Origin of the sequence: Mycobacterium sp. KBS0706, from assembly GCF_005938675.2 — a bacterium.
GTDB lineage: Bacteria > Pseudomonadota > Alphaproteobacteria > DSM-16000 > Inquilinaceae > Inquilinus.
The window spans coordinates 1-56738 of record NZ_VCCH02000047.1 but is presented as its reverse complement, the minus strand read 5'-3'; the positions used below and the strand labels follow the sequence as shown (position 1 = coordinate 56738).

The 56738-nt window shown below is 69.5% G+C and carries 51 protein-coding genes (1 of these 51 running past the window's edge); 28 read left to right on the top strand and 23 right to left on the bottom strand.

All coding sequences use genetic code 11. The features are described 5' to 3' along the window. Together FFK22_RS23910 and FFK22_RS23905 are read left to right on the top strand one after the other, a co-directional pair. Positions 1–239, top strand: the final stretch of a protein-coding gene (locus FFK22_RS23910; RefSeq protein WP_138890309.1) for a CoA-binding protein. The gene continues 250 nt to the left of window position 1, outside the view; the window shows 239 of its 489 coding nt (coding positions 251–489); its start codon lies off the left edge, out of view; the stop codon is at positions 237–239. Positions 240–244: 5 nt separating this feature from the next. Further along, the gene (locus FFK22_RS23905) at positions 245–1543 is read left to right on the top strand and encodes an O-acetylhomoserine aminocarboxypropyltransferase (protein WP_138890310.1); all 1299 of its coding nucleotides are present in this window, start codon (positions 245–247) and stop codon (positions 1541–1543) included. Between the two features lie 6 nt (positions 1544–1549). Here FFK22_RS23905 and FFK22_RS23900 read toward each other — a convergent pair whose 3' ends face one another. Then, positions 1550–2425, bottom strand: coding sequence for a LysR family transcriptional regulator (locus FFK22_RS23900; protein WP_186002621.1), 876 nt, complete (start codon positions 2423–2425; stop codon positions 1550–1552). Positions 2426–2518: 93 nt separating this feature from the next. Here FFK22_RS23900 and FFK22_RS23895 point away from each other — a divergent pair, with 93 nt between their 5' ends. Further along, positions 2519–3505 (top strand): quinone oxidoreductase, encoded by a 987-nt coding sequence (locus tag FFK22_RS23895; RefSeq protein WP_138890312.1) that lies wholly within the window; start codon positions 2519–2521, stop codon positions 3503–3505. Here FFK22_RS23895 and FFK22_RS23890 read toward each other — a convergent pair. The 5 genes from FFK22_RS23890 to maiA form a co-directional block, all read right to left on the bottom strand. Beyond that, positions 3502–4086, bottom strand: coding sequence for an SOS response-associated peptidase (locus tag FFK22_RS23890; protein WP_138890313.1), 585 nt, complete (start codon positions 4084–4086; stop codon positions 3502–3504). The two genes, FFK22_RS23895 and FFK22_RS23890, sit on opposite strands and share 4 nt — an antisense overlap. A 28-nt stretch (positions 4087–4114) precedes the next feature. Then, positions 4115–4894, bottom strand: a complete 780-nt coding sequence (xth, locus tag FFK22_RS23885; RefSeq protein WP_138890314.1) for an exodeoxyribonuclease III — start codon at positions 4892–4894, stop codon at positions 4115–4117. A 65-nt stretch (positions 4895–4959) separates the two neighbouring features. Continuing rightward, the gene (locus tag FFK22_RS23880; protein ID WP_138890315.1) at positions 4960–5850 is read right to left on the bottom strand and encodes an amidohydrolase; all 891 of its coding nucleotides are present in this window, start codon (positions 5848–5850) and stop codon (positions 4960–4962) included. Continuing rightward, on the bottom strand, positions 5837–7102 hold the full coding sequence (locus tag FFK22_RS23875) for an MFS transporter (protein ID WP_138890316.1): 1266 nt from the start codon (positions 7100–7102) through the stop codon (positions 5837–5839). Before FFK22_RS23875 ends, FFK22_RS23880 begins: the two co-directional genes overlap by 14 nt. Before the next feature lie 49 nt (positions 7103–7151). Further along, positions 7152–7793 carry a maleylacetoacetate isomerase gene (maiA, locus tag FFK22_RS23870; RefSeq protein ID WP_138890317.1) on the bottom strand — a complete coding sequence of 214 codons (642 nt, stop codon included), beginning with the start codon at positions 7791–7793 and terminating at the stop codon, positions 7152–7154. 66 nt (positions 7794–7859) lie between these two features. On the opposite strand from maiA, the gene FFK22_RS23865 reads away from it, so the two are divergent. The 4 genes from FFK22_RS23865 to FFK22_RS23850 all read left to right on the top strand — a co-directional run bounded on the left by FFK22_RS23865 (position 7860) and on the right by FFK22_RS23850 (position 11166). After that, complete coding sequence (locus tag FFK22_RS23865) at positions 7860–8483, top strand: HAD family phosphatase (protein ID WP_138890318.1); 624 nt, start codon at positions 7860–7862, stop codon at positions 8481–8483. A 110-nt stretch (positions 8484–8593) separates the two neighbouring features. Continuing rightward, the gene (locus tag FFK22_RS23860; RefSeq protein WP_138890319.1) at positions 8594–9544 is read left to right on the top strand and encodes a metalloregulator ArsR/SmtB family transcription factor; all 951 of its coding nucleotides are present in this window, start codon (positions 8594–8596) and stop codon (positions 9542–9544) included. Next, positions 9541–10443 carry a methylenetetrahydrofolate reductase [NAD(P)H] gene (gene metF / locus FFK22_RS23855; protein ID WP_138890320.1) on the top strand — a complete coding sequence of 301 codons (903 nt, stop codon included), beginning with the start codon at positions 9541–9543 and terminating at the stop codon, positions 10441–10443. The genes FFK22_RS23860 and metF overlap by 4 nt, the downstream gene beginning before the upstream one ends. 9 nt (positions 10444–10452) lie before the next feature. Continuing rightward, positions 10453–11166, top strand: coding sequence for a class I SAM-dependent methyltransferase (locus FFK22_RS23850; RefSeq protein WP_138890321.1), 714 nt, complete (start codon positions 10453–10455; stop codon positions 11164–11166). Between the two features lie 76 nt (positions 11167–11242). Here FFK22_RS23850 and FFK22_RS23845 read toward each other — a convergent pair whose 3' ends face one another. From FFK22_RS23845 to FFK22_RS23835, 3 genes are all read right to left on the bottom strand, one after another. Next, positions 11243–14461 carry an efflux RND transporter permease subunit gene (locus FFK22_RS23845; protein ID WP_138890322.1) on the bottom strand — a complete coding sequence of 1073 codons (3219 nt, stop codon included), beginning with the start codon at positions 14459–14461 and terminating at the stop codon, positions 11243–11245. Positions 14462–14475: 14 nt separating this feature from the next. Further along, the gene (locus FFK22_RS23840; protein WP_138890323.1) at positions 14476–15684 is read right to left on the bottom strand and encodes an efflux RND transporter periplasmic adaptor subunit; all 1209 of its coding nucleotides are present in this window, start codon (positions 15682–15684) and stop codon (positions 14476–14478) included. Between the two features lie 88 nt (positions 15685–15772). After that, positions 15773–16576 carry a MipA/OmpV family protein gene (locus FFK22_RS23835; protein ID WP_138890324.1) on the bottom strand — a complete coding sequence of 268 codons (804 nt, stop codon included), beginning with the start codon at positions 16574–16576 and terminating at the stop codon, positions 15773–15775. Positions 16577–16720: 144 nt separating this feature from the next. On the opposite strand from FFK22_RS23835, the gene FFK22_RS23830 reads away from it, so the two are divergent. The 10 genes from FFK22_RS23830 to FFK22_RS23785 all read left to right on the top strand — a co-directional run bounded on the left by FFK22_RS23830 (position 16721) and on the right by FFK22_RS23785 (position 26488). Further along, entirely contained in the window at positions 16721–17380 is a 660-nt protein-coding gene (locus tag FFK22_RS23830; protein ID WP_138890325.1) for a response regulator transcription factor, read from the top strand. 1 nt (position 17381) lies between these two features. After that, the gene (locus FFK22_RS23825) at positions 17382–18767 is read left to right on the top strand and encodes a HAMP domain-containing sensor histidine kinase (protein ID WP_138890326.1); all 1386 of its coding nucleotides are present in this window, start codon (positions 17382–17384) and stop codon (positions 18765–18767) included. A 155-nt stretch (positions 18768–18922) separates the two neighbouring features. Next, a complete protein-coding gene (locus FFK22_RS23820; protein WP_138890327.1) occupies positions 18923–20179 on the top strand; it encodes an ROK family transcriptional regulator in 1257 nt (418 codons plus the stop codon). Beyond that, complete coding sequence (locus FFK22_RS23815; RefSeq protein WP_221938807.1) at positions 20160–21710, top strand: sugar ABC transporter ATP-binding protein; 1551 nt, start codon at positions 20160–20162, stop codon at positions 21708–21710. Before FFK22_RS23820 ends, FFK22_RS23815 begins: the two co-directional genes overlap by 20 nt. A 13-nt stretch (positions 21711–21723) precedes the next feature. After that, positions 21724–22767, top strand: coding sequence for a ribose ABC transporter permease (locus tag FFK22_RS23810; protein WP_138890328.1), 1044 nt, complete (start codon positions 21724–21726; stop codon positions 22765–22767). 79 nt (positions 22768–22846) lie between these two features. Beyond that, on the top strand, positions 22847–23773 hold the full coding sequence (locus FFK22_RS23805) for an ABC transporter substrate-binding protein (protein WP_138890329.1): 927 nt from the start codon (positions 22847–22849) through the stop codon (positions 23771–23773). A gap of 153 nt (positions 23774–23926) precedes the next feature. Next, entirely contained in the window at positions 23927–24853 is a 927-nt protein-coding gene (locus FFK22_RS23800; RefSeq protein ID WP_138890330.1) for a DMT family transporter, read from the top strand. A 46-nt stretch (positions 24854–24899) separates the two neighbouring features. Beyond that, positions 24900–25421 (top strand): pentapeptide repeat-containing protein, encoded by a 522-nt coding sequence (locus FFK22_RS23795; protein ID WP_138890331.1) that lies wholly within the window; start codon positions 24900–24902, stop codon positions 25419–25421. A gap of 42 nt (positions 25422–25463) precedes the next feature. Further along, positions 25464–25982, top strand: coding sequence for a hypothetical protein (locus FFK22_RS23790; protein ID WP_138890332.1), 519 nt, complete (start codon positions 25464–25466; stop codon positions 25980–25982). A 104-nt stretch (positions 25983–26086) separates the two neighbouring features. After that, positions 26087–26488 (top strand): nuclear transport factor 2 family protein, encoded by a 402-nt coding sequence (locus FFK22_RS23785; protein ID WP_138890333.1) that lies wholly within the window; start codon positions 26087–26089, stop codon positions 26486–26488. Between the two features lie 9 nt (positions 26489–26497). Here the strand turns inward: FFK22_RS23785 and FFK22_RS23780 are convergent, their stop codons facing one another. Continuing rightward, positions 26498–26983: a GNAT family N-acetyltransferase gene (locus tag FFK22_RS23780; protein WP_138890334.1), complete on the bottom strand. Its 486-nt coding sequence runs from the start codon at positions 26981–26983 to the stop codon at positions 26498–26500. A gap of 104 nt (positions 26984–27087) precedes the next feature. Here FFK22_RS23780 and FFK22_RS23775 point away from each other — a divergent pair, with 104 nt between their 5' ends. From FFK22_RS23775 to FFK22_RS23765, 3 genes are read left to right on the top strand one after another with little or no spacing between them, the layout of a single operon-like run. Next, positions 27088–29346, top strand: coding sequence for an ATP-dependent helicase (locus tag FFK22_RS23775; RefSeq protein WP_138890335.1), 2259 nt, complete (start codon positions 27088–27090; stop codon positions 29344–29346). 14 nt (positions 29347–29360) lie between these two features. Beyond that, positions 29361–30020: a hypothetical protein gene (locus FFK22_RS23770; protein WP_138890336.1), complete on the top strand. Its 660-nt coding sequence runs from the start codon at positions 29361–29363 to the stop codon at positions 30018–30020. Positions 30021–30074: 54 nt separating this feature from the next. Then, complete coding sequence (locus tag FFK22_RS23765; RefSeq protein WP_138890337.1) at positions 30075–33464, top strand: DEAD/DEAH box helicase; 3390 nt, start codon at positions 30075–30077, stop codon at positions 33462–33464. Here FFK22_RS23765 and FFK22_RS23760 read toward each other — a convergent pair. The 5 genes from FFK22_RS23760 to FFK22_RS23740 all read right to left on the bottom strand — a co-directional run bounded on the left by FFK22_RS23760 (position 33461) and on the right by FFK22_RS23740 (position 37578). Then, entirely contained in the window at positions 33461–33907 is a 447-nt protein-coding gene (locus tag FFK22_RS23760; protein ID WP_221938806.1) for a hypothetical protein, read from the bottom strand. The two genes, FFK22_RS23765 and FFK22_RS23760, sit on opposite strands and share 4 nt — an antisense overlap. A gap of 62 nt (positions 33908–33969) precedes the next feature. Further along, positions 33970–34965 carry a peptidoglycan-binding protein gene (locus tag FFK22_RS23755; RefSeq protein WP_138890339.1) on the bottom strand — a complete coding sequence of 332 codons (996 nt, stop codon included), beginning with the start codon at positions 34963–34965 and terminating at the stop codon, positions 33970–33972. An 8-nt stretch (positions 34966–34973) separates the two neighbouring features. Further along, positions 34974–35846, bottom strand: a complete 873-nt coding sequence (locus tag FFK22_RS23750; protein ID WP_186002620.1) for a serine hydrolase — start codon at positions 35844–35846, stop codon at positions 34974–34976. Continuing rightward, the gene (locus FFK22_RS23745) at positions 35846–36574 is read right to left on the bottom strand and encodes a gamma-glutamyl-gamma-aminobutyrate hydrolase family protein (protein WP_138890341.1); all 729 of its coding nucleotides are present in this window, start codon (positions 36572–36574) and stop codon (positions 35846–35848) included. The genes FFK22_RS23750 and FFK22_RS23745 overlap by 1 nt, the downstream gene beginning before the upstream one ends. Before the next feature lie 95 nt (positions 36575–36669). Then, positions 36670–37578, bottom strand: coding sequence for a LysR family transcriptional regulator (locus tag FFK22_RS23740; RefSeq protein WP_138890342.1), 909 nt, complete (start codon positions 37576–37578; stop codon positions 36670–36672). Between the two features lie 81 nt (positions 37579–37659). Between FFK22_RS23740 and arfB the strand changes: the two genes are divergently transcribed. The 3 genes from arfB to FFK22_RS23725 all read left to right on the top strand — a co-directional run bounded on the left by arfB (position 37660) and on the right by FFK22_RS23725 (position 39858). Then, a complete protein-coding gene (arfB, locus tag FFK22_RS23735; RefSeq protein ID WP_138890343.1) occupies positions 37660–38076 on the top strand; it encodes an alternative ribosome rescue aminoacyl-tRNA hydrolase ArfB in 417 nt (138 codons plus the stop codon). Positions 38077–38184: 108 nt separating this feature from the next. Further along, positions 38185–39117 (top strand): DUF2167 domain-containing protein, encoded by a 933-nt coding sequence (locus tag FFK22_RS23730; RefSeq protein WP_138890344.1) that lies wholly within the window; start codon positions 38185–38187, stop codon positions 39115–39117. Between the two features lie 18 nt (positions 39118–39135). Further along, positions 39136–39858: a site-2 protease family protein gene (locus FFK22_RS23725; protein WP_138890345.1), complete on the top strand. Its 723-nt coding sequence runs from the start codon at positions 39136–39138 to the stop codon at positions 39856–39858. A gap of 3 nt (positions 39859–39861) precedes the next feature. Here the strand turns inward: FFK22_RS23725 and FFK22_RS23720 are convergent, their stop codons facing one another. The 6 genes from FFK22_RS23720 to FFK22_RS23695 all read right to left on the bottom strand — a co-directional run bounded on the left by FFK22_RS23720 (position 39862) and on the right by FFK22_RS23695 (position 47684). Continuing rightward, positions 39862–41421, bottom strand: coding sequence for an ABC transporter substrate-binding protein (locus FFK22_RS23720; RefSeq protein ID WP_221938805.1), 1560 nt, complete (start codon positions 41419–41421; stop codon positions 39862–39864). Between the two features lie 32 nt (positions 41422–41453). After that, positions 41454–42302, bottom strand: a complete 849-nt coding sequence (locus FFK22_RS23715; RefSeq protein WP_138890347.1) for an alpha/beta hydrolase — start codon at positions 42300–42302, stop codon at positions 41454–41456. A gap of 208 nt (positions 42303–42510) precedes the next feature. Then, positions 42511–43314, bottom strand: coding sequence for an inositol monophosphatase (locus FFK22_RS23710; protein WP_138890348.1), 804 nt, complete (start codon positions 43312–43314; stop codon positions 42511–42513). Next, positions 43314–44438: an ABC transporter ATP-binding protein gene (locus FFK22_RS23705; protein ID WP_221938804.1), complete on the bottom strand. Its 1125-nt coding sequence runs from the start codon at positions 44436–44438 to the stop codon at positions 43314–43316. Before FFK22_RS23705 ends, FFK22_RS23710 begins: the two co-directional genes overlap by 1 nt. After that, on the bottom strand, positions 44435–46645 hold the full coding sequence (locus FFK22_RS23700) for an iron ABC transporter permease (protein WP_221938803.1): 2211 nt from the start codon (positions 46643–46645) through the stop codon (positions 44435–44437). The genes FFK22_RS23705 and FFK22_RS23700 overlap by 4 nt, the downstream gene beginning before the upstream one ends. Position 46646: 1 nt before the next feature. Continuing rightward, a complete protein-coding gene (locus FFK22_RS23695; RefSeq protein WP_138890358.1) occupies positions 46647–47684 on the bottom strand; it encodes an ABC transporter substrate-binding protein in 1038 nt (345 codons plus the stop codon). Positions 47685–47903: 219 nt separating this feature from the next. On the opposite strand from FFK22_RS23695, the gene FFK22_RS23690 reads away from it, so the two are divergent. Together FFK22_RS23690 and FFK22_RS23685 are read left to right on the top strand one after the other, a co-directional pair. After that, positions 47904–48962, top strand: a complete 1059-nt coding sequence (locus tag FFK22_RS23690) for a LacI family DNA-binding transcriptional regulator (RefSeq protein ID WP_138890349.1) — start codon at positions 47904–47906, stop codon at positions 48960–48962. 39 nt (positions 48963–49001) lie between these two features. Further along, on the top strand, positions 49002–49529 hold the full coding sequence (locus FFK22_RS23685) for an NUDIX hydrolase (RefSeq protein WP_138890350.1): 528 nt from the start codon (positions 49002–49004) through the stop codon (positions 49527–49529). A 398-nt stretch (positions 49530–49927) separates the two neighbouring features. Here the strand turns inward: FFK22_RS23685 and FFK22_RS23680 are convergent, their stop codons facing one another. Together FFK22_RS23680 and FFK22_RS23675 are read right to left on the bottom strand one after the other, a co-directional pair. Next, positions 49928–50692 (bottom strand): ROK family protein, encoded by a 765-nt coding sequence (locus FFK22_RS23680; protein ID WP_138890351.1) that lies wholly within the window; start codon positions 50690–50692, stop codon positions 49928–49930. Positions 50693–50745: 53 nt separating this feature from the next. Beyond that, positions 50746–53202, bottom strand: a complete 2457-nt coding sequence (locus FFK22_RS23675) for a glucan 1,4-alpha-glucosidase (RefSeq protein WP_138890352.1) — start codon at positions 53200–53202, stop codon at positions 50746–50748. A gap of 142 nt (positions 53203–53344) precedes the next feature. Between FFK22_RS23675 and gnd the strand changes: the two genes are divergently transcribed. The 3 genes from gnd to FFK22_RS23660 are packed head-to-tail and all read left to right on the top strand — an operon-like array spanning position 53345 to position 56685. After that, the gene (gnd, locus tag FFK22_RS23670) at positions 53345–54328 is read left to right on the top strand and encodes a phosphogluconate dehydrogenase (NAD(+)-dependent, decarboxylating) (protein WP_138890353.1); all 984 of its coding nucleotides are present in this window, start codon (positions 53345–53347) and stop codon (positions 54326–54328) included. Positions 54329–54331: 3 nt separating this feature from the next. Continuing rightward, on the top strand, positions 54332–55861 hold the full coding sequence (gene zwf / locus FFK22_RS23665; RefSeq protein WP_221938801.1) for a glucose-6-phosphate dehydrogenase: 1530 nt from the start codon (positions 54332–54334) through the stop codon (positions 55859–55861). Beyond that, positions 55843–56685 (top strand): HAD family hydrolase, encoded by an 843-nt coding sequence (locus tag FFK22_RS23660; protein WP_138890354.1) that lies wholly within the window; start codon positions 55843–55845, stop codon positions 56683–56685. Before zwf ends, FFK22_RS23660 begins: the two co-directional genes overlap by 19 nt. Positions 56686–56738 lie beyond the last annotated feature (53 nt).

Here is a 56738-nt window from a genome sequence, read left to right as displayed (position 1 = left end):
ACAGCGAGGCCGCGGCAGGTGTGGTGGACGAGGCGCTGGCCCTGCCGGTGCCGCCCAAGGTGATCTGGATGCAGCTCGGCGTGCGCAACGACGCCGCGGCGGCGAAGGCGGAGGCTGCCGGGATCCAGGTGGTGATGAACCGCTGCCCGAAGATCGAATGGGCGCGGCTGAACGGCGAGCTGAGCTGGATGGGCACCTCGTCGCGCGTGATTTCGTCGAAGATCCAGAAACGAGGGTGACGAGCATGTCCGAGAATAACGGCCCGGGCTTCGAGACGCTGGCGATCCATGCCGGCGCGCGGCCGGACCCGACCACCGGGGCGCGGCAGACGCCGATCTACCAGACCACCTCCTATGTGTTCGAGGATGCCGAGCACGCGGCGTCGCTGTTCAACCTGCAGAAGCTGGGCTTCATCTACAGCCGCCTGACCAACCCGACCGTGTCGGTGCTGGAGGAGCGGGTGGCCTCGCTGGAGGGCGGGGTCGGCGCCACCGCCACCGCCTCCGGCCACGCCGCGCAGCTCTTGGCCCTGTTCCCGTTCATGGAGCCGGGGGCCGAGATCGTCGCCGCCAACAAGCTGTATGGCGGGTCGATCAACCAGCTCGGCAACAGCTTCAAGCGTGCTTTCGGCTGGACCACCCATTTCGTCGATGTCGACGATCCCGACACCATCCGCCGCGCCGCCAACGACAAGACCAGGGCGATCTTCGTCGAGAGCCTGGCGAATCCCGGCGGCGTGGTCAGCGACCTGGAGGCGATCGCCGCGGTGGCGCGCGAGCTGGGCGTGCCGCTGATCGTCGACAACACCATGGCGACGCCCTATCTGTGCCGGCCGATCGAGCACGGCGCCGACATCGTCGTCCACTCCACCACCAAGTTCCTGTCCGGCAACGGCACCTCGATCGGCGGCGTTGTCGTGGATTCCGGCCGCTTCAACTGGGCCCAGTCCGACAAGTTCAAGGGCCTGACCGGCGAGGAGCCAGGCTATCACGGCCTGCGCTTCCACGAGACCTTCGGCGACCTGGCCTACACCTTCTACGGCCATGCCGTCGGCCTGCGCGACCTCGGCGTCAACCAGCAGCCGCTGAACGCCTTCCTCACCCTGCTCGGCATCGAGACGCTGTCGCTGCGCATGGACCGGCACATCGAGAATGCGCAGAAGGTGGCGGAATTTCTGTCCACCCACCCGGCGGTGGAATGGGTCAACTACGCCGGCCTGCCGTCGTCCAAGTACCATGAACTGGCGAAGCGGTACCTGCCGCGCGGCGCCGGCGCCGTCTTCACCTTCGGGGTCAAGGGCGGCTTCGATGCCGGCGTGAAGGTGGTGGAGGGCGTGGAGCTCTTGAGCCACCTGGCCAATATCGGCGACGCCCGATCGCTGATCATCCACCCGGCCTCGACCACCCACCGCCAGTTGACGCCGGAAGGGCTGAAGGCGGCCGGGGCCGGGCCGGAGGTAATCCGCCTGTCGATCGGCCTGGAATCGGTCGGCGACATCATCGCCGACCTCGACCAGGCGCTGCGGGCCGCGACGGGGGCCTGATCGCGCCTATCCGCCGGCTCCCTCGAGGAGCCGGCGCTCGCGGGCGAAGATGTCGGCGATCGCGTCCATCGCCAGCCGCAGCCGAGGCGAACGGCGGAGATCCTCATGGATGCCGAGCCAGATCTCGCGGCTGCCGATGCCGTCGCGATCGGCCTCGACACAGGTGAGGCCGGCATCACCCTCGCCGACGAAACAGGGCAAGGCGGCGATGCCGGTGCCGGCGCGGGCGGCCTGGAACAGGGTCGTCATATCGTTGCTGCGCAACACCAGCGGCCGCGGCCCGGCAAAGGCCAGCATCCAGCGATGCTGCGGCAGCTCGCCCGAGGACTCGTCGTCGCCGAGGAACACCCAATCCTCCGGCCGCCGGCCTGCCAGATAGGACGGCGCAGTATAGAGGCCGAAGGCCATGGTGCCGACGCGGCGGGCCACGGCGCCATGCTCCGTCGGCCGCGACAGGCGCAGCACCAGGTCGGCCTCACGCTGGCCCAGCAGCGCCGCCCGTTTCTCGCCGACCAGGGTCAGCACGATGCCGGGATGGGCGGCCAGGAACGGTCCTAGCCGCGGTGCCAGGAACTGGTTGGCCAGGAAGGGCGGGGCCGAGAGCGTGACCGGGCCGGCGACGCCGGCATCGCCGGCGGCGCGACGGGCGAAGGCCAGCGCCTCCTCCTCCAGCCTCGCCGCGTCCTCGACCAGCCGTTCGCCCTCCGCCGTCAGGCGCCAGCCGCGCGGCAGCCGGTCGAACAGCCGCGTGCCCAGCGCCGACTCCAGCGCATCGACCCGGCGGGACACGGTGGTGTGCTCGACGCCCAGCCGGCGCGACGCGGCGGACAGCGATCCGGCCCGCGCCAAAGCGAGGAAGTAGCGGACGTCACCCCATTCCATCCGTGCAGTCTTGCACGGATCCCGTGCGAATTCCCGGACTTCCGAACGGATCGCCATGGACCCATCTTCGGCTGACCGTACCAAGGAGGCCGCATGTCCATCACCACCCGCGCCATCCGCCTGCACGCCACCGGCGGGCCGGAGGCGCTGTCGCTCGACACCGTGACCCTGGCCGAGCCCGGCCCGGGCGAGATCCTGGTCCGGCAGCACTTCTCCGGGGTCAATTTCGTCGACATCTACCACCGCACCGGGCTGTACGGTCAGCCGGCCCTGCCCGCCGGGCTGGGTGTCGAAGGGGCAGGCACGGTCGAGCGGGTCGGGCCGGGCGTAACCAGTCTCCGCGAGGGCGACCGCATCGCCTATGCCGGGCTGCCCGCCGGCAGCTATGCCGAGCGCCGCCTGCTGGCGGCCGACCGCGCCATCCGCCTGCCCGACGGCATCGGCTTCGACGTCGCCGCGGCGGTGCTGGTGCGCGGCCTGACCGCGCATATGCTGTTCGAGCGGGTGCGGCCGCTGCGCCCCGGCGACACGGTGCTGATCCAGGCAGCGGCCGGCGGCGTGGGCGTGATCGCGACGCAATGGGCCAAGCGGCGCGGCGCCACCGTGATCGGCACCGTCGGCGACGCCCGCAAGGCCGAGGTGGCGAAGGCGCATGGCGTCGACCACGCGATCCTGTACCGCGAGACCGATTTCGTCGCCGCCGTGCGCGAGGCGACCGGTGGGCACGGCGCCGACATGGCGATCGACGGAATCGGCGGCGACACGCTGCTCAGGACCTTCGACGCCATGGCGCCCTATGGCCTGATCGCCAGCCTCGGCCAGGTCGGCGGCAGCCTGCCGAAGATCGATATCGGCGAGCTGGGGCCGGCGCGGTCGATCGCCCTGGCCCGGCCCAGCGTGCTGCGCCACTACCTGCCCGATTCCGTGGCCTATCCCCGGGCCGCAGCCGAGGTGCTGGCCGAGGTCGAGGCCGGGCTGCGACCGCTGATCGGTGCCGTCCACCCGCTCGCCGAGGCGACGGAGGCCCACCGGGCGCTGGAGGCCGGCCGCACCAGCGGCTCGGTGCTGCTGGAAACTTAGCCGACCTGCTCGACCGTCAGGCTCCCCGCCGGCAGCGGCTGCAGCAGGGTCTTCGCCGACACCGCGGGGTCCAGCCAGGCGGCCCAGTCGGCACGGTCCAGGAGGACGACCTGGCGGTCGTGATAGGGCGCGATGTCCGGCCCGGGGGCCGTGGTCAGCATGGTGAAGGCCTCGCCGACATCGGGCGCGGTCCGCCAGATCCCGGCGATGCAGAACCACGGCTGCCTTCCCCTGGTGAACCGCCACTTGTCCTTCCGCTTCTTCGCCTTGTCCGCCGGGTCGGTGAACTCGTAGAAGCCGTCGGCGATGATCAGGCAGCGGCCGGTGGCGAATTCGCGGCCGTCGGACCGGAAGTTGTAGACCGGCCGCCCGCCAGGCCCCGGCCAGCTCCAGCGCCGCTGCACCAGGTCGCCCGCACCGCCCTCGACCATGCGGATGATCGGGGCGGTGTCGGTGATCTTGATGCTGTCCCGAGCCTCGAGGTTCGGCGCGCCCTCGGAGGCGCGAAGTTCGATCCCCGCGGCCGTGAAGTCCTCGTTGATGGCCGCGGCGCCCACCTTCGAGCTGTACTCGTTGCACATCGGCGACGCCCTCCCTTGGCATTGCAGCTTACCGGGTCTTCTTGAGATCGATCCAGGTCGGCGCGTGGTCGCTGGCCTTCTCCCAGCCGCGGACATGGCGGTCGACGCCAGCCGCCTTCAGCCGCTTGGCCAGCGCAGGGCTCAGGAGGAAATGATCGATCCTCAGGCCGGCGTCGCGGGCATAGGCGTTCCGGAAATAGTCCCAGAAGGTGTAGATGCGCTCGCCGGGATGGCGCTTCCGCAAGGCGTCGGTCCAGCCCTGCGCCATCAGCCTGTGGAACGCCTCTCGCACCTCGGGCCGGAACAGCGCGTCGTCGACCCACCGCTCCGGCTTGTAGACGTCGAGATCGGTCGGCATGACGTTGAAGTCGCCGGCCAGGACGACCGGAGCGCCGGTGACGAGCAGTTCGGCGGCACGGGCGCCCAGCCGCTCGAACCAGCGCAGCTTGAAGTCGAATTTCGGGCCGGGCGCCGGGTTGCCGTTCGGCAGGTACAGGCAGCCGACCAGCATCCCGGCGACGGCGGCCTCGATGTAGCGGCTGTGGCTGTCGTCGGGATCGCCCGGCAGGCCGCGCTGCGTCTCGATCGGATCGGCGCCGCGCGCCAGGATGGCGACGCCGTTCCAGCCCTTCTGGCCATGCCAGATCGCGCCATAGCCGGCGGCGCGGATCGCGGCGATCGGGAACCGCTCCTGCGGCGCCTTCAGCTCCTGCAGGCAGACAATGTCGGGCACCGCCTCGGCCAGCCAGCGCAGCAGCACCGGCAGACGGCCGTTGATGCCGTTGACGTTGAAGGTCGCGACTTTCATGGCTTGCCGGGCTGCCCCATCACGCCCGTATCAACCGGTTCCCGGCCGGTCGCGTGCCCTCTGGTTCAGTCGAACCCGTACAGGCGGGCCGGGTTGGCGGCGAGGACGGCGTCGCGCTGGGCCGGGTCGGGCACCCAGTCGGCCAGCAGGTCGAGCAGGTCGCCGACATTCGGCATGGTGCCGGGATGGGCGACATGCGGCCAGTCGCTGCCCCAGACCACCCGGTCCGGCGCGGCCGCGACCAAAGCGCGGGCGAAGGGCGTGGTGTCGGCATAGGGCGGGCCGGCGGTCGAGACGCGGAAGGCGCCGGACAGCTTGACCCAGCCCCTGCCCCGCCGCAGCAGGCTCAGCAGCGCCTGGAAGCCGGGATGGTCGATCCCGGCCGAAGCCGGCATATGTCCCATATGGTCGATGACGAAGGGCACCGGCAGCCGCTCCAGCCGCGGCGCCAGCTCCGGCAGGGTCCGGGTGTCGAGCAGGAACTGCAAGTGCCAGCCGAGCTCGCGGCAGCGGTCGCCGAGGCGCTCCAACTGGTCGAAGCCGACACCGCCGCCGAACAGCACGTTGAGGCGCAGGCCAACGACGCCGGCCTCCTTCAGCCGCGCCAGCTCGGCGTCGGGCGCATCCGCGCCGATCACGGCGATGCCGCGCAGCCGGTCGCGATTGGCCGCCAGCGTCTCGACCATCAGCCGGTTGTCGGTGCCGTGCACGCTGACCGGGACCAGCACGCCGCGGGCCATGCCGACGGCGTCGAGCATGCCGAGATAGGCCGTCGGCGGCGCCTCGGGCGGGGTGTAGCTGCGGCTGTCGACCAGCGGATAGCCGGGCGGCCCGCCGATGACATGGGCGTGGGTGTCGCAGGCCCCGGCCGGCAGGGTGACTCGGCGCGGCGGCCGCGGCGCCGGGTCCGGCGCCTGGCACAGCGGCGCGGTGGGCAGCGGCTCAGCCATCGGCATGCAGGGTCTTCCCCTTGGTCTCGGGCAGGGCCAGCGCCGCGATGAACAGCAGGGCATAGGCGCCGATGGCGAAGACCGCGATCGCCCGGCCCAGTGGCATGCTGGCGCTGAGCGTGCCGACCAGCATCGGGAACAGGGCGCCGACGCCGCGGCCGAAATTGTAGGCAAAGCCCTGGCCGGAGCCGCGCACCCGGGTCGGGAACAGCTCGGTCAGGAAGGCGCCGACGCCGCTGAAATAGCCGGAACCGAAGAAGCCGAGCGGGAAGCCCAGCAGCAGCACCACCTCGTTACTCAGATTGAGGCTGGTATAGGCGAAGACCATGACGATGGCGCAGGCCGAGAACACGAAGAACAGCATCTTCCGCCCGATCCGGTCGGCGAGATACGCTCCCACGAGATAGCCCGTGAACGACCCGGCGATGACCACGGCGAGGTAGCCGCTGCTGCCGATGTCGGACAGCCCCTGGCCCTTGAGATAGGTCGGCAGCCAGGTGGTGATGGCGTAGTAGCCGCCCTGCGCGCCGGTGGTCAGCAGCGAGGTCAGGATGGTGATCTTCAAGACCGGGCCAGAGAAGATCTCCAGGAGCCCGGGCCGGTCGCCGGTCTCGGCGATCCGGCGCTGCGTCTCGGCGAACACCGGCGGCTCGTCGACGAAGCGGCGCAGGAAGAACACCAGGATCGCGGGCAGGATGCCGATGAAGAACAGGTAGCGCCAGGCGACGGACGGGTCGAAGGCCAGGAACAGAATTGTCTTGACGATCAGCGCGACGGCCCAGCCGATGGCCCAGCCCGACTGCACCGTGCCCACCGCCTTGCCGCGATGCTCGGCCCGGATCACCTCGCCCATCAGCACGGCGCCGGCCGCCCATTCGCCGCCGAAGCCGAAGCCCATCAGGGCGCGGGCGATCAGCAGCTGCTCGAAGCTCTGGGCGAAGCCGCTGAGGAAGGTGAAGACCGAGAACCACAGGATGGTCAGCTGCAGCGTCCGCACCCGGCCGATGCGGTCCGCCAGCAGGCCGGCGGCCCAGCCGCCGACGGCGGAGCACAGGAGCGTCACCGTTGCGATCTGGCCGGCCTGGGCGTTGGTCAGGCTCCACAGCGCGATGATGGTCGGGATCACGAAGCTGTAGATCTGGACGTCCATCGCATCCAGGCCCCAGCCGGCGAAGCAGGCCCAGAAGGTCCGCCGCTCAGGCGGCGACATTTCCTGGAACCAGGCGGTCGGGCTGGTGTCGGTCGTCTCGGTGGTCATGGGCCCCTCGTCCTCGTTCGGCACGCCCCCCGGCGCACCGGTGCCGACCTCACGCCTCCGCGTCGCCCTGGCGTTCCGGCGCCGCCTCGGCGAAGGCCGGCAGCGCCACCGCCCGCTCCTCGATCCCGAGCAGCGTCGGATAGGGGTTGAGGTCGCAGTCGAAGCGGCGGGCGTTGTAGAGCTGCGGGATCAGGCAGCAATCGGCGATGGTCGGCATCGAGTCGTGGCAGAAGGCACCGGTCTGGGGCGACCGAGACAGCTGGGTCTCCAGCGCGCTGAGCCCCTCCGCCACCCAATGTCGGTACCACGCCTCGATCGCCGCCTCGTCATGACCCAGCGGCGTCCGCAGGTAGCGCAGCACGCGCAGGTTGTTGATCGGATGGATCTCGCAGGCGATCGACAGCGCGATCGATCGCACCCGGGCGCGACCCGCCGGGTCCGGCGGCAGCAGCGGCGGCGCCGGATGCGTCTCCTCCAGATACTCGATGATCGCCAGCGACTGGGTGATGACCGCCCCCTCGCCCTCCAGCGCCGGCACCAGCTTCTGCGGGTTCAGCGAGCGGTAGGGCTCGGCCGCCTGCTCGCCCCGGCGCAGATGGTGGAACACCGAATCATAGTCGAGCCCCTTCAGCGCCATGGCGATGCGGACCCGATAGGCGGCGGAAGAGCGGTAATAGGTGTGCAGCTTCATGGCTTGGGTCGGCTTTCCCCGCGTGCTACCAGCGACTCCACATAGCCCGAAGCGGAGCCTGTTGCCATGTCCTCGTCACGCCCGGACTCGCGTCCCACCGTCGTCTTCGACATCGGTGCCGTGCTGCTCGAGTGGAACCCGCGGCATCTCTATCGCAAGCTGTTCGCGGACGAGGCGGCGATGGAAACATTCCTGGCCGAAGTCTGCACCCACGACTGGAACCTGTCGATGGATGGCGGCACGCCCTTCCCCGAGGCGATCGCCGCCAAGGTCGCCGAGTTCCCGCATCACGAGCCCCTGATCCGCGCCTTCGACGAGCGCTGGGAGGAGATGGTGCCGCATGTCATCGAGGGCACGGTCGAGATCCTGAAGGGGCTGAAGGAGCGTGGCGACAAGGTCTATGCCATCACCAACTTCTCGGCCGAGAAGTTCGCCCTGGCCCTGACGAAATGGCCGTTCCTGGGCTGGTTCGACGGCGTCATCGTCTCGGCCCATGAGAAGCTGCTGAAGCCGGATGCGCGGATCTACCGGCTGCTGGAGAGCCGCTTCGGCCTGGTCCTGCGCGACTGCATCTTCATCGACGACAACCCGGACAACGTCCTTGGCGCCCGCGCCGTCGGCATGCGCGCGATCCGCTTCGAATCGCCGGAGCAGGCGCGGCGGGACCTGACGGAGATGGGCGCGCTGTAGGGCGGCCGGGTCCGCCGCCTCGCACGAACACATAAAGACATGTTTATGTCTTGCTGAGAGTTTGGTATCGTAGCTCTCATGAACGGTGTCGAGCAGGAGTCCTGAGGGTCGTGGAGCGTCTGCTGCAGGGGCTGAAAGCGGCGGCCGAGCCGACACGGCTTCGGATCCTGATGCTGTGCGCCCATGGCGACCTGTCGGTCACCGACCTGACGCAGATCCTGGGCCAGAGCCAGCCGCGCGTGTCGCGCCACCTCAAGCTGCTGGCCGAGGCCGGCCTCTTGGACCGCTTCCGTGAGGGCACTTTCGCCTTCTTCCGGCTGGCCGAGAGCGGCGCCGTGGCCGAGCTGGCGCGCAGCCTGGTCGACCTGATCCCCGACGCCGACGCCACCGTCGGGCTGGACCTGGAGCGGCTGGAAGCGGTGAAGCGCCAGCGCGCCGAGGCCGCCGCCGGCTATTTCCGCGACAACGCCTCGCATTGGGACGACATCCGCACCCTGCACATCGCCGACAGCGCGGTCGAACAGGCGATCCTCGACCTGCTGCCGCCCGGCGAGATCGGCGACCTGCTCGACCTCGGCACCGGCAGCGGCCGCATGCTGATCCTGCTCGGCGAGCGGGTGCGGCGCGCGGTCGGCATCGACCTGTCGCGCGAGATGCTGTCGGTGGCCCGGGCCAATATCGAGCGCGCCGGGCTGCAGCGCCGCTGCCAGGTGCGGCAGGGCGACCTGTACCAGCTGCCCCTGCCCGGAGAATCCTTCGACGTCGCGCTGGTCCACCACGTGCTGCATCATCTCGAGGACCCGGCCGCGGCGATCGCCGAGGCGGCGCGGGTGCTGCGCCCCGGCGGCCGGCTGGTCGTCGCCGATTTCGCGCCGCACGACGTCGAGAACCTGCGCAGCGAGCACGCCCATCGCTGGCTCGGTTTCCCCGACGACATCTTCGCCCGCTGGCTGCAGCGGGCCGGCTTCGAGACCGAATCGCCGGTGCATCTGCCCGGCGCCCCTCTGACTGTCACCATCTGGCCCGCCAGGCGGGCGGCGCAACGGAAGGCCGCAGCATGACGATTTTTCCCGCGAACGCATCGGCAGAAGCCCGCCGCGACCCGATCGTCAGCTTCGAGTTCTTCCCGCCGAAGAGCGAGGCGGCGGAGGCGACGCTGATGGAGACGGTGACGCGCCTGGCGCCGCTGGCGCCGGACTTCGTCTCGGTCACCTACGGCGCCGGCGGCACCACCCGCGACCGCACCTTCGGCATCGTCACCAAGATCCAGGACGGCAGCGGCCTGCCCACCGCCTCGCATTTGACCTGCGTCGGTGCCTCGCGTGAGGAGATCGACGACGTCGCCCGCGCCCTGTGGGCCGCCGGCATCCGCCGCATCGTGGCGCTGCGCGGCGACCCGCCCGGCGGCGCGCCCTACGAGGTGCGACCGGACGGCTACGCCTATGCCGCCGACCTGGTGGCGGGGCTGCGCCGCATCGCCGATTTCGACATCTCGGTCGCGGCCTATCCGGAGACGCATCCGGCGGCGCCTTCGGCCGATTTCGACCTGGACAACCTGAAGCGCAAGGCCGATGCCGGCGCCGACCGGGCGCTGACCCAGTTCTTCTTCGACACCGAGGCGTTCCTGCGTTTCCGCGACCGCTCCGCCGCGGCCGGCATCGGCCTGCCGATCGTGCCCGGCATCCTGCCGATCACCAACTTCGCCCGGACCAAGGAGTTCGCGACCGCCTGCGGCGCCGCCGTCCCGGACTGGCTGGAGATGCTGTTCGAAGGGCTGGACGAAACCCCGGACACGCGCCAGCTGGTCGCCGCCTCGGTCGCGGTCGAGCAGTGCCGCCAGTTGCAGACCCATGGAGTGGAGGAGTTCCACTTCTACACCCTGAACCGCGCCGAGCTGACGCTGGCGATCTGCCGCTTCCTCGGCATCCGCCCGCGCCGCGCCGAGGCCTGCGCCGCCTGAGGCCTTGCCATGACTGATGAGCCGAAGCCGCTCGCCGACGCGGATCGGCCACAGGCCCTGGCCCAGCGCGTCTACCGCCAGCACACCGGGGCGCTGGCCGGGCTGGGCCTGGCCGACACCTTCGACTACATCTGGCGCAACAATGTCTGGGGCGCCGAAGAATCGCGCTCGGGCCTCGGCTCCGGCCTGGACGGCACCGCCCCGCTGCGCACGGCGATCCCGGCTTTGCTGCGCGAGCTCGGCGCCGCCTCGCTGCTCGACCTGCCCTGCGGCGATTTCGGCTGGATGAGCCGGACCGATCTGGAGGGCATCTCCTATATCGGCGGCGACATCGTCGCCGACCTGGTCGCCAAGAACATCGTGCGCTACGGCGAGACCGGCCGGCGTCGCTTCCTGCGCCTGGACCTGACCCGCGATCCGCTGCCGCAGGCCGATGTCGTGCTGTGCCGCGACTGCCTGGTGCATCTCTCGGCCGAAAGCATCGCCGCCGCCTTCGCCAATCTCCGCCGCTCCGGCGCGACCTGGCTGCTGACCACCACCTTCCTGGAGCTGCAGGGCAACCGCGCCATCGCCGACGGCGACTGGCGGCCGCTGAACCTGCAGCGCCCGCCCTTCAGCCTGCCGGCGCCGCACCGCGTCATCGTCGAGGGCTGCACCGAGGAAGGCGGCGCCTATCGCGACAAGGCGCTGGGCCTGTGGCGAGTCGCCGACCTGCCGGCGTAGGCGGAGTTTGCATCTGCGAACTCAATGGTCACGCCGCTGCACCGCCTGCTGAGTTCTCCGGAAAAGCCGAAGCAGTTCAGAGGCCGGTCGGCTTGCGGTCGAATGTGCTGCACCGTTCTTCCTCCAGCATCCTGAGCGGCAGCTCCTCCTCGTCCGTCTTGCCGACCCAGCAGCCGAACATGCGGGCGAGCAACCGCGACAGGTCGTCCATGATCAGGAAAAGCGAGGGGACGACGACGAGGCTCAGGACCGTCGACACAACGATGCCGCCGATGACGGCGATCGCCATCGGGGCGCGGAACGAGCCGCCTTCGCCGACGCCAAGCGCGGAGGGCAGCATGCCTGCGGACATCGCGATCGAGGTCATGACGATCGGCCGCGTCCGCTTGCGCCCGGCCTCGATGATCGCAGCCGTGCGATCCATGCCGGCACGCATCCTCTCGACGCCGAAGTCGACGAGGAGGATCGCGTTTTTGCTGACGACGCCCATCAGCATGAGGATGCCGATCAGCACCGGCATCGACAGTGCGTTCCGGGTCAGGATCAGGCCCGCCGCGACGCCGCCGATCGCGAGCGGCAGCGAGAACAGGATGGTGAAGGGCTGTACCGCGTCCCTGAAGAGCAGGATCAGGACGACCAGCACCAGCATCAGCGCCAGGATCATCGCGTCGGCGAAGCTCTGCTGCACCTCCGCCTGCAGCTCGGCATCGCCGCTTTCGAGGACTTCGACGGTCGCAGGAAGGTCGGCCTCGGCCGCGAGCGCCTTGAAGCGTTCGGACGCGGTCTCGAGCGCAACGCCGGCCGGCAGGTTCGCGCCGAGCGCGACGACGCGATAACGGTCATGGCGTCTGATCGAGCTCGGTCCTTCCGAATACTCGATGTCGGCGACACTCGACAGCGGAACGGTTGATCCGGACCCGGTCTCGACCTTCAGGTTGCGGATCGCGGCGATGTCGCTGCGGAAGCCGCTGTCGAGCTGCACACGGATCGGGATCAACCGCCCGTCGAGCGCGATCTTCGTCAACTGCTCGTCGATGTCGCCAATGGTGGCGACACGGATGACCTGGGAAACCTGCTCCGGCATGACGCCGAGGCGAGCCATCCGGTCGTCTCGCGGCCGGATCTGCAGCTCCGGCCGGGGCAGGGAACCGTCCGTGCCGACATCAACCAGCAGCGGATCGCCGCGCAGCTTCGCCTCCAGAATTGCGACCGCCTGGTCCAGATCCGCCTCGTTGTCGGACAGCAGGTTGAAGGACAGGTCGTGCGTGCCCTCGTCGTTGACCTTGAAGATGCGGATATCGGGGATCGAATGCAGTCGATCCAGGATGTCCGCTTCGATCCGCGATTGAGGCTTGGTACGGCCAGCCGACGGCGGCTTCGGCAAGTAGAGGTCGGCCACCCGAATCCAGCCCACCACGGTGTTCATGACCTTGGTGAAGAGCGAATGGTCGAGCGGTTCGAGAAGCACGGTGACGGTGGCGAGCCGCGGGTCGGGATCGCCGCGCGGCGAAGCGCCGCCGTGCACCAGGACGCTCTCGACGCCATCGATATCCTTGATCCGGTCGTAGAGAGCCGTCGCCGTCCGGTCCGTATCCTCGAGCATCGCACCCGGCGGCAGCTCGATCGCCAGGGTGATGCGCGACTCGTCTTCCGGCGGCATGAAGCTGCCTGGAATCTGGGCCAGGACATACACGGAAACGCCCAGGCAGCCGAGGGCAGCGAGCAGTGTCGTGTAGCGCCAGCGGGTCGTAACGCCGAGAAGGGCCGTATAGCGTCTCGTGATGCCGCTGTCGTCCCGGCTATGGCGGTCGTCGCCGATATCCGTCGGGCGCATCAGATAGGCCGCCATGACCGGCGTGATCAGGCGCGCGACCAGGAGGGAGAAGAAGGCGGAGACGGCGACCGTCAGCCCGAACTGGATGAAGTATTGGCCCGGGATGCCCGGCATGAAGGAGACGGGCAGGAAGACCGCGATCAGCGCGAAGGTGGTGGCGATCACCGCGAGGCCGATCTCGTCGGCGGCATCGATCGCGGCGCGGTAGGGCGACTTGCCCATCCGGATGTGCCTCGCGATGTTCTCGATCTCCACGATCGCATCGTCGACGAGGATGCCCGTCGCGAGCGTGATGGCCAGCAGGCTGACCTGATTCAGCGAGAAGCCGAGGAGCTCCATGATCCAGAAGGTCGGAACCGCCGACAGCGGCAGGGTGATCGCCCCGATCAGGGTCGATCGCCAATTGCGCAGGAATACCAACACGACAAGGACGGCGAGGAGCGCGCCCTCGATCAGGGTGTCCAGCGCGGCCTCGTAGGTTCCACGGGTGATGGAGACCGCATCGTCGACCATCACGACGGTGACGTCCGGGTGCTTCGCGCGGATGTCGTCGAGCGTCCTGGCCACCATTTCGGCGACGCTCACCTCGCTGGCGCCCTTGGCCCGGGACACGGAAAAGGTGACGACCGGAGCCCCGTTGAAGCGGGAAAAGGACTGCGGCTCTGCGACGGCATCGTCCACCCGGCCGAGTTCGGACAGCCGGGCGAAGCGGTCGTTCGGCAGCCAGATCATCGTGTCGGCCAGCTTGGCCACGTCGTGCGTGTCGCCCAGCATGCGGATCGCCTGTTCGCTGCCGCCGACCTGGCCGCGGCCGGAGCCGCGATCCAGGTTCATCCGGCGGAGTTGCCCGTTGACGTCGGCCGCGGTGATGCTGAAGGAGCCCAGGCGATCGGCATCGAGTTCGACACGGACCTCGCGATCGGAACCGCCATGGCGCTCGACGCGGCCGACGCCCCGCAGACCCTGGATGGCCCGGCGGACCGTATCGTCGACGAACCAGGACAGCTCCTCGAGCGACATGCCGAGTGAGGAGACCGCGAAGGTCTGGATCGCCTGAGCTTCGAACTCGATTCTCGATACGATCGGGGGGTCGATCGAGGCTGGCAGATCGCCACGGATCCGGTCGACCGCATCCTTGACGTCCTGCACGGCCTGGGCGGCGGGCACTTCCAGGCGGAAGGTGACGGTCGTCGAGGAACGCCCGTCGGTGATCGTCGACTCGATATGATCGACGCCGGAGATGCCGGCGACCTCGTCCTCGATCGGCTTGGTGATCTGGGTTTCGAGTTCGACCGGTGTGGCGCCGCTTTGCGTGGCGACGATCGAGACGATCGGGATGTCGATGTTCGGGGATTGCGTGATCGGCAAGGCGTCGAACGACTGCCAGCCCAGCACGACGAGCACGAGGAACGCCAGGATCGGCGCGATCGGATTGCGGATCGACCAGGCAGAGAGGTTCATGGCCCCGACTCCGGTCAGTTGGTGAACGGCTTGACCGGATTGATCCGGTCACCGTCGCGCACGAAGGCGCCGGCTTTTGCCACCGCTTGCTCCCCCGCCTCGATGCCCGAGAGGATCTCGACGAACGGCCCGTCCTGGATGCCGACCGTCACCGGCATCAGCCGTACGACGCCGTCTACGACCTTGCGGACCGTGGACACGCCGCCCGCCGATGTGACGGACGTCCGCGGCAGGACGACCGCCTGCCTCTCTTCGGCGATGATGGTTGCGCTCGCATACATGCCCGCCCGGACCCCGGCCGTATCCGCCAGAGTGATGTGGACGGTGCCGAGACGCGTCTGCGGATCGACCGTCGGCCTCACCATGCGGATCTTCCCCTGGACGGTCGTGCTGCTGCCGGAGAGCCTGACCGTTGCGGACTGCCCGGCCGCGAGCTTGATGAGGTCGGCTTCGGCAATGTCGGCCTTCATCTCAATGAGGCCGTCGCGGATGATCGTGTAAAGCGGCAGGCCGCCGCCGGCGACGACGCCGCCCACCTTGGCATTCCTGGCGGAGATCACGCCGCCGACGGGAGCCCTGACGGCTGTGCGGACGAGCCGCAGGTCGATGTCATCGAGCTGCGCGCGGGCCAGCTTGATATCCGCTGCCGCGATGCCCACGGATTGCTCCGCCGAACGGAGACGGGCATCCGAGGCAATGGCCAGCGCCTTCAGCCGGTCGACCTCCGCCCGCGAGACCGTCTTGTTGGCCGCAAGCAACTCGGCGCGATGGGCGACGCGCGCCGCCTCCTCCGCATTCGCCCTGGCTTCGACGAGCTGTGCCTGGAACTGGGTGAGCGCGGCCTCCGCCTTGGCGAATCCGGCCTCGAGCTGGCTCTTCTCCAGCAGCAGCGCGTCGTCGTCGAGGACGGCCAGCGTGCTGCCCTGTTCGACCCGGTCTCCGATATCGGCCTTCAAGGCCCGGATCGGCAGCCCGTCCACAAGCGGCGAGACATGGATCTCCTCGACGGCCTCGATCGAGCCGGTCGCGAGAACATGGTCGCAGATCCTGCGCTCCACGGCCTCGGCGACGACGATCGGCGGCAGCATCCGCTGCCGGTCCGTCCTTGCCGCTTCCTCGGCAAGGACGCCGAAATCCAGGATCACCGCAGCCGCCGCGCAAACGCTGAACACCAGAAGCCGCCCGGGCTTCAGTCGACCGCCACGACAGAAAAACGAAGCCATTTCACCTCACCGGTCCTCGATCCAGCCGTCGTCCAGCAGGCTTGGGGAAGGGGGAAGCGAAGAGTGCATCTGCCACCCCCTCGCTCCGCTACCAGCGGTAGGACAGACCGAGCATTGCGGAGAGCTGGTCGGCGCTGCCCTCGCTGCTGACCAGCGGGCTGTCGGCGGCGTCGCCGAGCAGCCGGCTGTAGCCGACCTGGCCCATCACGTAGATCGAGTCGGTCATCATGTATCCGATGCCGAGATTGATGCCGGCGTCCTTCAGTCCGCTGCCGGCGTCATAGGCGGCGAGCCCGCGGGCGGATCGCGCGGCCTGCGCCGCGGTGATGCCGAAGCTGTTGCTCATGTACTCGTCGTCGGCCCAGGTGAGGTGCGGGGTCACGCTGAGCCGGACGTCGTCGAGCTGAATCGCGTACTCCGCCTCGGCGGTGGCCGTCAGGCCGTTGCGGTCGCCGGTCAGGTCACGGGCAACCTCCAGGCCGAGGTTCACGGGACCGGCCTCGTAGCCGAACCGGACGACCGCCACCGCGCCGACCTCGAGATCGCCGAGCCCCTTCAGGGCGTCGTTGTCGTCCTCGTAGCGCCCGAACTCGTACTTGACGCCGAGGTCGAACCGCAGGCCGTCGGTCGCGAACGGGGTCGCGTAGATCCCCAGTCCCGACAGCCGGATTCGGTCCCGCCAGGACACCTCCACGAACGGCATCGGCATCACCGTGTAGTCGTCGGATCCCTCGTAGTCCGGCGCATACATGGCGCCGCCGCCAAGGGTGAACGACCATTCCGCGGGAGGCTCGTCCTGGGCCACCGCGCTCCGCGCCGCCGTCTGGACCGCCGCAGTGACGCAAAGGATCGCCGCCGGGAACAGCCCGCGGCCGAAGAATGCGCGTCTCATCTTGTTTTTGCCCTATGTTGGGTCGGATGCGGCGCCGACCCTGCCAGCGGGACCTGAACCGGACCTGAACGTGACGAAGCCGGCGATTCAGCTTCGTTTCAGGTTCCGGTGGGATGCTGTCGCCCGAGCTGCCGGGAGTGAATGATGCGCATCCTGCTTGTCGAGGACGACCCGCTGATCGGCGACGCCATTCGCGCACGCCTGACCCGGTCCGGCATCACCGTCGACTGGCTCAGGAACGCCGCCGGCCTCGACGGAATCACCGAGCTGGACGCCTTCGACCTGATGATCCTCGACCTCGGCCTGCCGGACCGGGACGGCCTCGAGATCCTGCGGGAGCAGCGGGCGGCCGGCCACGGTCTCCGCGTCCTGATCCTGAGCGCCCGCTACGAGCTGGACACCAGGGTGCGCGGCCTCGACCTGGGCGCCGACGACTATCTGGTCAAGCCCTTCGCCATGGAGGAGCTGATGGCCCGCTGCCGCGCGATCGCCCGGCGCCGCGGCGACCGCCGCTCAGAGGTCCGGCAGTACCGGGACCTGAGGATCGATCCCGCATCCTTCGCCGTGCTGCGCGGCGGCGAAAGCATCACGCTGACGCCCAAGGTGTTCGCGCTGCTGCTGATGTTCGTCGAGAACCAGGGGCGGGTGCTCACCCGGCACACCCTCGAGGACCACCTCTATGGCTGGGGCGGGGAGGCCGAGAGCAACACGCTGGAAGTGTTCGTCTCGCAGATCCGCCGCAAGCTCGGCGCCGACCTGATCCAGACGATCCGCGGGGTCGGCTACATGCTGCCGAGGGAATAGCATGCCGTCGATCCGTGCGCGCCTGCACCGTCGACTGGCCTGGCTGATCACGGCGGTCTGGGCGCCGGCATCTCTCCTGATCGTGGCCGCGGTCGCGTTGGAGTACAACGAATCGTTCGATAGCCGGACCACCCACACGGCGGAGCTGATGCTGGCCTTCGCCTCGACGCAACCGGCTTCGCCGACAGTGTTTCCACTGTTCAGGCCGCAACAGAGCTCCGACTTCAAAGTCGACCTCGACGATTACCTGATCGTGATCAGCCGGAACGGGCAGCTGCTCTATGCCTCGGAGCCCCTGCCGGCGGACGAGCTGCTGGCCCTGCCCGCGAAGGGCGCGGTCGATATCGGCGGCGAGTCGCGGACCATCGACAGCTTCGAGGACGAGCGCACCGGCACACGGGTGGTGATCGGCGTCGACACCTATGAGCCGTTCTTCTCCTCTCTCCAGGTGGCCGGCCTGGTGGCGGGCTATGTCCTGATCTCGGCGGCATTGGTCAGGTTCGCCATGACTGTCGGCATCCGCTCCGGGCTGAAGCCGCTCGGCGCCTTCGCCGACCAGGTCCGCGACCGCAGCGAGGAGAACCTCGCGCCGCTGGACGAGGCGGAAGCCCCGAGCGAGCTGCAGGGGGTCGCTCACGCGCTCAACGGCCTGATGGCGCGGCTGCAGCTGGTGCTGGAACACGAGCGTGACTTCGTGTCGAACGCGGCCCACGAGCTGCGCACCCCGCTGACCGCGATCCGGGCACAGGTGGAAGCCCTCGAAGGCGACGTGCCCGAGCGCATCCAGCCGCGCTTCGCCAATATCCTGGAGGCGACGAGCCGGGCGGGCCGGCTGGTCGCGCAGCTCCTCGACGTCGCCCGGTCGCAGTCGATCGATCTCACGCGGTGCCCCGGAAGCCGCATCGATCTGGTCGAGCTCGTTCAGTCCGTCGTCGCCGACCTGGTGCCATCGGCCAACGAGCGCGCGGTGGAGATCACGCTGGACTCGCCCCGGTCAGCCGCCGTCACGGCTTACCCCGAGCTGCTGGCGATCGTGTTGCGGAACCTCGTCGAGAATGCGGTGAAATACGCCGCCTCACCGGGCCGGGTCGTTGTCACGGTCGCCCGAGGCCAGTCGGCCGCCACCGACCTGCTGGTGGAAGACGACGGCCCCGGCCTGTCGGCGGATGCGTTCGAACGCGCATTCGAGCGGTTCCAGCGGCTCGGGCGCTCCGGTGGCGACGGGGTCGGCCTCGGCCTCTCGATCGTTGCCGAGCTGTGCCGGCGCATGGATGTGCCGGTGGACCGGCTGGACCCTGGAACGCTCGGCGGGCTGCATGTCCGCTTGCGGCTGCCGAGCGCGCCGCCGCCGGTGTTGCCGGACCACCGGACCTCATATTACGGTTGACGGCTCTGGCGGCCCGCCACAGTCGTGACCGTCACCGGAAAGCTCCTGTCGCAGCCCGACGCAAGAACGAGAGAAACTGTCCCTTGACGCGGGCGGCTCATCGGGATTAATTCCATCACGTTCAATTAATATCGGCCCGGGAGGAGAGGAAGGAAGTGCGACGGTCCGCCATCCGCCGCGGCACGAATTCGGTGCAGCTCCGCCGCTACAACGAGCGGCTGGTGCTGCAGACCCTGCGCCGCGCCGGCGAGGCGTCGAAGGCCGAGCTGGCCCGGCTGGCCGACCTGACCAACACCGCGATCGGCGGCATCATCGCGCAGCTCGAGAACGACGGGCTGATCGCCTCGCTCGGCAAGCGCCACGACGGCGGCCGCGGCCAGCCCGCCACCCTGTACCGGCTGGCGCCGAAGGGCGCCTACGGCATCGGCGTTCGGCTGGACCGGCGCAGCATGGAGGCGGTGCTGATCGATTTCGGCGGCGCCGTGATCGCCCGCCGCAGCCATGACGGGCTGCTGCCCGCCCCGGCCGAGGCGCTGCGCATCGCCCGCCAGGACGTCGAGGAGCTGCTGGCCGTCCTGGCCCCCGCCGACCGGCCGAAGCTGGCCGGCATCGGCCTGGCCCAGCCCTACAATCTCGGCGCCTGGCTGCACCAGCTCGACCTGCCGCCGGCCGCTTTCGCCGCCTGGGACACGGCCGATTTCGCGGCGATGCTGGAGGCGGCGACCGGCCTGGCCGTCTTCGGCGAGAACGACGGCACCGCCGCCGCCGTGGCCGAGCTGTTCTACGGCATCGGCCGCAGCATCGACGACTTCCTGTACCTGTTCATCGGCCCCGCCATCGGCGGCGGCGTGGTGCTGGGCGGCGACTGCCTGCGCGGCCCGACCGGCAATGCCGGCGACGTGGCGCTGCTGCCGGTCGGGCCCGGGCGCCTCGCCTCCGCCCCGCCGGCCGCCGACGGCCGCGACATCCTGCTGACCCGCGCCTCGCTGAACGCGCTGTCGCGTCACCTCGCCTTCCACGGCCTGCCCGGCGATGGCCGCGCCGACCTCAAGGCCGCGATCGCCGCCTGCCGGCCGCCGGTGGCGGAATGGGTCGGGGATTGTGTCGACGCCCTGACCGACGCGATCTGGTCCGCCGCCGCCCTCTTGGAGGTGCGCAGCGTGATCATCGACGCCGATATCGACGATGGGCTGATCGACGCCCTGATCGGCCGGCTGCAGGCGCGGCTGGCCGCGACCGTGCCGGAGGCAAGCCAGCCGCCGCACCTCCTGCATGGCTCCTTCGGCTGCGATGCCGGCGCCATCGGCGCCGCCAGCCTGCCGATGTTCTTCAGCTTCTCGCCGCGGGCCTCGATCCTGACCCGCAGCGCCGACGAGAGAGGATGGCGCGACCATGCTGCAGTCGCAGACTAGCCCCACCCCGGTCCTGGAGATGCACGGCATCTCCAAGACCTTCCCGGGGGTGAAGGCGCTGGCCCGGGTCGACCTGACCGTCTATCCGGGCGAGATCCACGCCCTGATGGGCGAGAACGGCGCCGGCAAGTCGACCCTGATGAAGGTGCTGTCCGGCGCCTACCAGGCCGATGCCGGCGGCACCATCCGCCTGGACGGCAGGGAGGTCGTGATCGACGGGCCGCTGGCCGCCAAGCGACTGGGCATCGCCGTGATCTACCAGGAGCTCAGCCTGTCGCCCAATCTGAGCGTGGCCGAGAACATCTATCTCGGCCGCGAGCCGACATCCGGTCCCTTCGTCGACCGCAAGGCGATGCTGGCCGGCTGCGAGGACGTGCTGAAGCGGCTGGGCGCCGGCTTCCGCCCGACCACGCTGGTCGGCACCCTGTCGATCGCCGAGCGCCAGCTGGTCGAGATCGCCCGCGCCATCCACGCCCAGGCCCGCATCCTGGTGATGGACGAGCCGACCACGGCGCTGTCGGCACGCGAGACCGACCGGCTGTTCGAGCTGATCCGCCGGCTCAAGGCCGAGGGGCTGGCGATCATCTATATCAGCCACCGGATGTCGGAGATCTACGAGCTGTCCGACCGCGTCTCGGTGCTGCGCGACGGCAGCTATGTCGGCACGCTCGACCGCGCCGGCCTGTCGGCGGAGGCGCTGGTCAAGATGATGGTCGGGCGCGACATCTCCGGCTTCTACAAGAAGGAGCACGATGCGCATCAGAGCCGCGGCCGGGTGATCTTCGCAGTCCGCGACATCGCCGACGGCAACCGCGTGCGCGGCTGCAGCTTTGAGCTGCACGAGGGCGAGGTGCTTGGCATCGCCGGCCTCGTCGGGTCCGGCCGCACCGAGCTGGCGCGGCTGATCTTCGGCGCCGAACCGAAGACCGCCGGCGAGGTGGCGCTCGACGGCAAGCCGCTGCAGATCCACGGGCCGGGCGACGCCATCGCCGCCGGCATCGCCTACCTGACCGAGGACCGCAAGGGCCAGGGCCTGTTCCTCGACATGTCGGTGCAGGACAATATCAACCTCGTGGTCTGCGGCACCGACGCGAAGACCGGCGGCGTGCTCGACCGTGCCCGGGCCAAGGTCCGTGCCAAAGACGCCATCGCCGCGCTCAAGATCCGGGTGGCCAACCCCGAGGTCACGGTCGGCGCGCTGTCCGGCGGCAACCAGCAGAAGGTGCTGCTGTCGCGCTTGCTGGAGACCAAGCCGCGCATCCTGATCCTCGACGAGCCGACCCGCGGCGTCGACATCGGCGCCAAGTCGGAGATCTACCGCATCATCGACGGGCTGGCGAAGGCCGGGATCGGCGTCATCGTCATCTCCTCGGAGCTGCCGGAGGTGATCGGCATCGCCGACCGCGCTTTGGTGATGCGCGAGGGCCGGATCGAGGGCGAGGCCGGCGGCGCCTCCGGCCGCCCGCTGACCCAGGAGGCGGTCATGGCCCTCGCCACCGGCATCACCGCCCCTGTCGCCACCGTCCAGTAAGGGATCGTCAACCATGGCCGACAACGCCGCCACCTCCGCCGTCAACCGCGACGCCGAACGCCGGCTGATGATCCAGGGCCTGATCCGGACCGTCGGCATGCTGCCGGTGCTGGTCCTGCTGTGCATCGCCTTCTACGCCATGAACGGGCGCTTCGCCTCCTGGCAGAACGCCTCGATCGTGATGCAGCAGGCCTCGATCAACACCGTCCTGGCCGCCGGCATGACCTTCGTCATCCTGACCGGCGGCATCGACCTGTCGGTCGGCTCGATCCTGGCCGCCGCCGCCATGATCGCGGTCATCGGGTCGCTGATCCCCGACATCACGCTCAGCCTCCCCTTCGGACTGGGCCAGTTCCTGCTCACCGATCTCGGGCTGCTCGGCATCCTGTTCGGCCTGCTCGCCGGCCTCGTCTTCGGCCTGGCCAACGGGGCGCTGATCGCCTTCCTGCGCCTGCCGCCCTTCATCGTCACCCTCGGCTCGCTGACCGCGGTGCGCGGTATCGCCCGGCTGCTGGGCGACGACACCACCGTGTTCAACCCGTCCCTGCCCTTCGACTTCATCGGCAACGCTACCCTGTTCGGCGTGCCCTGGCTGGTGATCATCGCCTTCCTCGTGATCGTCCTGTCCTGGCTGGTGCTGCGGCGCACGGTCCTGGGCGTGCACATTTATTCGGTCGGCGGCAACCCGGATGCGGCGCGGCTGTCCGGCATCAAGGTCTGGCGGGTGCTGCTGTTCGTCTACGGCGCCTCCGGCCTGCTCGCCGGCCTCGGCGGCGTGATGTCGGCCGCCCGGCTCTACGCCGCCAACGGCACCCAGCTCGGCGTCAGCTACGAGCTCGACGCCATCGCCGCGGTGATCCTGGGCGGCACCTCCTTCGTCGGCGGCATCGGCTCGATCTGGGGCACGCTGGTCGGCGCCCTGATCATCGCCGTGCTGTCGAACGGGCTGATCCTGGTCGGGATGCCAGACGTCTGGCAGTACATCATCAAGGGCCTGATCATCATCGGCGCCGTCGCCCTCGACCGGCTGCGCCTGCAGGGATCGGCCCGCACCTGAGTTTCCGACCATCCGGAAAAGCCGGCGGGATCTCTGGTCGCCCCGCCGGCTCCATCGCTCAGACCAGGGGAGGAACCACGTGCTGAAACACATCCTGCTCGCCGGCGTCGCGCTGGCGCTTTCGGTCGGCGCCGCCGAGGCCAAGGATCTCAAGAAGATCGGCGTCTCGCTCGGCTCGATGGGCAACCCGTTCTTCACCGCCCTGGCCAAGGGTGCCGAGTTCGAGGCGAAGAAGACCAACCCGGATGTCGAGGTCCAGGCCGTCGGCTACGACTACGACCTGGGCAAGCAGTTCACCCAGATCGACAACTTCATCGCCGCCGGCGTCGACATGATCCTGCTCAACCCCGGCGACCCGAAGGCGATCGGGCCGGCGATCAAGAAAGCGCAGGCCGCCGGCATCATCGTCGTCGCGGTCGACACGGCCGCTGAGGGCGCCGACGCCACGGTGACGACCGACAACGTCCAGGCCGGCGAGATCGCCTGCAAGTACATCGCCGACAAGCTCGGCAACAAGGGCAACGTGGTGATCGTCAACGGCCCACAGGTCTCGGCCGTGATCGACCGGGTCAAGGGCTGCCACAACGTCTGGGACAAGCTGCCGGACCTGAAGATCCTGTCCGGCGACCAGGACGCCAAGGGCTCGCGCGACGGCGGCCTGGCGGTGATGCAGAGCCTGCTGACCCGGTTCGAGAAGATCGACGGCGTCTTCGCCATCAACGACCCGACCGCGATCGGCGCCGACCTCGCGGCCAAGCAGCTCGGCCGCAGCGACATCGTCATCACCTCGGTCGACGGCGCGCCGGACATCGTCGCCGCGCTGAAGGGCAACACCCTGGTCCAGGCCTCCTCGGCCCAGGACCCGTTCTTCATGGCCCGCAAGGCAGTGCAGGAGGGTGTCGGCCTGCTGAACGGCCAGAAGCCGGCGCAGGACCCGACCCTGATCCCCTCGACCCTCGTCACCCGCGACAACGTCAACGACTACAAGGGCTGGACGGGCGAGTAAGCATTGTCGCCTGGGCTGGGTTCACGGACCCAGCCCAGGTTTCCTGTCCGGCAGCGCTATGCATGGCAGACCCGGCGCGATCGTCCATGGCCCTGCCGATTCGTCCGGCGTAACTGTGGAGGAACGATCGAGCCGCAACGGGCCCCGTTTCCGATGACGATCTCCCAGGCCGAAAAAGGGGCGAGTGACGCGGCCCCAGCCTCGCTCCTGCCCGCCATCGGCTACAAGCTGGCTTCGGCCGCGCTATTCACCTGCATGTCGGCGCTGATCAAGCAGCTCGGCGACCAGTATCCGGTCGGCCAGATCGTCTTCGTCCGCAGCTTCTTCGCCATGATCCCGGTGCTGTGGCTGGTGCATCGCCTCGGCGGCTTCCGGGTGCTGAAGACCGAGCGGCTGGGCGGCCATCTGCGCCGTTCCGGCTCCGGCCTTGTCTCAATGTTCTGCGGCTTCACTGCGCTGAGCATGCTGCCGCTGGCGACCGCCACGGCGCTGGGCTACGCCGCGCCGATGTTCATCACCATCCTGGCCATCCCGCTGCTTGGCGAGACGGTGCGGATCTATCGCTGGAGCGCGGTGGTGATCGGCTTCGTCGGCGTGCTGCTGGTGGTGCATCCCACCCCTGCCACCGGCGTCTCGCTCGGCGCGCTCGTGGCTCTGGGCGGAGCGCTGGCCACCGCCTTCGCCATGGTCTCGATCCGGAAGATGGCGGACACCGAATCGAACGTCACCATCGTGTTCTACTTCACCCTGTCGGGAGCGATCGCCGGCGCCGCCACACTGCCCTTCGTCGGGGTCTGGCCGGACCTGATCGACATCCCGATCCTGGTCGCGGTCGGCGTCCTGGGCGGCATCGCCCAGATCCTGATGACCAAGGCCTATCAGCTGGCCCCGGCCTCGGTGATCGCACCCTTCGACTACGCCTCGCTGATCTTCGCCCTCGGCCTCGGCTTCCTGGCCTGGGGCGAGTTCCCCACCCCGATCGAGCTGCTGGGCACCGCGGTGATCGTCGGTTCCAGCCTGTTCATCGCCTTCCGCGAGCGGCAGCGCCGGATCGTCCGCCCGGTCGGCAAATCGATGTGACTCCGGCGCTCTTGCGCTGAATCCGGGGATCGGAGACTGTCCGGCCATGTCGGTCGCATCCTTCGGCTCCCGAGTCGCCCGGGCCCTCGCTCTGTCCATCGCCCTGCTGCTCGGCCCGGCCGCGACGGCATGGGCCGGTTGCACCGACGCCGCCGGGCCGGGGGTCAACTGGCGGCGCTGCCTGCTGGACGAACGGCCGCTCAGCCGCGCCGACCTGACCGGCGCCCAGCTGCGCGAGGTCAGCCTGACCCGGGCGGTGCTGGACGAAGCGATCTTCACCGGCGCCGAGGCCTATGGCGCCAAGTTCATCAACGCCAGCCTGAAGGGCGCCAAGCTGGATTCGGCGCGCCTCGGCAACTCCGACTTCACCGATGCCGACCTGACCGGCGCCGACCTCAGCAAGAGCGACCTGCGCAATGCCCGCTTCGTCGGCGCCAGGCTGCGCGGCGCCACCCTGACCGGGGCCGAGCTGCGCGGCACCGTGTTCCGCGGCGCCGACCTGTCCGGCGCCACCTGGACCGACGGCGCCAAGATCTGCGCCGAAGGCTCGATCGGGCTGTGCGAATAGCCCGGCCGGCCTGCGGCCTCCGAAGCCTGAACCGAGCAAGCGATGACCAGCACCGACCGCCCCAGCCGGCGTCCCGTCCTCCCCCTCGACCGCGTCATCGCGGTGATCCAGATCGTCGGCGGGATTGCCGGCCTGACCGAGATCGGCGAGCGGATCTATCGCGACGCCGCGGCGATCATCGCCGTGACCCAGTGGCTGGTCCTGGGGGCCGCCGCGCTGCTGATGCTGCTATGCATCGCCGCCGGCGCCCTGCTGTGGAACCGCCGCGCCCTCGGCTATGGGCTGTCGCTGCTGGTCCAGGCCAGCCAGATCCCGATCCTGTACACCGCCGGCGTCGCCTATCACTTCCACATGATCGCGCGGCTTCCGGTGACGCTGTTCGCCGGCGTCTCGTCGATGTCGATCACGCCGTCCTACGGCATCGGACTGGACCCGTTCCGGGGGGCAGTGTCGCTCGGCTTCTATCTCGACACCGGGCTGTCCGGGACGATCGTCGCGCTCAACCTGGTGCCGGTGGTCCTGTGCATCATCCTGGAATATTTCCGGCAGCGGAACCGGTAGCTGGCGCCGTGCGGCCGCTTCCAACATGTCCGTTGTAACTCTTTTCCGCTGCAATCCCGCGACCACATTGGCCTAGCGTTGCAACGGATCATCGGAGACGCGCCATGGCGCAGCAGCTGACGGCCGAGGAGCAGGAGGTGCTGGACGTATTCCAGTCCTTTCTCAACGGGATGCAGGAGCGCCGGCCGGCCTCGCTGCTCGAGATGGTCCTGCCCGACGGGATGATGACGCGGGTGAGCAACGGCGAAGTCCGGCAGCTGACCATCGCCGCCCTGCTCGATATCTTTCCGAAGGACGGCACCTCGGTGCTGGAGGAGCGGATCTACGATCCGATTGTCCGCACCGAGGGCGACATCGCGGTCATCTGGTGCGCCTATGATTTTCGTGTGGACGGCGAGATCCGGCACAGCGGCACCAACATCGTCAGCCTGGCCCGGGTGGACGGCCGCTGGCTGATCTCGGGCCTCAGCGACACCGCCCGCTATCCCTCGGCCTCTGCGGCCTGACGATCCATCTCAGCCGCCGACCTTCGCCAACGCCGCCAGCGCTTCGCCGCTGAGGCGGTAGCCGGTCCAGTCCGACTTGTGCTCGAAGGCCAGCCGCTCATAGACGTCTCGCGCCGGATTCCAGGTCAGCACCGAGAGGTCGAGCCGCTTGCCGCCGCGCGCCACCACCAGCTGCGCGATCCGGGCGATCAGCGCCCGGCCGACGCCGAGACCGCGGGCGGTGTCGCGGACATAGAGGTCTTCGAGATAGATCCCTTCCCGCCCCTCCCAGGTCGAGTAGCTGGAGAAGAACAGGGCGAAGCCCAGCACCTGGCCGCCGCGCTCGGCCATCAGCGCCTCGAATTTGGGGTTCGGCCCCCAGCCGTCGCGCAACAGGTCGGCCTCAGTCGCCAGCACCGCGTCGGGCTCCTTCTCGAACACCGCCAGCTCGGTGATCATCGCCAGGATCTCCTTGGCGTCGCGGGGCTCGGCGGGGCGGATCACGAGGTCGGTCATGGCGGGCTCTCGGTTCGGGTCGCGGCGATCCTCGACGTGCCTCCGGCCTGCGTCAACCGGACGCCGACGGTTCCGACGCAGCCCGGTCATGCTATAGGAGACGCATGGTCGAACTTTCCCGGAACATGCCGGCCGGCTTCGAGCCGCCGTATCTGCAGAATCTGAACCCGGCGCAGCGCCAGGCGGTCGAGACCGTCGACGGCCCGGTGCTGGTGCTGGCCGGGGCCGGCACCGGCAAGACCCGGGTGCTGACCACCCGCCTGGCCCATATCCTGTCGACCCGCCGGGCGTGGCCGAGTCAGGTGCTGACCGTCACCTTCACCAACCGCGCAGCCCGCGAGATGCGCGAGCGCGTGTCCCACCTGCTCGGCACCCCGACCGAGGGCTGGTGGATGGGCACCTTCCACGCTCTGGCCGCCCGCATCCTGCGCCGGCATGCCGAGCTGGTCGGGCTGCGGTCGAACTTCTCGATCCTCGACACCGACGACCAGATCCGGCTGATCAAGCAGCTGATCGAGGCCGACAACATCGATTCGAAGCGCTGGCCGGCCCGGGTGCTGCTGGGGGTGATCGAGCGCTGGAAGGATCGCGGCCTGACCCCGGCCAAGCTGAAGCCGGCCGATGCCGGCGAGGTGGCGCAGGGCCGCATGCTGCAACTGTACATCGCCTATCAGGAGCGGCTGCGAACGCTGAACGCCTGCGATTTCGGCGACCTGCTGCTGCACAACCTGACCATCTTCCAGGAGCATGCGGAGGTGCTGGCCGACTACCAGGACCGGTTCCGCTATATCCTGGTCGACGAGTACCAGGACACCAACGTCTCGCAGTATCTCTGGCTGCGCCTGCTGGCGCAGAAGCACCGCAACCTGTGCTGCGTCGGCGACGACGACCAGTCGATCTACTCCTGGCGCGGCGCCGAGATCGGCAACATCCTGCGCTTCGAGCAGGATTTCCCGGGCGCCGCGGTGATCCGGCTGGAGCAGAACTATCGCTCCACCAGCCACATCCTGGGCGCGGCCGGCGGGCTGATCGCGCACAACCAGGGGCGCCTGGGCAAGACCCTGTTCACCGAGGCGGAGGGCGGCGAGTCCGTCATCGTCCGCAGCGTCTGGGACGGCGAGGAGGAGGCGCGCTGGGTCGGCGACGAGATCGAGCGGCTGCAGCGCCAGCAGGTGACGCTGAACGAGGTCGCCGTGCTGGTCCGCGCCGGCTTCCAGATGCGCGAGTTCGAGGAGCGGTTCCTGACCCTCGGCCTGCCCTACCGCGTCGTCGGCGGCCCGCGCTTCTACGAGCGGCAGGAGATCCGCGACGCCATCGCCTATCTGCGCGTGGTGGCGCAGCCGGATGACGATCTGGCCTTCGAGCGCATCGTCAATGTGCCGAAGCGCGGCCTGGGTGACGCCACCGTCCAACTGCTGCACACGGTCGCCCGCGCCCAGGGCGTGGCGCTGACCGAGGCGACGCTGCGGCTGATCGAGACCGACGAGCTGAAACCGAAGCCGCGCGGCGCGCTGCGCGCCCTGATGGGCGATTTCGAGCGCTGGCGCCGCCTGTCGGAGCAGGCCTCGCAGGTCGAGCTGGCCCAGACCGTGCTGGACGAGAGCGGCTACACTGCCATGTGGCAGGCCGACAAGTCGCCCGAGGCCCCGGGCCGACTGGACAACCTCAAGGAGCTGATCAACGCCATGGAGGATTTCGAGACCCTCCAGGCGTTCCTCGAGCATGTCAGCCTGGTGATGGAGAACGAGACGGGCAAGACCGGTGAGCAGGCGACGCTGATGACCCTGCATGCTGCCAAAGGGCTGGAATTCGCCCATGTCTTCCTGCCAGGCTGGGAGGAAGGGGTGTTCCCGAACCAGCGCGCGCTGGACGACGGTGGCATCGCGGCCTTGGAAGAGGAGCGGCGCCTGGCCTATGTCGGCCTGACCCGGGCCAAGCGCCGGGCCTATGTCTCCGCCGCCGCCAACCGGCGCATCCACGGGCAGTGGCAGACGGCCCTGCCCTCGCGCTTTATCGGCGAGCTGCCGGACGCCCATGTCGAGGTCACCTCCGAGACCGGCTTCGGCGACACCGGCTATGGCCGCTTCGCCGAGGCGGCGCCGACCCGGCTGTGGACGGCACCGCCGCAGGGCGGCTTCATGCGTCGGGGCCCGACGGTGATCGAAGGCAGCGGCTATGAAGTGCATGCCCGACCGCGCCCGGCCCGCGCCTTCGGCGTCGGCGACCGGGTGTTCCACCAGAAGTTCGGCTATGGCGAGGTCCGCAGCGTCGACAGCGACAAGCTGACCATCGCCTTCGAGCATTCCGGCGAGAAGCGGGTGATGGACAGCTTCGTCGTCCCCGCCGCCGAGGCGGGACAATAGACAGGCGTATGAAGATGATGGTTCGAGGCGCGACGCTGGCGCTGCTCGCGGCGCTGACCGTTTCCGGCACGGCGGCGGCAGAGACGGGCAGCACGCTGGTCCTGCCCGGCGGCAATGGCGAGATCCTGGCTCTGACCTTGCCGGCCGGCTGGTCCCGCAGCTTCGCCGGCACCGAGGGCAGCACCACAGTGGTCGAGTGGCGCAAGACCGATCCGGCGCAGTCCGGCGAAGGCAGCATCGCCGTGACCCGCATCGGCGGGCTGGGCAACAGCGATCCGGCCGAGTTCATCCGGGACAGCGTCGAGGCGATGAAGCAGGATTGCGACGACGTGATCCAGGGCCACGTCCGGACCGACCCAGCCGGCACCGTCCGCACCGCGCTCGGCTGCACCAAACGCGCCAGTGACGGGCAGGGCGAGATGCAGTTGCTGCACATCGCGGTCGGCCGCGAGGCGATCTACGTCGCCCGCCGGGTCTGGCCCCTCGCCGCCTACGACAAGGCGCATCTGCCGCTGTCTTCGGCGCAGATCGCCGAAGGCGGCGCCGACATCGACGACCTGCGCCTGTGCAGCCTGTCCGGCGTCGGCACCGCCTGCCCGGCCGAGCTGGCCGCGGCGGTGAAGGACCAGATCACCGACCTGTCGCCGCTGGTGCTGAAGAGCGGCGGGCAGTGAGGACGGCGACGGCACGCCGACGCCCCTGAGCCATTTCTGCAGCGGAGGCGAGCCATGCCCGAAGCCGAGACCGGGAAGCTTCTCGACATTCTGGCTTACTGGCACAGGATCGAGTTCTTCATTCCCTTCGATCTCAGGCAGGTCACCGAAGAGAAGAGAGGTGAGTGTATCGAGGTCGTTTCGGCCGGCCTGGCCGATAAGACTTCGGTGGAGCTGTGGGATGTCGCCATCGGCGAGACCGAGGAGATCGCCGGATTCAATCTCTATCTCGGGGTCTTCGCCAAGGCGGAAATCGACCAGCTCGCGAAACGCCTCCGCATCGACGCGATCGCCGGCACCGAGGAAAACGAGGATGCCGAACGCGCCGACACCGAGGGCGACACCTGCTTCGCCCGGCTGAAGCTGACGCCGGGCGGCGTGCCGGATCTCGACTCGGTCTCGGTGTCGACGGTGCCCTGGGCGATCGGACGCGCCAACCATGACGAATGGGACGCCCTGACGGACCAGAACCGCGCCGATGCCTTCGCCGACCTTGGTGAGCGTCTGCGCGGTGCCGAGACCAGGCGGCTTCTGGCAGCGGGCGACAAGGAGAGGCCGGGGCTGAGCGGATCCGACCTCGTCGCTCTCATCGGACTGCTCCAGGACTGGACCGGCTTTGCCCCCAGGCACTCCCAAGCCGCCGCGCTGCAAGTGATGACACGGAAGAAAAGGACGTCGGAGAGCTCGGGGCCATCTCACCGAGCGGCGGATCAGACCATCCCGGAGCACTCCGAAGCCGGTGAACAACCGGCCGATGGCGACGACGACGAGAGCGCCGCCACAGATCCCGAGATCGACATCCTGAACAGCTTCTACATCCTGGACCTGGAGCGGGCGATGGCCGCCCTGCGCCGAGGCGAGGTCCCGGCTGCCCTGGTCGCCTATCTCGATCCGCCTGCTTCGGAGCGGATCGATCTTTACTCCGGGAAAGGACGCCGGGCGATCCTGGACATGCTGCATCCGCACCGCCTGCCTTCGGGACGCTGGTTGCGGACGCCGGGGCAGGCGATGAGCCTGATGCAGCAATTCGCGATCAATGCCGTTCTCGAACGCCCCAAGGCAGACGGCGTGTTCTCGGTCAACGGTCCGCCAGGCACCGGCAAGACCACTCTGCTCGGCGACATCATCGCCGAGATCATGGTCCGCCGGGCGCGGGCCCTGGCCGGCCTCGAGACGGTTGCGGCCACCCTGATCGACGCCTCGATCCGCGTGGCCTTCGCGCGGTCGGATGATCCGGCCTGGATCCGCCAGCTGTCTCCCGATCTCGTCGGCCACGAGATGGTGGTCGGCTCGTCCAACAACACGGCGGTCGAGAACGTCTCGAAGGACCTGCCGAAGCGAAAGGCGCTCGGCGAGGGCTGGCGGAGCACCAGCTATCTGCGGCCGGTGGCTCACAAGGTCGTGGTCCAGCAGGGAGACGGAAGGTTCAAGGAACCCGCCGATCCCGATGACGCGCCCTGGGGCTTGATCTCATGCGCCCTGGGCAAGTTCGCCAACCGCCGGGATTTTGCGGATCGGGTGTTCTTCAGGGCGGAGCAGCGGGGCCGCAAGCCCGCCTTGCGAGACCCGGTCGCGACCATCCGCGAATGGATCGACGCCTATGACGGCCCGTCCTTCGCCGCGGCTGCCCAATCGTTCCGCGAGGCGGATCAGGCCGTATCGACGCAGATCGCGGCGTTGGCCGAACAAGCCGACATCGCGGCCGAGATGCTGTCGTCGGATGGCACGGACCTCCTGGCCGCCGCGGCGGCGAAGGCCGAAGCGGCGGGGACGGCGCAGCAGGCCGCCACGACGAGGCTCGCCACGATCGAGGCCGAGCTCGCACAATGCTCCCACAGGCTGGCCGATCTCGCCGAGGAGGAACGGCTGATCGACCGGCAGGCGCCTGGTTTCCTGGCCTGGCTGTTCCACCGGTCCAAACATCGGGCCATCCGGGAGAGCCGCCGGGCCAATGCAGAAGAGCAGCTGACCCACCGGAGACGCCTGCGGGTTCTGGAAGCGCAGTCGGCCTCCGCTTCCGCGACGCTCACCACAGCCACGGAGGCGCTCGCCGCGGCCCAATCGACGCTCGATGCGGTGGAAGCGCAGCAGTCACGCAAGCGCGATCGCTGGGAAGACCTGCGAGACCGCCTGGGACTCTCGGAACTGGCGGATCTGGAAAAGGAGACGGTCCAGGAGAGAGGGCTCTGGCATGACGACCGCCTTGCCGAGCTGCGGTCGAGCCTGTTCAGCGCCGCGCTCGTCCTGCACGAGGCGTGGCTGGCGGAGGCGGGCAGACATAAGGACAAAGGCGGGCATGGCTTCGGCGGCAATCTGACCGCGATCAGCCGGATGCTGAAGGGCGCGCGCCCGATCGACGCCGACCACGCCAGGCTGATCTGGCAGAGCCTGTTCATGGTCGTCCCGGTCGTGTCCTCGACCTTCGCGTCCTTCGGCCGCCAGTTCCAGGATCTGGGGCCAGGCGACATCGGCTGGCTGTTCATCGACGAAGCCGGCCAGGCCCCGCCTCAGGCGGCGGTCGGTGCGTTGTGGCGGGCCAGGCGCGCGGTGGTCGTGGGCGATCCGCTGCAGATCGAGCCCGTGTATACGGTCCCCGCCCGCCTGATCGAGGCTTTATCGGACGGCATCGCGGCGGTCCAGGAGGGGCAATATGCGCCCAACCGCGTCTCGGTGCAGCAGCTCGCCGATCGAGCGAATCCGTTCGGGGCGACGGTTCCCGCAAACGACCGGGACGAAAGCATCTGGATCGGCAGCCCCTTGCGTGTCCACCGGCGCTGCGCCAGGACCATGTTCGATATCGCGAACGCCATCGCCTATGGCGGCAAGATGATCTTCGCCACCCGTCCGGATGAGGATGGATACACAGGGTGGGTCGATGTCGCGGGCCCGGTCCGGGAGGGCAGGCAGGTGGTTCCCGAGCAGATCGAGGTCGCAGTCCAAGCCGTGCTGGATCTCTATCGACAGAACCGCGGGGCGCTGCCGCCTCTCTACCTCATCTCGCCGTTCCGCAGCGTCAAGCAGGCCCTGACGCGGCAGATCACCGACATCGACCGCTGGAAAGCGCGGCTCGACCCGCTCGGTCTGGCCGTCCCCAAACGTAAGGATCTCGCCAGCTGGTGCAAGGAACGCATCGGCACGGTCCATACCTTCCAGGGCAAGGAGGAGGTCTTGGTGCTGATGGTGCTCGGTGCAGACCATGCCCATGCCAACAGCGCCAGTTGGGCATCGTCGAAACCCAATTTGCTGAATGTCGCCGCGACCCGGGCCAAGCGGGGCTTCTACATCATCGGCGATCAAAGCCTCTGGGGCGGCAAGCCGTATTTCCGGACGGCACGGGACAGGCTGCGCCGCATGTCGCCGCAGGAATTCCTCGACGTCCTGGGCAATCTGACCGGAACGCCCTAGCCGGGCCGCCAGCGCAGCACGGACAGCGTGACCAGGCACAGAGCGGCGAGGGTCAGCAGCGCGTTGGCGGCGTGGGAGTATTCCCATTGCCGCCGCAGCGCCGCCCAGTCATCCGGCACGGCGGTCCAGTCCGCCGTGGCCTGGTTGGCAGGATAGGTCCACAGGAAGAACACCGCGAGGGTGGCGGCGAGGCAGATGACGCCGGCCAGGGCCAGCCGGAACGGCACCGGCTGATGCCGCGCCCCGATGACCAAGGCGAGATCGGCCGCAAGGGCCGCCACCAGGACGATGCCGAGCAGGGCCCAGCCGCGATAGATCTCCTGGACGGAGAAATAGGCGGCCTCATCCAGGCCCAGCTTGTTCGGCATGACCAGCAGGTGCGCGCCGCCCGGGACCAGCGCCAGGGCCGTGAGCACCACAGCCAGGAACTGCAGCGCCTTCATCGGAGATCTCATCGGTTTCCGATGAAATTAGATGCCGAAGCGTCGACGGGAACCCCTGTCGCTCAGCCGAGCCGGAAGCCCAGCGCCTCCGCCTCCCGCGGCCGCAGCACCCCGTCCGCGACGCGGCCGGACGCCGCCTGCCAGTCGTAGAGCGCCTTGGCGGTGAAGCCGTTGAACACCCCGGCGGTGAAGCCCCAATCCGGGATCAGTCCGAGGCTGATGAAGGCATCCTGCAGCAGCCGCACCTCGGGACCGCTCGATCCCGGCATCAGCCGGGCCAGGCCCGGGGCCTGCTCCGCCATCAGGCGCAGATGCCGGCCGGCCACCAGAAGGTCGTCGAAGGCCAGGCCGGTCTCGGCCAGGTCCGGGCTGGGGGCGAGGCCGGCCGCCGCGCGGAAGGCGGCGTAGTCGCCGGTCGGGTCGGCCGGCGGCAGGTGCCGGCCCGGCAGGGTCTGGCAGCCGGCCGAGGAGAACTCGATGCCGTCGCCCGGCCAGCCGGCGGCGTGGATGTTGTCCTCCGGCGCGCAGATGTCGAAACGGCCGCTCAGATCGTAGCCGGCGCCGTCGGCCGAGCGCCACACCGGCACCTCGACCGTGCGGTCGAGCTGGAACGCCCCCTCCTCCGCCGGCCGGCCGGGGGGGATATGCGGGCCGATAACGTAAGGGTGCAGCCCCGGCGCCAGCATGTTGGCGATGCGCTTGTCCGGCGCCTCGGCCTGGCGACGCATGTAGTGTGCGTTCGGGACGGTCGAGCCGGGCCAGGCGATCAGCCGACCCGCCGGCCGGTCCCAGACCCCGAGGACGCAGCGCGGCGCGTGATGGTCCGGCCGGGCCTCGCGCAGCTGCAGCGCCTCGGACCACCGACCGGCGGAGTCCGGCTCAGCCAGGACGCAGCCGCGCAGCCCGAACAGGATCCTCGCCCCGCGGGGCCGGAAGCGGGACAGGCGGCACAGGTGGTCGAGGGCGCCGGCCTCCGCGGTGAAGACGGTGTCGGCGAAGGGCGCCGCCAGATGGGCGTAGTTCGGCGAGCGGTCATCATCGTGCCAGACGGGCGGCATGCGGATCCCTATCCTTCGAGCAGCGTGTGCAGCCAGGCCCCGACCGCCGGCAGGAACCGCCGGTGCTGCGCCATGTGCGGGCCGGTGGTGTACACCGCGGCGACGAGGCTGCGGCCGGACGGTGCTTCCCAATAGGCCATGTCGTGCCGGGTCTCGCCGGTCCAGCCGGCCTTCGACCACAGCCGCACGTCCCGCGGCAGCGCGTCGCCCAGGAAGCCGCGGACCTGGTCCTCATAGCCCGGAGGCAGCCGCTCCGGGTCGCGCTCCGGCTCGCGGTCGAGCAGGTCCAGCATCCGGCCGCAGGCGGCGGGCGAGACCAGCTGGCCGGCGACGATGCCGTGCAGCAGCGCCGCCGCCGCGCGCGGGGCGATCAGGTTGCCGCCATGCGCCCGCGCCGCCTTCTCGCGGCCATAGGGCGAATCTTCGTAGGTGCTGTGCCACAGCCGCAGCCGGTCGAACTCCGGCCAGCCCCAACTTTCGAACCAGCGATGGATCGCCTGGCGCTTCTCCCACCAGGCCGCCATCTCCGCCGCCGGCAGCGGGCCGCCCGGCGTGGTGCCGGTCATGCGGCCGAACAGGTAGGTCGTGGCGTCGTTGCTGGACTGGCGGATCATCGCGGACAGGGCGCGCAGATCCTCCTCGTCCGGCTGCAGCCGCCCCGCCTCGAACCAGTGCTGGAAGGCGACCAGATAGAAGCTCTTGCAGGTGCTGGCCGGATAGACCGCGACCTCGTCGCGATAGCCGAAGACCGACCCGTCGGAATAGCGGTCCGCCGAGCCGTCGCGCAGCCGGCTGGGATAGAGCCGGAACGTCAGGCCGAAATCCTCGGGCCTGACCTCGCCCTCGAACTCGTCCAGCAGGTCCTGAATCAGCATGTCCATCAGACGGCGCAGGCGGCGACGAAGGCGGCGAGCACGGCGCGGTCGGCGTCGCTGCGCAGATACTCGGGGTGCCATTGCACGCCGAGGCAGAAGCGCTGCCCGGGATGCTCCACCGCCTCGACCACCCCGTCGGGAGCGACGCCGGAGACGATCAGCGCCGGCCCTGCCGCCTTCACCGCCTGGTGGTGCGAACTGTTGACGCCGAAGCGCGCCGCGCCGGTGATGCGGGCCAAGAGCGTGCCGGGCGCGACCTCGACCTCATGCGCCGCCTTCCAGCCGGCCGGGTCGTGGATCTTCCGCTCCGGGCTGTGGTCGAGCGCGTTGTCGATCTCGGCCGGGATGTGCTGCACCAGCGTGCCGCCCAGCACCGCCGCCAGCAGCTGCTCGCCGCCGCAGATGCCGAGCACCGGCTTGTTCCGCGCCACCGCACCCTTGACCAGCGCCCATTCGAACTGGGTGCGCACCGGCTTGGTCTTCACCGTCTCGTGCACCGAGCCGGCGCCCCAGAGTGCGGGGTCGACGTCGAAGCCGCCGCCGGTGACGACGATGCCGTCGCACAGGTCGAGATAGCGGTCGGCCGCGTCGACCAGATGCGGCAGCGCCAGCGGCACCGCGCCGTACTCCGCCAGTGACCCGCAGTAGTTCTGCCGCAGCGCGTACCAGGGCGAGGAGGAGTAGCCGCCCGGCTCCTCGGCATCCAGGGTCACTCCGATGACGGGCTTGGCCATGATCGTCCTGTGCGGAAGCGGAACGGATCCTCCGGTGATGCCCGCCGCCCCGGCGGCTGTCAAATTCCGGTCGGTTATGGGCTCCGCACCGGGCGTTATCGCCTGGCGCTGCGGGTGCGCTGCGTCGGCTTGCCGGTCAGGTGGTCGAGGAACAGGTGCGCCGCCTGCGACAGCGGATAGTTCTCGTGGTGCAGCGCCGTGATCGGCAGCGTGATCTCCGGCACGATGGCGCGGGCGGTGACGTCGGGCACCGCCCAGGCCTGGGCGGTGTGCTCGTCGACGATCGCCGAGCCGGCGCCGTAGCGCACCAGCGGCAGCGCCAGGTAGTAGGTCTGGATCAGGTTCCTCGGGGCGTAGCGGATGCCGGCGCGGTCGAAGGCGTCGGACAGGGTGGCGCCCATCGAGGTGTCGGGGTCGACGCCGATCAAGGTCTCCACGTCGATCCGGTCGAGCGTGATCTCAGCCGCCTCGCCCGGCCCGAGCGGCGCGGTCGACAGATGCACCAGCCGCGACGTGCCGATCGCGATCTTGCGCATGCCCGGCGGCAGCACCGGCTCGTAGGCGATGGCGAGGTCGAGGCTGTTGGTCGCGATCAGCTCCAGGATCTCGCGGGTGTGATGGGTGCGCAGGTCGAAGCTGACGCCGGGGTGGCGGCGGTGGAACGACGCCATCTGCTCGGTCATGAAGCCGAAGCCGAGGCTGGGCAGGCAGGCGATGCGGACATGGCCCTCGCGCCCGCGCCGGAGGTTGGCGGCGATGCTGGAGATCCGCTCCAGCCCGGCGAAGGTGCGGTCGATCTCGACCTCGAGCAGCTTGGCCTCGCGGGTCGGCACCAGCTTGCCCTTCACCCGCTCGAACAGCCGCAGGCCCAGCTGGTCCTCGGCATGGCGCAAGAGCTTGCTGACCGCCGGCTGGGAGACGTTCAACAGCTCGGCCGCGCCGGTGATCGACCCGGCCTTCTGCACCGCCTGCAGCGCCTCGATATGCCTCAGCCTGATGGTCATCGGACGGAACTCCTCCCCCGACCGGGATGGCACAGCGGCGGGAGCATGACAAGCGCGCCCGGCCGTGCGAGGGTCCCGGCCATGATCCGCATCACCGCCCGCATCGCGCTGGATGAGCGCGACTTCGAGGAGAGCTTCATCCTCGCTTCCGGCCCGGGCGGGCAGAACGTCAACAAGGTCGCGACCGCGGTGCAGCTGCGCTACCCGATCGACCGCGCCGGGATGCCGGACGACATGCGGGCGCGGCTGGAGACCCTGGCCGGGCAGCGCCTGACCAAGGACGGCGTGCTGGTGATCACCGCCCGCGAACATCGCAGCCAGGAGCGCAACCGGGCCGAGGCGGTGGCCCGGCTGGTCGAGCTGTTCCAGCGCGCCGCGGTGGCGCCGAAGACGCGCCGGCCGACCCGGGCGACGCTGGGCAGCAAGATCCGGCGGCTCGATTCCAAGAGCAAGCGGTCGTCGGTGAAGCGGATGCGCGGCAGCCCCGGCGAGGACTGAGCGCCGCCGGCCGACACCGGAATTCGCTTCAAATTGCTGCCATCTTGGGCGCTTATGATGATGTTCCCATGCGGCGGGGGCCGTGGGACAGGGGAGGGGAAGATCATCATGAGTTTCGGCCTGTCGCATCGCGGGCTCGCGATCGCGCTGACGCTGGCCCTGGCCGGCACCGCCGCCGCGCAGACGCCGCCGGCGACGCCGTCTCCGGCCGATCAGGCCGCCACGATTCAGGCGGAGCAGGATGCCGCCTGGGACGCGGTGAGGAAGGTGGTCCAACGCGGGCCGGTCGGCATTCCGCTGATCGACCAGGGCACGCTGGCCCTGCCCGAAGGCTATGCCTTCGTGCCGAAGCAGGAATCGGCCCGCCTGCTGCGCGCCTCGGGGAACAGCGCCAGCCCGACGCTGATCGGCCTGATCTTCCCGCTCAGCGACGAGAACTGGTCGGCGTCGATCGACTACACCGAGGAAGGCTATATCCGCGACGACGACGCCAAGGACTGGAACGCCGACGAGCTGCTGACCAGCCTGAAGGACGGCACCGAGGCCGAGAACCAGGACCGGATCGCCCGCGGCTTCCCGCCCCTGGCCGTGACCGGCTGGATCGAGGTGCCGCAATACGATGCCGGGACCCATCGCCTGGTCTGGTCCGCCAAGGTGGTCGAGACCAACAACCCGCAGGACCAGGGCACGGCGAATTACAAGACCTATGCGCTGGGACGCGAGGGCTATTTCGGACTGAACCTGGTGGCCTCGACGGCGACGATCGAGAGCGACAAGAAGTACGCCCGCGAGTTGCTCGGCGCGATCAGCTACAGCCCCGGCAAGCGCTATGAGGACTTCACCGAAGGGACTGACAAGGTCGCCGAATACGGGCTGGCGGCGCTGGTGGCGGGCGTGGCGGCGAAGAAGCTGGGGCTGATCGCCATCATCGGCGCCTTCGTGCTGAAATTCGCCAAGGTGTTCGTCATCGGCTTCGGCGTCTTCGGCGTCGCCCTGGCCAGGCTGTTCCGGCGCAAGCCGCGCGACGGCAACGTCTCCTAAAGGACATCGGCACCCAGCATGATCAAGATGCTTCTGCTGCTGGTCGGCGGCCTGAAATTCGGTCCCTTGGCGCTGACCGGCGGCACCATGCTGCTGTCGCTGGTGACCTACGCCTTCGTGTTCGGCTGGGGCTATGCCGCCGGCTTCGTGCTGATGCTGCTGGTGCACGAGATGGGGCACTACATCGCGGCCAAGCGGCGCGGGCTGAATGTCGGGGCGCCGACCTTCATCCCCTTCGTCGGCGCCTGGATCCAGCTGAAGGAGCAGCCGATGAATGTCGAGACCGAAGCCTATGTCGCCTTCGCCGGCCCGTTCCTCGGCACGCTCGGCGCCTTCGCCGTGTATTTCTGGGCTCGCGAGGTGGACAGCCGGCTGCTGCTGGCCGTGGCCTATTCCGGCTTCTTCCTGAACCTGCTCAACCTGCTGCCCGTCTCGCCGCTGGATGGTGGCCGGATCACGGCGATCCTGTCGCCGCGGGTCTGGCTGCTCGGCGCGCCGATCATGCTGGGCCTGCTGTTGTGGCGGCCCAGCCCGGTGCTGCTGCTGGTGGCGCTGTTTGCGGCGCCGCAGGTGCTGAAGGCCTGGCGCCACGACCCGAACAGCCCCGAGGCGCGGGCCTATTACAACGCGCCGCTGGACGCCCGGATCGAGTACGGCGTGCTGTATCTCGGCCTGACGGCGCTGCTGGCGCTCATGACCTACAGCGTGCATGGCATGCTGGCGGGCAGCCGCGGCTTCTGATCCCTACTCCGCCTTCCAGGCGCCCCACAGCCGCGGCTTGTCGGCTGCCCAGGGCTTGTAGCCCCTCAGCTTCGGCCCGACCGCATCGACCGCCGGATCGTAATAGAGGCCGATGATCGGCAACTGCTGCGCCGCCAGCGCGTGCAGCTGCTGCAGCGCCTCCTTGCGCCTGGCGGGGTCCTCGGTGCGGATCGACTGGGCCAGAAGCTCCGCCGCCTTCGGGTCGTCCCATTGCCGGGACGGGGTCTTGGCCTTGCTGCCGATCAGGATGCCGTACAGCAGCGACGGGTCGAGCCGGGCCGAGAAGGAGAAGGACTGCAGCTGGAACTTGCCGGCGGTGTAGTTGTCGAGCTGGGTCGCCCAGTCCAGCACCTCCAGCCGCGCATCGATCCCGGCCGCGGCCAGCATCGCGTGGACCAGCACGGCGTTGTCGTACATGCCGTCATAGCGCTTGTTGGTCTGGATGGTGATCGGCTGGCCCTTGTAGCCGGCCTCCTGCAGCAGCGCCTGCGCCTTGGCCGGATCATAGGCCGGCCAGCCGAGGAAGCCGTCGTCGAAGAAGGTGCTGCTGCGGGCCACGGCGGAGGGGTTGGCCTCGGCCAGGCCGTAGGTCCGCGCCTGGGCAATTTGCTTCAGGTCGATGGCATGGGCGATGGCCTGACGGATGCGGATGTCGGACAGCAGCGGATCGGCGGTCTGGACCAGGATCACCGACCAGCCGAGGCCCTGGGCGGTCTCGACCGTGCCGCCGCTGGCCTTGACCTGGTCGATCTGTCCCGGCGCCAGGCTGGGCAGCAGGTCGACCCCGCCGGTGGCCAGCGCCGCCTCCGCCGTCGCCGGGTCGGGCACGATCTGGAAGCGGATGGTGTCGGCATGGGCGATGCGGGCGCCGGCATAGCCGCTGCCGGCCTCGGACAGCGGCCTGTAGTCGGCGAAGCGCTGCAGCACCACCGCCTCGCCGCGCTTCCAGGAGGCCAGCTTGTACGGGCCGGTGCCAACCGGCGCGTTCCAGCTGCCGTCCGGGTTGAGGCTGTCGGGGCTGATCGTGCCGGTGGCGAAGCACTGGACATTGGCGAGCTGCGCCAGGAACAGGGCGTTCGGCTGGGCCAAGCGGAAGCGGATCGTCTGCGGGTCCGGCGTCTCCACCGCCTCGACCTTCAGCCCGGCGGTGCCGTCGAACACCGGCCGGCAGCTCCAGCTGTCGGTCGCCCAGCGCCGGTCCCAGCTCCATTTCACCTCGGCCGAGGTGACCGGCTTGCCGTTGTGGAACAGCGCGCCTTTGCGGATCCTGAAGTCGTAGGTGCGGCCGTCATCGCTGACCATCCAGGACTCCGCCAGGGCCGGGCCGACCGTCAGGTCCTCGCGGTAGCCGACCAGGGATTCGACCACATGCTGCATCACCGTGTCGGTGTTGCCGTCGCGGTTGATGCCGGGGTCACTGCTGCGGATATCCGCGTTCAGCGCCACGGTGATGGTGCCGCCGTCGCGCGGCGCGTCCTGCGCCGCCACGGCACCGGCAGCCAGGACCAGGGCGAGCGCGAGCCCGCCGAACAACGCCTTCATCATTGCCCCCTGTTGTTGTTGTCTCTCGAACCTCAGGCCGCTCGTCGCCGCGCGAGCACCTCCCCGAAGAAACTCTTCACCGCGCCCAGCAACTGGCGGTCGTCATGGCCGATGCCGGGGATGGTGTCCTGCTGCACCGCCACGCCCTGCGACTCCAAGCTGCGGCGCAGCGACCGCATCCGGTCCTGGCGGTTGGCGCCGGCCATGTCCGCCCCAGGCATCCACCAGGCATCGCCCGGCTTGATCGTGATCTCCCAGGTCTCGGTGTCGTCGCCGCCGATCACCATGTGCACCGGCACCCGGCGGATGGCGTCGAGGTCGAGCTCCTTGCCGAACACCGCCTCGAAGTTCCGCACCCCGACCCACCAGTCGTGCTCGAAGTCGAGCAAAGTGACGACGCCGGGCGCGCCGATCGAGGCGCCCAGCAGCCGCTCCGGATGCAGATAGAGGAAGCGGTGGGTGAAGTGGCCGCCGCCGGAGAAGCCGTACATCAGCACCCGGTCGCCCTCGATCCGGTAGCGGGCCTGGGTTTCGGCGATCATGGCCAGCAGCACCGCGTCGTAATGCAGGTCACCGGCGCGCAGCATCTTGTAGCTGGACAGGTCGCCCGGCTCGGTGATGCCGACCGGAAACAGCGGCGCCAGCACGATCACCCCGTGGCGCTCGGCGAAATCGGCGAAGCCGTCGCGGTACCTCTGCATGCCGCGCTCGGTGCCGTGCACGACCACCGCCAGGGGCCAACGGTCGGTGCCGTCCTCGTCGTAATCCTCCGGCACATAGGCGCAGTAGCTGAAGCGCTGGTCGAGACCGCAGGCATAGACCGTGGTCGCCCCGAAATCGCTCGATGTCAGCACCCGTCCGTGCCCATGCGGCCGCGCCATGACGCCCCCCTGCCTCGTTTGATCGAGAGTGAGGCATATTTTTAGATCGATGAAAAGCAACATCACCGCGTATCGGACGGCGTAGCTGTCTTTTCATGCTTGGAAACACATCGAATCAGGTGGCGTGCGCCAAGCCGCCATCGCGCCCCGCGGACGACGACCCGAGTCGACCGGGCCGGAGATGGCCCGGATCAGTCGGCAGTCGGTGTCAGCCCGCCCGGGTGGCGGGCCGTTCGTCAATGCGATGCAGGTCCTGGGTCATCGTCGCCAACCGGTCGCCCAGCGCAGGGGTTGCCGCGAGCAGCAGGTTGCCTTGACGCAACCCGTCATCCGCCAGGAAGTCGTTGGTCCAGCCGCCGGCCTCGCGCACCAGCAGCAGGCCGGCGAGCGCGTCCCAGGCGTTGATGTGCAGCTCGGCATAGCCGTCGTTCAGGCCGCAGGCGACCTCGGCCAGGCCGAGCGCGCCGGAGCCATGGCGACGGAACTCGATGCCGGCTTCGGTCAGCCGCTGCAGCAGGGTGCAGTAGGCCGCCAGCGGTCGGCGCTCGGACCAGCCGACCTCGACCAGCGGCGCCGCACCATGCGCCAGGCCGCTGACCCGGATCGGCCGGCCGTTCAGCGTGGCGCCCTGGCCGCGCCGGGCGACGAACAGCCGGTCGTCCGCCGGGGCGTAGAGGATGCCGATCTCGATCTCGCCGTCCTGGACATAGGCCAATGACACACACCAGCGGCCGGAGCCGTGGATATAGCCCGCGGTGCCGTCGATCGGGTCGACCACCCAGACCCGGTCGGCCGCCTCGCCGCCATATTCCTCGCCGATCACCGCATCGCCGAAGCGCTGGGCGATCTCGCCACGCACCAGCTGCTCCACGGCCCGGTCGGCCTCGGTGCAGAAGTCGATCGCGCTCTTCGCCTCGATCGGTGCCAAAGTGCGGCGCATGCCGAGCGCCAGGGCACCGGCGCGCAGGGCCAGATCCAGGCCGAAGGCCTGGCGTTCGTCCAGCTCGTGCATCAGGCTGCCTCCCCCGCCGGCACCAGGGCGGCGCCGTCCGCCGGGATCGCGACGCCCACCGCCACGCCGGGGGCGAAGGGCTCGCCGACATTGCCGTCGATGACGAAGGCCTCGGCTCCGATTTCCGATAACTCCACCTGATACTCCATATGGCTGCCGAGATAGGCGGCCTTGCGGATCGTGCCGGCCAGTTCGCCGGGCTGCGGTCCGCCGGGGCGCAGCCGCACCGCCTGGGGCCGCACCGCGACCTCGACAGGGCCGACCGGCAGGTCGCGATGCGGCAGGGACAGGGCCACTCCGCCGAACTGGATCCGCGCCACGGCCCCGTCGCGCCGCTGCAGCGTCGCCGGCAGCAGGTTGGCGTTGCCGATGAAGTCGGCGATGAAGCGGTTCGCCGGCCGCTCGTACAGGTCGCGCGGCGTGCCGTCCTGCACGATCCGGGCCGAATGCATCACCACGATGCGGTCGGAGACGGCCAGCGCCTCCTCCTGGTCATGGGTGACGTAGACGACGGTGAGGCCGAGCGACTGTTGCAGCCCGCGGATGTCCTCGCGCACCCGGCGCCGCAGCTTGGCGTCGAGGTTGGAGAGCGGCTCGTCGAACAGCAGCACCTTCGGCTCCAGCACGATGGCGCGGGCGACCGCGACCCGTTGCTGCTGGCCGCCCGACAGCTCGCTGGGCAGCCGCCGCTCGAAGCCCGACAGGCCGACCGCCGCCAGCTTCTCCGCCGCCATCGCCTCAGCCCTGGCCTGCGGCAGGCCGGAGGCGCGCAGGCCGTAGCAGACGTTCTGCATCACCGTCATGTGCGGAAACAGCGCATAGGACTGGAACACCATGCTGACGTCGCGCTCGGCGGCGGAGCGGTGGGAGACGTCCTCGCCGTCGATCAGGATCCGGCCCTCGGTCGCCAGCTCCAGCCCGGCGACCAGGCGCAGCGTCGTGGTCTTGCCGCACCCGGACGGGCCCAGCAGGGTCACCAGCGTGCCGCGCTCGATCGCGAAGCCGACGCGGTCGACCGCGGTCACCGGCCCGTAGCGCTTGCTGACGGCGCGAAACTCGACCGCCGGGAGGCCGGCGGCGGACCGTGCCGCGGCGGGGTCGATCAGGTTGAGATTGCTTGTCACGCCTGCACCACGGATTGGCGGTTGCGGGTTGCCGGGGCCGCCGCGGACCGACGGCCGATCCGCCGTTCGCCGACCAGGGCCTGGATCGCCATCAGCGCCAGGACCATGATGGTGATCAGCACGGCGGAATAGACGATCGCCAGACCGTATTCGCCGAACTCGGCCCGACCGACGATGTAGACGGTGGCGAGGTTGAACTCGCCGCTGACCAGGAAGATCACCGCGCTGACGCTGGTGATCGCCCGGACGAAGGCATAGACCAGTGAGGTCGCAACCGCCGGCCGCAGGATCGGCAGGATCACCCGCCGCAGCGTGGTGGCAGAGCGCGCGCCCAGCGTTAGCGACGCTTCGTCCAGGCTGCGGTCGATCTGGCTGAGATTGGCCAGCCCGGCGCGGATGCCGACCGGCATGTTCCGGAACACGAAGGCGATGATCATGATCATTGCCGTGCCCGTCAGCTCGATCGGACCGCTGTTGAAGGCCAGGATGTAGCTGATGCCGATCACCGTGCCGGGGATGGCGAAGCTCATCATGGTCAGGAACTCGAAGGCGCCGCGGCCGGCGAAGCTCTGCCGGTTCAGCAGATAGGCGGTCAGGATGCCCAGCGCCGCGGTCGGCACCATGGCCAGCAGCGCGACCTCGAGCGTCGTGATCAGCGAGTTCCAGGCCGACCCGGCCAAGTACCAGCCATGGTCGCTGTCGCCGATGGCGAAGGCGGTCAGGAAGTGCTTCAGCGTCAGGGCGTTGTCGCTGCCGATGGCGCTGACGAAGCCGCCGATCATGATGATGCCGTAGACCGCGACGGTCAGCACGATCCAGGGCAGCACCACGGCGTAGCACAGAATTCGCAATGCCTTGGGCAGCGGGCCCGGCAGCCCGGAATCGCCCTTGCCGGCGACGGTGACGTAGCTCTTCCGCCCGATCCACAGCCGCTGCAGCACGAAGGCGGACAGGCTGAAGCTCAGCAGCACGATCGCCAGCACCGCGGCCTGGCCCTGGTCCTGCGCCGCGCCGACCACGGCGAAGTAGACGCTGGTCGACAGCACGCGAAAATTGCCGCCGATCATCATCGGGTTGCCGAAATCCGCCAGGCTTTCGATGAAGGCGATCAAGAAGGCGTTGGCCAAGCCCGGCCGGATCAGCGGCCAGGTGACGTGGCGGAAGGTGCGCCACGGGCCGCTGCGCAGGGTCTGCGACGCCTCCTCCATGCTCGGGCTGACGCCCTGCAGCACGCCCAGCAGCACCAGGTAGGAGATCGGGGTGAAGGCCAGCAGCTGGGCGATGGTCAGACCCGGCATGCCGTACAGCCAGCGGCTGCGCGGCAGGCCGAACCAGTCGTTCAGCAGCGTCGTCACCATGCCGGCGCGGCCGAACAGCAGGATCAGCGCCAAGCCGATGACGAAGGGCGGCGTGATCACCGGCAGCACCGCCAGCACCTTGAACAGGCGCGGGAACGGGAAGCGGGTGCGCTGGGCCACCAGCGCGAAGGCGAGGCCCAAGAGCGTGCTGAGCACGCCGACCAGCGTGGCCTGGGCGAGCGAGTTCCAGGCCACGCCGCAGCTGCGCCCGCCAGACAGGCAGGCCAGGCCCCAGATCGAGGAATCGGTCAGCTTGTCGGCGAACATCGGCAGGTCGACCTGCCCCTGATTGTCCTTGAACGCCGACAGCAGGACGCAGAGCACCGGATAGCCGACGAAGATCAGGATCGAGCCGCAGACGATGACCAGCGCGCCGACGGTGAAGGCGTCGCCCTTGCACCAGCCCTGCCGGGCCAGGCCATGCGCGGCCAGCAGCGCCATCGCCACCAGGAAGCCGAGCGCGCCCCAGCCCAGCGCCGGCTGCGCCGCGGCCCAGCCGGACAGGCTGCCGAGATCCACGATGGCCCAGCCCTGCCGGTCGATGGCGAAGCCCTGCAGCAAGGTCCAGGCGATGCCCCCCGCCCCGGCCCAGGCCAGCAGGCGCGGCCGCCGCCGCAGCTCGGCCAGGCTGGCCAGCAGCAGCGGCGGCAGCAGGCCGGCCAGCCAGGGGCTGCCCCCGACGGCTTCGACCACCGCCGGCGCCCCTCCCTCGGTCAGCGCCCGGACCAGCCCGCCCTCGATCCCATACCAGGGCAGCACCAGCACCGACGCCCAGCCGAGCAGCAGGCACAGCCGCGCGCCCGAAAGCCGCGCCGCGACCGCCCCTTTCCTGAGTCCCGTCGCCGCCACCTCAGCCGCCGTTCTTCACGTCCTTGGTCCAGCGCGACAGCAGTCGCGTGCGCTCGGCGGAGGAGCCGTATTTCTCGAAGTCGTAGTGGATCAGCTTGATGTTGCTGGTGTCCGGCGATTCCGGCGGTATCGCGGAGGCGGTGTTCGACGGCACCTGGAAGCTGCCGTTCTTGGCGGCGATCGCCTGCGCCTCGGGCGTCAGCGCCCAGTCGTAGAATTTCTTCGCCTCGTCCATGTGCCGGGCACCCTTGATCAGGCTCATCGACCCGATCTCGTAGCCGGTGCCCTCGCACGGCGACACCACCTTCACCGCCGGCGACTGCTTGGCCGCGTTGATCAGATCGTGCTGGAAGGCGATGCCGACGATGGTCTCGCCGCGGCCCACCGCCTGGGCCGGCGCCGCGCCGGCGCTGGTGTACTGGTCGATGTTCTTGTTCAGGCCGACCAAGTATTCGAAGGCCTTGTCCTCGCCCATCAGCTGGACGATGGTCGCCAGCATGGTCCAGGCGGTGCCGGAGGAATTCGGGTCGGCCATCTGGACCTCGCCCTCGAGTTCCGGCTTCAGCAGGTCGGACCAGCAGGCCGGGGCGGTCAGGTTCCGGTCCTTCAGCTCCTGCTCGTTGTAGCCGAAGCCGAGCACGCCGAGATACAGCCCGACGGTGCGGTCGCCGGAACGCTTGGCCTGGTCCTGCGCCCAGTCCCGCAGCTGGCCGACCAGCGGCGATTTGTAGGGCTCGGTCAGCCCGTCGGTCGCCGCCTGAAGATGCGGATCGCCGGTGCCGCCATACCAGATGTCTCCGCGCGGATTGTCCTTCTCGGCCCGCAGGCGGGCGAAGATCTCGCCGGCGCTCTGCCGCGTCATGTCGACATGGATGCCGGTCTTCTCCTGGAAGGCGCCGGCCGCGGCCCGGCACCACTCCTCGTTCACGCCGCAATAGACCACGACCGAGCCTTCGGCTCGGGCGGGCTCGGAGTGCATGATCAAACCAGCGACCAGCGCGATCGTCGCGCCCGACAGGGCAGCCATCTTCGATGTCATGGGCACCGTCAACCTCCCCAGCATTTTGTTGCAACCGTGTGCAAATGCTGTTCGATCGATCGCGCTTCGTCAATGACAAATTTGTGACGGATGATAGCCCTCGCGGTCCCCGATACATGGCGCTTTGTAATTGTTATCGCGCTTCAATCGCACAGATCCGTTTGCACATGGTTGCAAACTGCTTATGATCGCGCCATTCGAATGGAGGAGCAGCCCGGCATGCCCGGCCGCGACAGCACGCCACCGGAGACTTCGCCGCCGGCGGAGGATCTCGCTTCCCGGCGCTTCGTCCGCGCCCGCGCCGTGGCCGAGCTGGCGGGCGTGTCGCGCTCGGCGGTGTCCCGCACCTTCACCCCGGGTGCCAGCGTATCGGAGGATACGCGGCAGCGCGTCCTGGCCGCAGCCGAGGCGCTGGGCTACCACGTCAACCACCTGGCCCGCGGCGTGTCGCGGCAGGAAACCGGGATCGTCTGCCTGGTGGTGGCGGACATCGACGCGGCGCAGCCGTCGCGGCTGACGCGAGCGATCACCGAAAAGCTGCAGGAGGCCGGCAAGGTGGCGGTGCTGCTGTGCGTCGGCGGTCCTTCGGACGACGTCGCCACGACGCTGCGCCGCGCCCTTAACTACCGCGCCGACGCCACCATCGTGATGTCGGGCACGCCGGCCCAGTCGATCGTGCGCGAATGCCTCGACAACGGGCAGCGGCTGATCCTGATCAGCCGCGACGACCGCATCGTCGGCCCGGACAACATCCTGCTCGACAATGCCGGGGCGGCGCGGACGGCGCTGAACCTGTTCCTCCGGGCCGGATGCCGCCGGCCGGCCGTGGTCACGACCGAGCTGGGCACGCCCAGCCTGTCCGCCCGAGCGGACGCCTTCGTCGCGGCCGCCCGCGGGATCGGCATCGAGCCCGCCGTGGTCCGGCTGGGGCAGATGACCAGCTACGCCAACGGTGTCGGCGCCGCGCACCGGCTGTTTGCGGCGGGAGATCGGTCCGACGCGGTGTTCTGCGTCAACGACGCGACCGCCTTCGGCCTGATCGACGCGGCCCGGCACGAATTCGGGTTGCGGGTGCCGGAAGACGTGTCGGTGATCGGCTTCGACAACGTCATGCAGGCCGGCTGGATGTCATACCAGCTGACCACCTTCGACCATCCGGTGGACGATATCGCCCACCACGCCGTTGATCTGGCATCGGGACGCGGCGCCGCCCGCGCGGCCCCGGCCCGGATCGAGCTCATACCTCCGCTGGTATGGCGGCGCACAGTCAGGATTTGATGATGGATTTGCAATCGACGACGACCGGGGGTCCGGCCGGTGGGTGAGACGATCAAGCCGAAAGCGCCTCGCCGCCAATATGGGGCGCTGCCCTATCGCTTCCGGACGGATGGGTCGCTGGAGATCCTTCTGGTCACGACACGGAGAACGGGACGCTGGATCGTCCCGAAAGGGTGGAAGATCAAGGGCAAGAAGCCCGCCCGATCGGCCGCCCAGGAGGCCTTCGAGGAGGCCGGCGTGCGAGGCAAGGTATCGGAGAAGCCGATCGGCAGCTTCGTCTACGACAAATGGCTGGACGGCGATGGCGTCTCGGCTCCATGCGAGGTCCGGGTGTTTGCCCTTATGGTCAAGCGCCAGGAGGACACATGGCGGGAGAGCCAGGAGCGCGAGGCGCGATGGGTGACGCCAGAGATCGCGCTGCAGCTGGTCGACGATACGGGCCTCAGGGATCTTATCGCGGCGTCGGTTGACGCCCTATCCTTCGAGCCGGCGCCACGGACATCGCTCGGGATCCAGGCCGGGGATCCGCCGGCAGTCTGGGGAGCGAGCCGCCAGGACACGCGATAGGCTGGGCCCGGCACCAGGAACGCACAGATCGAGCCCAACCCTCGGTGACACGCGTCGTCCTGGTGCGGCTGCCCGCGGCGAGCCCGCAGCTGCGTTCGGTCGATGCCTATCTTCCACGGCAAGGATCGGTGGCCGAAGACCTGGCTCAGTTCGGCCTGCACGTCGGTGACGCCGCGGCCGTCGACCTCCGTCTTGCCGAGTTCTTTAACGGCAGCAGTGACGGCTTCGATCAGATCCCCGTATCGGCATACCGCGCGCTGGCGGACCTTTTCGATCGCGATTGGCTCGTAGGAGCGGCGCGGCGCCCGGATCGCTGCGCGTCATCACCGGCGGCGCGTGACGAAGTGCTGCGCTTGCCGCCGGCTCAACCCAGCCGGCGCAGAATTAGCCCAAGCCTGTCAGGACCGGTCGGCCGCCCGCCGCGCCGCCGGGCGCTTGGCCGCCGGCTTGCGCAGGCCCCCCGGCTTGCGCCACAGCACGGCACCGCCCTCGATCCCGGCATCGTTCGAGGCGATGGTGACGCCCTTCGGCAGGGTGAAGTCGATGCGTTTGGCGTTGCCGCCGCTGATGTGAATCCGGTCTGGATGCAGCAGGATCTCCAACACCTCCAGCATCCGCTTCACGCGCCGGTTCCAGCGCTTCTTGCCGATCTTCTCGTAGGCGACGTTGCCGAGATACTCGTCATAGGTCTTGCCGCCCTTGGACAACGGGTGGTGCGCCAGCTCCAGATGCGGCGCCGGCACGCCGTCATGGAGCAGCGCCGTTCCGACGCCGGTGCCGAGGGTGACCACCAGTTCCAGCCCGCTGCCGTCGACCAGGGCCAAGCCCTGCATCTCGGCGTCGTTGACCATGCGCACCGGCGCACCGCCCAGCCGCTTCGACAGGGCCGGAGCCAGGGCGAAGCCGGCCCAGTCCTCGGTGCCGAGATTGGGGGCGGTGATCACCCGGCCGTCGCGGACCACGCCGGGGAAGCCGACGGCGATGCGGTCGAATTCCGGCAGGGGCTTGACCAGCGCCGCGATGGTGTCGAGGAACAGCTTCGGCGGGCAGGGATGCGGCGTCGGCACCCGCTGCCGGTCCGACCGCATCTTGCCGCGGTCGTCGATCACGGCGGCCTTGAGCCCCGTGCCCCCCACATCGATCGCCAGGATGCCAGGCTTCACGCGCGTTCCTCCTTGGTCGGCCCCATCACCATGTCGGGCTATGTCCGGCGGCGTCAACCTCCGCCAACCGCGCCGGCGGCCGCGTGGCCGGCGGCGATGCCGGTCTCGCCGTCGACCAGCACCAGGAAATCGGCGCCCTCCCACCGCCCGGTGTCGCGCCACTGGAAGGTGAAGCGGATCCGGGTGCCGGGCGGCGCCGATGCGGTCGGCAGATCGAGAGCGTGCAGGCCGAAGGGGGTCGCTTCCGTCGCGTCGTCGCGGATCGTGCCCCAATCGTCCAGGGTCCAGTGCACCGTGGCCGCCGCCGGCAGTTCGAGCCGCAGGACCTTGCCGGCCGGCAAGGCCCGCCGCTTCTGGTTGAAGCGCCAGCACCGGGCCGGCGAGGTGACCTTGTCGATCTGGTAGCGCTGCACCGGCTGCGGTGGCAGGTCGAACACCCGTCCGTCACGCAACGACCGCAGCAGCTTGATGTGCTCGGAATGCGCCCAGACCAGCGGCATGGCGCTGCCCGAGGGACGGCCGCGGAACAGCTCGCGCTGCGGCACGTCGTCGGAATCCCACACCTGCTCCGGCAGCAGCCCGCCCTCCCCGGCCGACCGCTCCAGCGTGGCCAGCAGCGCCTGAGCCAGATCGACTCGGCCGGCCGCCAGCTCGTAATGCGCCCGCTCGCCGGTCAGGAGCGGCCAGGCCCGGCCGATGCCGGTGCCGTCGAATGGCGCGCCGTCGGCATGCTCGCCATAGCCGTCATCGTTGTAGCGGTACCAGACCGGGCCTTGCGGCAGCTCGGCCTTCAGCACCGCGTCGATGGCCTTGACCGTGTCGACGATGCGCGGGTCGTCCACGGCGCGCAGGCCGAAGCGCACCAGGGCCAGCGCGTCGGGACTGATCAGCAGTGCCGCGCGCCGGGCGTCGTCTCCCGGCGGCCGGTTCTTCACCGGCACAAAGCCGTCGAGCGGCGAGGCGGCGTCCGCCGCATCGGCCGGGGCGATGCGGACATAGTAGCCCTTGAGGCCGAGCTGGCTGCAGATCGCGGTGCCCTCGGCGAAGGTCCAGCGCTCGACCTCGTCGTTCCAGATGTCGGCGGTCTCGCGCAGCCAGCGCGCTTCCTCGGCGCCCGAGGGTTCAAGGATGTCGGCCGCGGCGAGCAGCGCCGCGATCTCGACCGCCAGGGTGAAGGGCGAGTAGCCGGCATCCTCCTCCCACCGGTCCTGGCCGGTGACCGGGCCGTTGCGCAGAATGAAGCCGGCGGCGCGCCGCACCATCGGCGCGAACCGGGCCAGCTCGTCCCCGGTCAGCGCGCCCTCGCGCCGCAGCATGTCGGCCAGCAGGATCGGGAAGGCGCATTCGTCCATCTGCACCCCGTTCCAATAGGGGGTGCCGTCGAGCCAGACATTCTGCGACCAGTGGCCGTCCGCCTCCTGGATCGCCTGCAGATAGCCGAGGATCGCCTTGGCCTCGGTGACCGCGCCGGCCGCGAGGAAGCCGCCCGCGGTCTCGACCAGGTCGCGCGGCCAGACCAGGTGGTAGCCGCCGAGATCCTCGTCGCCCTTGTGGAAGCCCCAGGGGATCGACAGCGAGGCGATGGCGGCGCCGGGGAACTCGATGGTCTGGTGGCTGGCCAGCACCGCGGTGCTGGTGCGGTAGGCCGTGGCCGCGGAGCCGGCGATGCCGTCCAGCGGCAGCAGCCGGGACTGCCAGGCCCGCCAGCCCTCGACATAGAGGTCGTGCGCATCGGCGAAGCCGTTCTGCAGGCCGGCCAGGGCGTGGTGCGCCGCCTCCTCCGGCCGCTCGCCGAAGCCGAGCGCCAGCAGGACGCGGCCGCCGGGGGCTGCCGCCAGGTCGATCTCCCCGGCCAGGGCGATGTTGCCGGCTTCGGCCCGGCGCCAGGCCGGGTTCAGCTCGCCCCGCTGCGACAGCTGCTGCCAGCCGTCCGAAGCGCCGACATAGCCGACCGAGCGGGCACGCCAGGGCACCGAGACGGCCAGCGCCAACGACACGCCGTCGGTGCCGCGGGCGAACAGCATCGGCGTGCCCTTGTAGTCGTCGACCCAGCCGGTGTTGTCGGCGCCGGCATTGACCAGGTGCGGCGCCAGCAGGGCGAACAGCCGGTGGCCGGCCGGCTCGTCCTGCCGCGGGGTGAAAACGATCTCCTGCAGCAGCACCGGGCCGCGTGGATCGGCCAGCACCGACTTCTCGATCCGCCAGCGTCCGTCCAGCGCCGTGTTGACCATCCGGAAGGCCGGCACCCCGGCCTCGATCATCCGGGTGTCCGAGCGCGCGTCGCGCTTCTCCTCGGCGAAATACCCGTCCGGGCCGGTGACGATCAGGCCGAGGTCGCGGACGCAGGCGGTGTCGATTCGCGGGAAGTAGATCTCGTTCAGGATGCCGTGGCTGAGGGTGAACCAGACCCGGCTGGTGCCGGAGAGGGCGGTGCCGACCCCCGATTTGGCGCTGGAGGTCCACCGCGCCGGCCCGCCGGGGGCGCCCGGCGGCTGCTCGTTTCGATCCATTGCGTACCCTCCCTCGGCGCCCGATCGCCGCATCCCCCGTCATTCAGACTCGAAACCGGCGCGGCACGGGCGCACCATCGGCGCGTTTACGGGTTCTACGCTAGCACCACCGCACCGGAAGAAAACGAGAGGATCGACGGAAATGCAGCTCGGGGTGATCGGACTCGGCCGCATGGGCGGCAATATCGCGCGGCGGCTGATGCGGGCCGGCCATGAGTGCGTGGTCTTCGACCGCAGCGCCGAAGCGGTCAAGGCGCTGGCGACGGACGGGGCGAAGCCGGCGGGGGATCTCGCGGGGCTGGTGGCCGGGCTGACGGCGCCGCGCGCGGTCTGGGTGATGCTGCCCGCCGGGGCGCCGACCGAGGACACGGTGACGGCGCTGGCCGGCCTGCTGAGCCCCGGCGACATCATCATCGACGGCGGCAACAGCTTCTACAAGGACGACATCCGTCGCGCCGCGGCGCTGGAGCCGAAGGACCTGCACTATGTCGACGTCGGCACCTCCGGCGGCGTCTGGGGGCTGGAGCGCGGCTACTGCATGATGATCGGCGGCACCAAGGCCGCGGTCGACCATCTCGACCCGATCTTCGCGGCGCTGGCGCCGGGGCTGGGCACGGTGGAGCGGACGCCGGGCCGCGACGGCCGCGACCCGCGCGCCGAGAGCGGCTACATCCATGCCGGGCCGGCCGGCGCCGGGCACTTCGTCAAGATGGTGCACAACGGCATCGAATACGGGCTGATGCAGGCCTATGCCGAGGGCTTCGACATCCTGAAGAACAAGGATTCGACCGAGCTGCCGGAGGCCGAGCGCTACAGCCTGGACATGGCCGACATCGCCGAGGTGTGGCGCCGCGGCAGCGTCGTCTCCTCCTGGCTGCTCGACCTCAGCGCCATCGCCCTGGCCGAGAACGAGACCCTGTCGAACTACACCGGGTCGGTCGCCGATTCCGGCGAGGGCCGCTGGACGATCATGGCGGCGCTGGAGGAGGCGGTGCCGGCCGACGTGCTGTCGACCGCGCTCTATGTCCGCTTCCGCTCACGCCAGGAGCACACCTTCGGCGAGAAGCTGCTGTCGGCGATGCGCAACAAGTTCGGCGGCCATATCGAACGGCCGGCGGGCGGCTGAGCCATGGCTGCGATGATCTCGCCCTCCCCCGCGAAGCCGGCCGGCACCCCCGCCGCGCCGCCCTGCACCTTCGTCATCTTCGGCGCCTCGGGGGATCTCACCGGGCGCCTGCTGACCCCCGCCTTGTACCATCTGGAGCGCGAGGGGCTGCTGGATTCCGGCTTCGAGATCCTCGGCGTCGACCGGGTGGAGAACAATGACGAGGGCTTCCGCGAGACCCTGGGCCAGGCCCTGCACACGATCGGCGTCGAAGGCGCCATCGACGAAGCCGCCTGGGACCGCCTGGCCGCCGGCATCCACTACCTGACCGGCGACTTCGCCGATCCCGGCACCTTCCAGAGGCTGGCGGAGCATCTGGCCGAGCGGCAGCGGGCGACCGGCACGTCCAATGCCGTGTTCTATCTGGCGGTGGCGCCGCGCTTCTTCGCCCCGATCGCCGCCGCGCTGTCGACCGCGGGCCTGCTGGACGAGAGCGACAGCGCCTTCCGCCGCGTGGTGGTGGAGAAGCCGTTCGGCACCGACCTGGCCTCGGCGCGGGACCTGAACGCCAAGCTGCTGGCCGTCGCCACCGAGAAGCAGATCTACCGGATCGATCATTATCTCGGGAAGGAGACGGTCCAGAACATCATGGCCTTCCGGTTCGGCAACGGCATCTTCGAGCCGATCTGGGACCGCGACCATATCGAGCATGTGCAGATCACCGCAGCCGAGACGGTGGGGGTGGAGCGGCGCGGCCGCTTCTACGACGGCACCGGGGCGCTGCGCGACATGGTGCCGAACCACCTGTTCCAGCTCCTGGCCATGACCGCGATGGAGGCGCCGAACTCCTTCGACGCCGACGCCGTTCGCACCGAGAAGGCCAAGGTGGTCGAGGCGCTGCGCAACCTGACGCCCGAGGAGGCGGCCAAGGTTGTGGTGCGCGGCCAGTACGGCGCCGGCACGGTGCTGGGCAAGCCCCGCGCCGCCTACCGGCAGGAGCCGGATGTGGCGCCGGACAGCCGCACCGAGACCTATGTCGCGATGAAGCTGGCGATCGACAACTGGCGCTGGTCCGGCGTGCCCTTCTACCTGCGCACCGGCAAGTCGCTGGCGGTGCGGCGGACCGAGGTCGCGATCCAGTTCAAGCGGGCGCCGGCGGTGCTGTTCCGCGACGCAGTCAACGCCCCGACGCCGAACCTGCTGGTGATCAGCATCCAGCCGAACGAAGGCATCTCGCTGCGCTTCGCCGCCAAGGTGCCGGGGCGCGAGATGCGGCTGGGCCAGGTCGAGATGAACTTCCGCTATTCCGAGAACTTCAAGGCGGAGCCGCAGACCGGATACGAGACGCTGATCTATGACTGCCTGACCGGCGACCCGACCCTGTTCCAGCGCGCCGACAACATCGAGGCCGGCTGGGCCGAGGTGCAGGCGATCCAGAAGCTGTGGGCCGGGCTGACCACCCCGCCGGACCTGTATCACGCCGGCAGCGACGGCCCGGCCTGCGCCGACGAGCTGCTGGCCCGGGACGGGTTCCAATGGCTGCCGCTGAGGTGACCGCCCCGGCCGGGCGCATCGCCCTGCTGATCTCCGATGTCGACGGCACGCTGGCCGACCCGGACAAGGTGGTGACGCCGGCGTCGGTGGCGGCGGTGCGCCGGCTGGGCGAGGCCGGCATCGGCTTCTCGATCGTCTCCAGCCGGCCGCCGCGCGGCCTGTCGGGGCTGATCCGGCAACTGGATCTGGCCCTGCCGCTGGGCGGCTTCAACGGCGGCACCATCTTCCGGCCCGACATGAGCGTGGTGTCGGCGCTGACGGTGCCGGAGCCGGCGGCGCGGATCGCGCTGGAGACGTTGCGCCGCTTCGGCGCCGATGTCTGGGTGTTCGCCGACAACCAGTGGATCGGGACCGATCCGGACGGGGAGTATGTGCCGCTGGAGCGGCGCACGGTGGGGTTCGAGCCGACCATCGTCGCCGATCTCGACCCCTATCTGGCGCGCGCCGGCAAGATCGTCGGCGCCTCCGGTGATTTCGAGGGGCTGGCCCGCTGCGAGGCCGAGCTGCGGAGCCTGCTGGGCGGCAGCGCCATCGCCGCGCGGTCGCAGCGCTACTATCTCGACATCAACCACCCCGAGGCGGACAAGGGCCATGCGGTCGGCCGCATCGCCGCGGCGGCGGGGGTGGACCCGGCGGAGGTCGCGGTGATCGGCGACGCCGCCAACGACGTGCCGATGTTCAAGGCCGCCGGCCTGTCGATCGCCATGGGCAACGCCATCGACGAGGTCAAGGCGCTGGCCCATGTCGTCACCGCCGGCAACGATGCCGACGGCTTTGCACAAGCGGTGGACCGGTTCCTACTGCCAAGGGGGCCGCAGAGATAGGGCCGGCGTCCACTGCGAGGCCCAACCCCCTCACCCTCCCGTCGCTTCGCGCC

Coding starts and splice junctions, on each gene's coding strand:
- FFK22_RS23905 (WP_138890310.1), top strand. CDS start 245: ATGTCCGAGAATAACGGCCCGGGCTTCGAGACGCTGGCGATCCATGCC.
- FFK22_RS23900 (WP_186002621.1), bottom strand. CDS start 2,425: ATGGAATGGGGTGACGTCCGCTACTTCCTCGCTTTGGCGCGGGCCGGA.
- FFK22_RS23895 (WP_138890312.1), top strand. CDS start 2,519: ATGTCCATCACCACCCGCGCCATCCGCCTGCACGCCACCGGCGGGCCG.
- FFK22_RS23890 (WP_138890313.1), bottom strand. CDS start 4,086: ATGTGCAACGAGTACAGCTCGAAGGTGGGCGCCGCGGCCATCAACGAG.
- xth (WP_138890314.1), bottom strand. CDS start 4,894: ATGAAAGTCGCGACCTTCAACGTCAACGGCATCAACGGCCGTCTGCCG.
- FFK22_RS23880 (WP_138890315.1), bottom strand. CDS start 5,850: ATGCCGATGGCTGAGCCGCTGCCCACCGCGCCGCTGTGCCAGGCGCCG.
- FFK22_RS23875 (WP_138890316.1), bottom strand. CDS start 7,102: ATGACCACCGAGACGACCGACACCAGCCCGACCGCCTGGTTCCAGGAA.
- maiA (WP_138890317.1), bottom strand. CDS start 7,793: ATGAAGCTGCACACCTATTACCGCTCTTCCGCCGCCTATCGGGTCCGC.
- FFK22_RS23865 (WP_138890318.1), top strand. CDS start 7,860: ATGTCCTCGTCACGCCCGGACTCGCGTCCCACCGTCGTCTTCGACATC.
- metF (WP_138890320.1), top strand. CDS start 9,541: ATGACGATTTTTCCCGCGAACGCATCGGCAGAAGCCCGCCGCGACCCG.
- FFK22_RS23850 (WP_138890321.1), top strand. CDS start 10,453: ATGACTGATGAGCCGAAGCCGCTCGCCGACGCGGATCGGCCACAGGCC.
- FFK22_RS23845 (WP_138890322.1), bottom strand. CDS start 14,461: ATGAACCTCTCTGCCTGGTCGATCCGCAATCCGATCGCGCCGATCCTG.
- FFK22_RS23840 (WP_138890323.1), bottom strand. CDS start 15,684: ATGGCTTCGTTTTTCTGTCGTGGCGGTCGACTGAAGCCCGGGCGGCTT.
- FFK22_RS23835 (WP_138890324.1), bottom strand. CDS start 16,576: ATGAGACGCGCATTCTTCGGCCGCGGGCTGTTCCCGGCGGCGATCCTT.
- FFK22_RS23830 (WP_138890325.1), top strand. CDS start 16,721: ATGCGCATCCTGCTTGTCGAGGACGACCCGCTGATCGGCGACGCCATT.
- FFK22_RS23825 (WP_138890326.1), top strand. CDS start 17,382: ATGCCGTCGATCCGTGCGCGCCTGCACCGTCGACTGGCCTGGCTGATC.
- FFK22_RS23815 (WP_221938807.1), top strand. CDS start 20,160: ATGCTGCAGTCGCAGACTAGCCCCACCCCGGTCCTGGAGATGCACGGC.
- FFK22_RS23810 (WP_138890328.1), top strand. CDS start 21,724: ATGGCCGACAACGCCGCCACCTCCGCCGTCAACCGCGACGCCGAACGC.
- FFK22_RS23800 (WP_138890330.1), top strand. CDS start 23,927: ATGACGATCTCCCAGGCCGAAAAAGGGGCGAGTGACGCGGCCCCAGCC.
- FFK22_RS23795 (WP_138890331.1), top strand. CDS start 24,900: ATGTCGGTCGCATCCTTCGGCTCCCGAGTCGCCCGGGCCCTCGCTCTG.
- FFK22_RS23790 (WP_138890332.1), top strand. CDS start 25,464: ATGACCAGCACCGACCGCCCCAGCCGGCGTCCCGTCCTCCCCCTCGAC.
- FFK22_RS23785 (WP_138890333.1), top strand. CDS start 26,087: ATGGCGCAGCAGCTGACGGCCGAGGAGCAGGAGGTGCTGGACGTATTC.
- FFK22_RS23780 (WP_138890334.1), bottom strand. CDS start 26,983: ATGACCGACCTCGTGATCCGCCCCGCCGAGCCCCGCGACGCCAAGGAG.
- FFK22_RS23775 (WP_138890335.1), top strand. CDS start 27,088: ATGGTCGAACTTTCCCGGAACATGCCGGCCGGCTTCGAGCCGCCGTAT.
- FFK22_RS23770 (WP_138890336.1), top strand. CDS start 29,361: ATGATGGTTCGAGGCGCGACGCTGGCGCTGCTCGCGGCGCTGACCGTT.
- FFK22_RS23765 (WP_138890337.1), top strand. CDS start 30,075: ATGCCCGAAGCCGAGACCGGGAAGCTTCTCGACATTCTGGCTTACTGG.
- FFK22_RS23760 (WP_221938806.1), bottom strand. CDS start 33,907: ATGAAGGCGCTGCAGTTCCTGGCTGTGGTGCTCACGGCCCTGGCGCTG.
- FFK22_RS23755 (WP_138890339.1), bottom strand. CDS start 34,965: ATGCCGCCCGTCTGGCACGATGATGACCGCTCGCCGAACTACGCCCAT.
- FFK22_RS23750 (WP_186002620.1), bottom strand. CDS start 35,846: ATGGACATGCTGATTCAGGACCTGCTGGACGAGTTCGAGGGCGAGGTC.
- FFK22_RS23745 (WP_138890341.1), bottom strand. CDS start 36,574: ATGGCCAAGCCCGTCATCGGAGTGACCCTGGATGCCGAGGAGCCGGGC.
- FFK22_RS23740 (WP_138890342.1), bottom strand. CDS start 37,578: ATGACCATCAGGCTGAGGCATATCGAGGCGCTGCAGGCGGTGCAGAAG.
- arfB (WP_138890343.1), top strand. CDS start 37,660: ATGATCCGCATCACCGCCCGCATCGCGCTGGATGAGCGCGACTTCGAG.
- FFK22_RS23730 (WP_138890344.1), top strand. CDS start 38,185: ATGAGTTTCGGCCTGTCGCATCGCGGGCTCGCGATCGCGCTGACGCTG.
- FFK22_RS23725 (WP_138890345.1), top strand. CDS start 39,136: ATGATCAAGATGCTTCTGCTGCTGGTCGGCGGCCTGAAATTCGGTCCC.
- FFK22_RS23720 (WP_221938805.1), bottom strand. CDS start 41,421: ATGAAGGCGTTGTTCGGCGGGCTCGCGCTCGCCCTGGTCCTGGCTGCC.
- FFK22_RS23715 (WP_138890347.1), bottom strand. CDS start 42,302: ATGGCGCGGCCGCATGGGCACGGACGGGTGCTGACATCGAGCGATTTC.
- FFK22_RS23710 (WP_138890348.1), bottom strand. CDS start 43,314: ATGCACGAGCTGGACGAACGCCAGGCCTTCGGCCTGGATCTGGCCCTG.
- FFK22_RS23695 (WP_138890358.1), bottom strand. CDS start 47,684: ATGACATCGAAGATGGCTGCCCTGTCGGGCGCGACGATCGCGCTGGTC.
- FFK22_RS23690 (WP_138890349.1), top strand. CDS start 47,904: ATGCCCGGCCGCGACAGCACGCCACCGGAGACTTCGCCGCCGGCGGAG.
- FFK22_RS23675 (WP_138890352.1), bottom strand. CDS start 53,202: ATGGATCGAAACGAGCAGCCGCCGGGCGCCCCCGGCGGGCCGGCGCGG.
- gnd (WP_138890353.1), top strand. CDS start 53,345: ATGCAGCTCGGGGTGATCGGACTCGGCCGCATGGGCGGCAATATCGCG.
- zwf (WP_221938801.1), top strand. CDS start 54,332: ATGGCTGCGATGATCTCGCCCTCCCCCGCGAAGCCGGCCGGCACCCCC.
- FFK22_RS23660 (WP_138890354.1), top strand. CDS start 55,843: ATGGCTGCCGCTGAGGTGACCGCCCCGGCCGGGCGCATCGCCCTGCTG.